The sequence below is a fragment of the Shewanella sp. SR44-4 genome, from assembly GCF_014163715.1.
Taxonomy (GTDB): domain Bacteria; phylum Pseudomonadota; class Gammaproteobacteria; order Enterobacterales; family Shewanellaceae; genus Shewanella.
In genome coordinates this window covers 115,343-158,010 of sequence record NZ_JACJDU010000005.1, presented here as the reverse complement: position 1 = coordinate 158,010, position 42,668 = coordinate 115,343, and the positions used below count along the sequence as shown (strand labels likewise).

The 42,668-nt window shown below is 42.0% G+C and carries 32 protein-coding genes and 6 tRNA genes (1 of these 38 cut by a window edge); 5 read left to right on the top strand and 33 right to left on the bottom strand.

Annotated features, from left to right (window positions below):
* Nucleotides 1–105 precede the first annotated feature (105 nt).
* Nucleotides 106–387: a hypothetical protein gene (locus H5125_RS04445; RefSeq protein WP_182743637.1), complete on the bottom strand. Its 282-nt coding sequence runs from the start codon at nucleotides 385–387 to the stop codon at nucleotides 106–108.
* A gap of 306 nt (nucleotides 388–693) precedes the next feature.
* Between H5125_RS04445 and H5125_RS04440 the strand changes: the two genes are divergently transcribed.
* A complete protein-coding gene (locus H5125_RS04440) occupies nucleotides 694–1,131 on the top strand; it encodes an OsmC family protein (RefSeq protein WP_162022569.1) in 438 nt (145 codons plus the stop codon).
* Nucleotides 1,132–1,238: 107 nt separating this feature from the next.
* Here H5125_RS04440 and H5125_RS04435 read toward each other — a convergent pair whose 3' ends face one another.
* The 4 genes from H5125_RS04435 to H5125_RS04420 all read right to left on the bottom strand — a co-directional run bounded on the left by H5125_RS04435 (nucleotide 1,239) and on the right by H5125_RS04420 (nucleotide 8,055).
* The gene (locus tag H5125_RS04435; RefSeq protein WP_182743636.1) at nucleotides 1,239–4,535 is read right to left on the bottom strand and encodes a S41 family peptidase; all 3,297 of its coding nucleotides are present in this window, start codon (nucleotides 4,533–4,535) and stop codon (nucleotides 1,239–1,241) included.
* A 203-nt stretch (nucleotides 4,536–4,738) separates the two neighbouring features.
* Nucleotides 4,739–5,587: a hypothetical protein gene (locus tag H5125_RS04430; RefSeq protein ID WP_182743635.1), complete on the bottom strand. Its 849-nt coding sequence runs from the start codon at nucleotides 5,585–5,587 to the stop codon at nucleotides 4,739–4,741.
* Nucleotides 5,584–6,201, bottom strand: a complete 618-nt coding sequence (locus H5125_RS04425) for a sigma-70 family RNA polymerase sigma factor (RefSeq protein ID WP_182743640.1) — start codon at nucleotides 6,199–6,201, stop codon at nucleotides 5,584–5,586. The genes H5125_RS04430 and H5125_RS04425 overlap by 4 nt, the downstream gene beginning before the upstream one ends.
* Nucleotides 6,202–6,222: 21 nt before the next feature.
* The gene (locus H5125_RS04420; RefSeq protein ID WP_182743634.1) at nucleotides 6,223–8,055 is read right to left on the bottom strand and encodes a VWA domain-containing protein; all 1,833 of its coding nucleotides are present in this window, start codon (nucleotides 8,053–8,055) and stop codon (nucleotides 6,223–6,225) included.
* Nucleotides 8,056–8,359: 304 nt separating this feature from the next.
* Between H5125_RS04420 and purE the strand changes: the two genes are divergently transcribed.
* Nucleotides 8,360–8,851, top strand: coding sequence for a 5-(carboxyamino)imidazole ribonucleotide mutase (gene purE, locus H5125_RS04415; protein WP_101085588.1), 492 nt, complete (start codon nucleotides 8,360–8,362; stop codon nucleotides 8,849–8,851).
* Entirely contained in the window at nucleotides 8,851–9,936 is a 1,086-nt protein-coding gene (purK, locus tag H5125_RS04410; RefSeq protein ID WP_182743633.1) for a 5-(carboxyamino)imidazole ribonucleotide synthase, read from the top strand. The genes purE and purK overlap by 1 nt, the downstream gene beginning before the upstream one ends.
* A gap of 283 nt (nucleotides 9,937–10,219) precedes the next feature.
* On the opposite strand, the gene H5125_RS04405 is transcribed toward purK, so the two are convergent.
* The 5 genes from H5125_RS04405 to H5125_RS04385 form a co-directional block, all read right to left on the bottom strand.
* Nucleotides 10,220–10,837: a hypothetical protein gene (locus H5125_RS04405; protein WP_162022564.1), complete on the bottom strand. Its 618-nt coding sequence runs from the start codon at nucleotides 10,835–10,837 to the stop codon at nucleotides 10,220–10,222.
* Nucleotides 10,838–11,023: 186 nt separating this feature from the next.
* Nucleotides 11,024–11,458, bottom strand: a complete 435-nt coding sequence (locus H5125_RS04400) for a hypothetical protein (protein ID WP_162022563.1) — start codon at nucleotides 11,456–11,458, stop codon at nucleotides 11,024–11,026.
* A 2-nt stretch (nucleotides 11,459–11,460) separates the two neighbouring features.
* Nucleotides 11,461–13,098 (bottom strand): glutamate--cysteine ligase, encoded by a 1,638-nt coding sequence (gshA, locus tag H5125_RS04395; RefSeq protein WP_409085809.1) that lies wholly within the window; start codon nucleotides 13,096–13,098, stop codon nucleotides 11,461–11,463.
* A gap of 327 nt (nucleotides 13,099–13,425) precedes the next feature.
* On the bottom strand, nucleotides 13,426–16,269 hold the full coding sequence (locus tag H5125_RS04390; RefSeq protein ID WP_182743639.1) for a pitrilysin family protein: 2,844 nt from the start codon (nucleotides 16,267–16,269) through the stop codon (nucleotides 13,426–13,428).
* Between the two features lie 65 nt (nucleotides 16,270–16,334).
* Nucleotides 16,335–16,763, bottom strand: coding sequence for a YqaA family protein (locus H5125_RS04385; protein ID WP_101085598.1), 429 nt, complete (start codon nucleotides 16,761–16,763; stop codon nucleotides 16,335–16,337).
* A gap of 577 nt (nucleotides 16,764–17,340) precedes the next feature.
* Here H5125_RS04385 and H5125_RS04380 point away from each other — a divergent pair.
* Nucleotides 17,341–18,588 (top strand): dicarboxylate/amino acid:cation symporter, encoded by a 1,248-nt coding sequence (locus tag H5125_RS04380; RefSeq protein WP_182743631.1) that lies wholly within the window; start codon nucleotides 17,341–17,343, stop codon nucleotides 18,586–18,588.
* A 213-nt stretch (nucleotides 18,589–18,801) separates the two neighbouring features.
* Here H5125_RS04380 and sugE read toward each other — a convergent pair whose 3' ends face one another.
* The 18 genes from sugE to recA form a co-directional block, all read right to left on the bottom strand.
* Nucleotides 18,802–19,122, bottom strand: a complete 321-nt coding sequence (gene sugE / locus H5125_RS04375; RefSeq protein ID WP_101085602.1) for a quaternary ammonium compound efflux SMR transporter SugE — start codon at nucleotides 19,120–19,122, stop codon at nucleotides 18,802–18,804.
* Between the two features lie 145 nt (nucleotides 19,123–19,267).
* Nucleotides 19,268–19,750 (bottom strand): DUF3465 domain-containing protein, encoded by a 483-nt coding sequence (locus H5125_RS04370; RefSeq protein WP_182743630.1) that lies wholly within the window; start codon nucleotides 19,748–19,750, stop codon nucleotides 19,268–19,270.
* 384 nt (nucleotides 19,751–20,134) lie between these two features.
* A complete protein-coding gene (locus tag H5125_RS04365) occupies nucleotides 20,135–21,298 on the bottom strand; it encodes an alginate export family protein (RefSeq protein ID WP_162024291.1) in 1,164 nt (387 codons plus the stop codon).
* 179 nt (nucleotides 21,299–21,477) lie between these two features.
* On the bottom strand, nucleotides 21,478–22,350 hold the full coding sequence (locus H5125_RS04360; RefSeq protein ID WP_182743629.1) for an ABC transporter ATP-binding protein: 873 nt from the start codon (nucleotides 22,348–22,350) through the stop codon (nucleotides 21,478–21,480).
* 10 nt (nucleotides 22,351–22,360) lie between these two features.
* Nucleotides 22,361–23,293: an ABC transporter permease gene (locus tag H5125_RS04355; RefSeq protein WP_197708419.1), complete on the bottom strand. Its 933-nt coding sequence runs from the start codon at nucleotides 23,291–23,293 to the stop codon at nucleotides 22,361–22,363.
* A 72-nt stretch (nucleotides 23,294–23,365) separates the two neighbouring features.
* On the bottom strand, nucleotides 23,366–24,751 hold the full coding sequence (locus tag H5125_RS04350) for a CmpA/NrtA family ABC transporter substrate-binding protein (protein WP_101085610.1): 1,386 nt from the start codon (nucleotides 24,749–24,751) through the stop codon (nucleotides 23,366–23,368).
* A gap of 393 nt (nucleotides 24,752–25,144) precedes the next feature.
* Nucleotides 25,145–26,275, bottom strand: a complete 1,131-nt coding sequence (locus tag H5125_RS04345; protein ID WP_101085612.1) for a sodium ion-translocating decarboxylase subunit beta — start codon at nucleotides 26,273–26,275, stop codon at nucleotides 25,145–25,147.
* Between the two features lie 9 nt (nucleotides 26,276–26,284).
* Nucleotides 26,285–28,063: a sodium-extruding oxaloacetate decarboxylase subunit alpha gene (gene oadA / locus H5125_RS04340; RefSeq protein ID WP_182743628.1), complete on the bottom strand. Its 1,779-nt coding sequence runs from the start codon at nucleotides 28,061–28,063 to the stop codon at nucleotides 26,285–26,287.
* Nucleotides 28,064–28,076: 13 nt separating this feature from the next.
* Nucleotides 28,077–28,319, bottom strand: coding sequence for an OadG family transporter subunit (locus H5125_RS04335; RefSeq protein WP_101085616.1), 243 nt, complete (start codon nucleotides 28,317–28,319; stop codon nucleotides 28,077–28,079).
* A gap of 602 nt (nucleotides 28,320–28,921) precedes the next feature.
* A tRNA-Arg gene (locus tag H5125_RS04330) sits at nucleotides 28,922–28,998 on the bottom strand.
* 73 nt (nucleotides 28,999–29,071) lie between these two features.
* Nucleotides 29,072–29,163 (bottom strand) — tRNA-Ser (locus H5125_RS04325).
* An 8-nt stretch (nucleotides 29,164–29,171) separates the two neighbouring features.
* Nucleotides 29,172–29,248: transfer RNA gene (locus H5125_RS04320), tRNA-Arg, on the bottom strand.
* A 29-nt stretch (nucleotides 29,249–29,277) separates the two neighbouring features.
* Nucleotides 29,278–29,354: transfer RNA gene (locus H5125_RS04315), tRNA-Arg, on the bottom strand.
* Nucleotides 29,355–29,381: 27 nt separating this feature from the next.
* A tRNA-Arg gene (locus H5125_RS04310) sits at nucleotides 29,382–29,458 on the bottom strand.
* Nucleotides 29,459–29,480: 22 nt separating this feature from the next.
* A tRNA-Ser gene (locus H5125_RS04305) sits at nucleotides 29,481–29,572 on the bottom strand.
* A gap of 1,043 nt (nucleotides 29,573–30,615) precedes the next feature.
* Nucleotides 30,616–30,813, bottom strand: a complete 198-nt coding sequence (csrA, locus tag H5125_RS04300) for a carbon storage regulator CsrA (protein ID WP_011636538.1) — start codon at nucleotides 30,811–30,813, stop codon at nucleotides 30,616–30,618.
* 460 nt (nucleotides 30,814–31,273) lie between these two features.
* Nucleotides 31,274–33,898, bottom strand: a complete 2,625-nt coding sequence (gene alaS, locus H5125_RS04295) for an alanine--tRNA ligase (protein WP_182743627.1) — start codon at nucleotides 33,896–33,898, stop codon at nucleotides 31,274–31,276.
* Nucleotides 33,899–34,707: 809 nt separating this feature from the next.
* A complete protein-coding gene (gene recA / locus H5125_RS04290) occupies nucleotides 34,708–35,772 on the bottom strand; it encodes a recombinase RecA (protein ID WP_059746422.1) in 1,065 nt (354 codons plus the stop codon).
* Between the two features lie 285 nt (nucleotides 35,773–36,057).
* Here recA and mutS point away from each other — a divergent pair, with 285 nt between their 5' ends.
* A complete protein-coding gene (gene mutS, locus H5125_RS04285) occupies nucleotides 36,058–38,655 on the top strand; it encodes a DNA mismatch repair protein MutS (RefSeq protein WP_182743626.1) in 2,598 nt (865 codons plus the stop codon).
* Nucleotides 38,656–39,013: 358 nt separating this feature from the next.
* Here the strand turns inward: mutS and rpoS are convergent, their stop codons facing one another.
* The 5 genes from rpoS to truD all read right to left on the bottom strand — a co-directional run.
* Complete coding sequence (rpoS, locus tag H5125_RS04280) at nucleotides 39,014–39,985, bottom strand: RNA polymerase sigma factor RpoS (protein ID WP_101085622.1); 972 nt, start codon at nucleotides 39,983–39,985, stop codon at nucleotides 39,014–39,016.
* A gap of 78 nt (nucleotides 39,986–40,063) precedes the next feature.
* Complete coding sequence (locus tag H5125_RS04275; protein WP_409085808.1) at nucleotides 40,064–40,996, bottom strand: peptidoglycan DD-metalloendopeptidase family protein; 933 nt, start codon at nucleotides 40,994–40,996, stop codon at nucleotides 40,064–40,066.
* A 99-nt stretch (nucleotides 40,997–41,095) separates the two neighbouring features.
* On the bottom strand, nucleotides 41,096–41,731 hold the full coding sequence (locus H5125_RS04270; RefSeq protein ID WP_101086297.1) for a protein-L-isoaspartate(D-aspartate) O-methyltransferase: 636 nt from the start codon (nucleotides 41,729–41,731) through the stop codon (nucleotides 41,096–41,098).
* A complete protein-coding gene (gene surE, locus H5125_RS04265) occupies nucleotides 41,728–42,477 on the bottom strand; it encodes a 5'/3'-nucleotidase SurE (RefSeq protein ID WP_182743624.1) in 750 nt (249 codons plus the stop codon). Before surE ends, H5125_RS04270 begins: the two co-directional genes overlap by 4 nt.
* A 3-nt stretch (nucleotides 42,478–42,480) precedes the next feature.
* Nucleotides 42,481–42,668 carry the 3' portion of a tRNA pseudouridine(13) synthase TruD gene (gene truD / locus H5125_RS04260; protein WP_182743623.1) on the bottom strand. It continues 886 nt past the right edge of the window, so the window shows 188 of its 1,074 coding nt (coding positions 887–1,074); its start codon lies off the right edge, out of view; the stop codon is at nucleotides 42,481–42,483.

Here is a 42,668-nt window from a genome sequence, read left to right as displayed (position 1 = left end):
TCGACATCACAAAATATATCCACTAAATTATTCATACGCCCTCTGCATGATTAAATCCTTCTTGGTCGAAAGATCTGATCGTAAAGAGGGCGTTTAGTTCAATTCTTATCCCGAGTTCAGGTTAACTAATAAGGTTGGCGATTCAGTGCTTGAACCTGTCACCGTAAAGCGATAGGTACCGACGCTTGTGGCATTAAAGTGCATGTTGGCGCCTTTTTCCACTAAGGTTTTCAACACCCCTTCAGTCACAGCGTCATCACTGGCTATTGCGCCAAAGTCAATTGTCGACCAATCTGCTGTCGCTATTTTAAATTCATTATCATCGGTAGCTAACGCAATATCGACGTGGTAGATGGCATAACACAGCACATACGCATTGATTACCAATAGATAGTCTTTCGTTGTTTTAAAACAGATAGTTAAATAGCAATAAATCCATCTAAAAATCTGATTTAAATGGTATTTAAATCGCTTCAATGGAAAAGGCTTTATCAATTTTGTTTGTATCGATTTCGCCACATGTAGTGGTCGTTTCGGTTTGACTATTTAGCTCAAATTAATGGACATTAAGGTACGCCTAGTGTTGAATCAATAGAGATGTGTTACCGTTTGGTGAGTGACCGCTTTTCAGGGTAATACACGCTAAATTAAGTTGTTATAAACACCACTTTTATGTGGCTTGGGGAGTACAAAATGGGCTTTAAATTAACGGTAAATTGGCAGTCTTCACCAAGTGAGGAAGGTGAATTTAATCGCGACCATGAGGTTAAGTTTGGTACAGGGCAAACGATTCAAGCGTCATCAGCCCCTGAATACAAAGGCAATGCCGATAAAGTGAATCCAGAAGAAAGCTTACTGGCTGCTTTGTCTTCTTGCCACATGTTGACCTTTTTAGCGATTGCCCATTTAAAGCGACTGCCTGTTGCCAATTATGTTGATAATGCTACTGCTGATTTAGGTAAAAATGAAGCAGGTAAAGTCGCCGTGGTTAAGATGACATTAGTGCCTAAAGTGACGTTTGCAGAAGGGATTGAAGTTGACGCAGAAACGTTAGCGAAGATACATGAAAAAGCCCATGCAAATTGCTTTATTGCTAACTCATTAGCATGCGAAGTTGAAATAAAGCACTAAGCTTTTTACTGTTTCGCTGTTTTAAAGTATTAAAGTTTTAATAATAACCCTCTCAACATGACGCTGAGAGAGTTATTATTTATTGGTTTACTGAAGCCAATTTAAAGTTATTTGGCTTTTATGTCAGCTGCTTTACCTATTTTTGGCATTGGCAAGCCTTGTAATGGCGCAATAGGTTGTTGTACTAGTTCATCTTTCAAATAACTGATAGCAGCATCAAGTTGTGCATCTTTACCGCTAAAAGTGGCATAAGGTAAGTTATCGACTTCAATGTCTGGCTCAACCCCGTGACCTTCAACAACCCAACGCCCATCGATGGCATATTGTGGGTATTCTGCCACTCGTGCCATGCCTTTATCGGTCACCGAATTGCGACCCGATAACCACACTCCAGCGCCCGCAGTTTGCTTACCGATAATAGGCGCAATGTTTAGCGCTCTAATTCCGGCAGAAAAAGTCTCACCATCTGAGTAGGTCATTTGATCGGCTAATATCACTAAATGGCCTCTAAAGGTTTGCTGCATGTTTGCGTTGGTGCTGCCATGAGTTGGCTGCCAAAATGCCCATGCACGGCGTAACAGTTTTTCGATAATCCAACTGTCGATATTGCCACCACGATTGCGACGAACATCAATGATTAAGCCATCTTTGTCGTAATTGGTATAAAACTCGCGAGCAAAGCTTTCGACATCACCGCTGCCCATGGCATACAAGTGTAAATAACCAATATTCCCTTTAGAGGCTTTGGCCACTTTGTCGCCGTTATGCTCAACCCAATCAAGGTAACGCAGCTTGGCATCGGTACCTATATCATGGGGGGTGACTATGGTATTGATGACTGTTTTACCACGGACTAAACCGAGCAACACCTGCTTGTTGCCTTGGTTTCGCAGTAGTTGAGTCACATCGGCAATGTTAGTGATTTTCTTACCATTGATGCTCGCAATCACATCGCCTTCTTTTGCATCAACCTCAATGCGTGCCAGTGGTGAGGCTGATAACGGCAACTCAGGGTCGGTTTGATAAATATGGCTTATCACCACGCCTTTATCGGTTTGTGTCAGCCTAGCTCCTAACGCAGCGGCTTTCGCTGCATCGGCATCTTGGGCAATATCGCCACCTCGTACTTGTGAATGTAATGAGTTAAGTTCACCCATCATTTGGGTGAAAATATCATTCAACTCATTACGATCGGTCAGTCTGTCTACCAAAGGTTGATATTTAGCTTTAGCTGCTTGCCAATCTACGCCGCGCATTTTTGGATCAAAAAACGAATCGCGATGCATTAACCACGCATCTTCAAAAATTTGTTGCCATTCTTGCTGCGGAGAAATACTTAATTGCCATTGGTCGGTGCTGACTTTGGCGCGCGATACATCGCTGGGCAGTTTGTCACCGGCATCGACAATAATAAGGCTTTTAGGATCAGACTGTTTGCGCAGCATGATTTTACTGCCATCTTTTGATAACGAATATTGGCCGACATCTTCACCAAAGGTGTCGACTTTAATATTGAGCGGGTCAAACTTAATCAGTTTTAGCTCGCTTTTATCTTGGCTGCCATCTAATAAATACAGCTTATCTTTGGTTGCGGTTAAGCTATTGTAGTTACCTGCATCAACTGGCACTTGCCATAAGCGTTGGTTTAATCCGTCCCACTCTACTTTGACTTTTGCTGGGGTGTCTTGGTCTTTACTGTCAGCTTTTTTAGCGTCTTTGTTAACGGTAAGCTCGGTTGGTTTGGCAAACGGAAATGATGCTTTAGCATCTAATGCTAAGGCAAACACTTGAGTGCGTTTATCAAATATCGGCCCCATGTTACGGTCGCCCCAAGGCGAACCAGGGTTGGCTTTAAATTCGCGGTTAGACAAGAAATACAACCATTTACCGTCGTGGCTAAAACTAGGCGAAAAAGACTCGTATTTGTCTGTAGTCAAGGTTTGTGATTTTGACTCGTTAATGGAATACAACACAATTTGCGGACGTTGTTTGCCAATCTCAGCCTTGGTTAGCGCAATAAATTGACTGTCGCCAGACCATTTTATGTCTTGGTAAGGGCCTAAACCTTCGCCATTTTTAATGATTTTTTGGTTATTGTTGCGGCTTAAATCAAGTAACCACACATTACCCATGTAATCGTCATGCACTAAATAACGGCCATTGGGAGATAACGACAAGCTGGTGCGTAAAGTGCTGCCATCTTTAGTAAGTTGCTTAGCACCGGCAGAACCGTCGGCAGGATATTGCCAAATTTCTTGTTCGCCAGACGCATCGCTAATGCCATAAACCCATTTGCCGTCATCACTTAATAGTGCATCACGTACACGACTATCGGCGGGTGAATCTATTTGCACTAAACGACGACCGTCGTTGCTGGCAATAGCTACATGGCTACGGGCCGTTATGACGACGTTATCGCCTTGATGAGAAAATACTGTCGAGGTGGCGTAATCCATTGGGTCGTTAACCCACTGTTCGCGGCGATGAGTAAAGTCGCTGGTAAGCTCTATGGCTACTGTTGATTCCGCAAGATCGGCTAGATTAAGTAACTTAATGTCGGCGCCCTGCTGAAACACAATACGGCCATTATTAAGCTGGGCGTCACGCACTTGCCAGTCGGAATATTGAGTGTGTTGCTTAATGTCTTTGCCATCTAGGGTCATTGACCAAATGTTGTCATTGCCAGATTGATCACTGACAAAGTAAACACGTTGGTTCCATAGCATTGGCTGTTTAACCGAGCCTTCGTGGGCGTTGGTTAACTGTTGTGCTTCTTGTTTACTGCCTAACTTATAACGCCAAATTTCACCTTTAGCGCCGCCGCGATACACTTTGACATTGTCGCCGCTAACTTGCAGACCAAATTGGGTAAAATAAACATATTCACCTTTATCATCAATGGTGCCTTCGACTGCGTCAGCTAACGGTAAATCGGTAATGGTTAAGGATTGTGGGTCAACGGTTTTAAGCACCCAAAAGTTAGCCGGGCCAAAGGCGTTGTCGGTTGAATACAATACTTCGCCAGATGCCGTCCAACCTTGCAGACGTACTCGACTGTTTTCAAAGCTCACCCGTTTAGCTACGCCGCCTTGAATCGGCATCACATACACTTCGGTAGCGCCTTCATAATTGGCAGTATATGCCACCCATTTACCGTCTTTAGAAATGGTTGCGTCCAACTCTTCAGCCGCTAAACTGGTTAAGCGGCTGGCTTTAGTTTGGTTATTTTTTTGACTGAGTTCTGTGGTCCAAAGATCGCCTTCGGCAGTAAACACTAAGGTTTGATCGTGTAATGCAGGAGCGCGGTAATAGCCTTGATTAGAGGCGTTGGCGAATATCAATGATGAACACGCTAAAGTGCCTAGTGCCAACATACAATGCGCAACGGAGCGACGAAGTTTCATGGTGAGGAGCTTCCTTATAAAGTCGATAATTAGAGATAACGCGTTATCGAGTAGGCTATTTTTATTGATTGATTCACGTTATCAGAGTTATGCCAATTGTTGCAGTACAAAAATGTAACGAACCTCTACAGGGAACAAAAAACGGCTAAGCAATAATTGCTTAGCCGTGGGTATTTTACCGTCTTAGTATTCTGGTATTTTGCTTACTGCGAAGTCAGTTGCAGTACAATTTTATGGTATTGCTCATAAAGTGGATGCGACGGATCTGATAACTCAGGAAAGCGTTGATCTATGGTGATCATATAACGCTCAGCTTGAATCAGTTTATTGTCGACCATTAATACTTTTAAACGAGCCAAGGCAACATCAGCAGTATCTAACTCAATGTCCCCTTTTAACGAACCATTAAATGACTGTTTCACTTGCTGTACCTCCTTGGCATTACTGCGTGATTGCAGATCTAATGCTTTCTTTTGTGCTTCTGTATTTACTTTGGCAGGTGCTGGCGCTGCACTCATTGCCGCGGACGATGTATCTGCCATTTGAGATTCAATGGATCCATTGCTATCAGAGCGATTGTCATCAGATGCTTCACTGATTGCATCGCGATTTCTTGACTGATTATTTACAGGTGCCGATTTCATCGACAATCCCTGCACTGCAATGGATTCTGCTGCTGCGGCATCTTCAACTGGTGATTCAGTTAGTTTAGGTACATCCGATGTCGATTTGGCCTGCTTAAATGGTGGCTGCTGAGCAGGTACGCTTTGCTCCAAGTCAGAACCAAGGTTTTTTTGCAAACTTGGATTTAATATAAATAATCCCGCCACCAGCAACACTGAGGCAGCACTTGAGTACACCCATGCATTGCGTTGCCAGATTGATTTTTTAGCTGAACTGGCTTTAGATACATTAGCCTCCGAACGCGCCTTGGTTAATATGGCTTCATCAAGTTTTGCAGAAGGTTGCTCTAATGGTTGTTGATGATAAGCATCTTTGATTTCAGTTTGTAATGCAGTGAACTCTGCATCATGATCTTGTTGCTGACTCATAACGTTGTCTCCTGCCTTTGGGTAGCAATACATTGCTTAATACTATGATATGCATAACGAATACGACTTTTAGTTGCTTCTAAAGTCACATTAGCAATGTCGCTTATCATGGCGGCGGTCATGCCCATTTCAATGTTGAGTAAAAAAGCTTCTTTTTGCACTGGCGGTAACTTAGCAATGCAACCCTTCATCATATCGGCTTGTTGCTGCTGCTCAACTTGCGGCTCGGGCGAAGCTTGATCGTCGGCTTGTAGGCTGTCCATGGTTTCATCTTCGCCAAGCGGGGTCACTTTATCGAGAGGCTTAACGGCTCGCACATGGTCAATCAATAAGTTATGGGCAATTTTATATAACCAAGTGGTGAATTTGGCGGTGACTTGATATTGCCTCGCCGCATTAATCACCTTACCCCAGGTGTCTTGATACAAATCTTCGGCGAGCTGCTGGTCATGTAATTGACGCACAAAATAACGATACAAAGGGCCTTTGTGTTTAAGGTATAAGGCCTCGAACGCGCGAACGTCACCCGCTTGGTAGTCGAGCATCAGTTGCTCGTCACTTCCCACTTGGGGAATTAACGGCTCATCCTTAGGGTATATTGATGTTGGCACCATTTTATCCTTTTTGTGACGCATTTATTGGCTAACCCAACGAGTATCAGGTTCAGTCATCATAACCTGACCGTCGAGTACACTTGCAGTTTTTAACATTTGCACAAACTCATGACGATAGCCAAAACGGTCTTGGCCCATTGCAGACTCAGCAAGTGTAATTAACTTAGCATAATCAGTATCGTGGACATAATTATTCTGGTTAAGCAGCTGACCAAAACCTGCAACTGCCGCAGCAAATCTAAAATCGTCACTGGCTTGGTGTAAATGCGTTAACTGCTGCTCACGGTTAATGGGATAGGCGATTAATTGACTGGTTTGTTCGCCAATCGCTTTATAACGCAGCTTTAAATAAGCCACTTCATTTACAGTGTGTTGATGAACTTTAGCATCATCTATTTGCGTTGATTCCGTGGCGGTATAACGCAGCGGATCAACTAGGCGATTATGGCTGTCGTTATAACGGATTTCGTACAGTGCAGTCACAGTATGACCCGCACCAATCTCGCCTGCATCAACGGCGTCGTTATTAAAGTCACTACGATTTAACAAGCGATTTTCGTAACCAATCAATCGATACTCAGACACCACTGCGGGGTTAAATTCAATTTGCACTTTAACATCGTAAGCAATGGTTAACAGTGTGGCACTGAGTTGATCAACTAGCACTTTTCGTGCTTCATTTAAGGTGTCGATAAAGGCATATTGACCGTTAGCTTTATTCGATAATTGCTCCAACAAATGGTCGTTGTAACTGGCAGTACCCGAACCTAGACCAAAACCAAGCGTTGATAAGCCAATACCCTTTTTGCTTTGACTGGCAACGAAATCGACCAATTGCTGATGATCTGTTATTCCCAAGTTAAAGTCACCGTCGGTAGCTAATATGACTCGGTTACTGCCGTTTTCGATAAAGTGCTTTTGCGCTAATTGATACGCCAACTCAATACCTTGGCTGCCGTTAGTGCCACCTTGCGCGTTTAACTGACTTAGGGCTGTTTTAATGGCAGTAAAGTCATTACCTGCGACACCGTCAAGCACTACACCGCTGGCACCGGCGTACACCACAATCGATACTTTATCTTGCGCCGATAATTGCTGACTCAACATCAGCATGGCTTGTTTCAATAATGGCAATTTATCAGCAGATGACATAGAGCCTGACACATCAAGCAGTAACACCAAATTACTCGCACCAAGCTTATCAGGCGCAACATTAAAGCCTTTAATACCAATGCGTAATAACTGAGTATCAGTATTATACGGTGATGGCGCTAATTCAGTATTAACCCTAAATGGCTGCTCAGTGGTTGTCGGTACTGGGTAGTCATAGCTGAAGTAATTGACTAGCTCCTCTACCCTAACGCTATTCTTTGCCGGCAGTTGGCCTTGACTAATTAATCTGCGCGTAGTGCTGTAACTGCCAGTATCAACATCGATTGAAAACGTCGATACCGGCGTTTCACCTGCTACCATATTGCCGTTTTGTACTAGCGACTCAAATTTGTCATTAACATTAGGTGCTAATAACAAGCTGCGATCGCTTGCGCTGACATGCTGAGGACTCACAATACGCTGCGCCATTGACGATGCCATGACTTTAGCGCTGCGATGCACCTCCTTTGAGCCTTGGTATAAATCAGTTTGTGGCTCAGATGCCATCACTAAACCTGCTACCTCATGCAACTCGGGATTTTGTTGTCGAGTTGAATGAGTTTCACTAGTAGATTGAGTTTTAGAAGCGGGCTGACTTTGTTTCGCACTGTCTTTGGATTCTTGCGCACAACCACCGATAATAATCGCACTAATCACGATGGCTAATACACTGCGAGTGAGTTGCTTATGGGTATTGTTCATGGTTATTTTCCTCATCTATCGACTGATTCTTCATTTTGGTCACGTCAACAAAGTGACTTTGCATACAGCTAATAACGAGCGCGATGAGCAAAAGGGTTATTGATATAAAATGTGTTTAAGTAGTTTTCGTATTTAGAAACTGAGTGTTAGCCTCAAGAAACACTGAAATGAAGCCAACAGAGCATGGCTTATGCTATTATCTAGCACCTTTTTTATCGCCTTAATATTGACGTTAACCGCCGCTGTACTCTAGTGAGCAAATTAACTAAATATACTAATAGAATAAGTACGTTAAGGAGTTAACATGCAAGCCCTAGTTGCTGTTGTAATGGGTTCGAAAAGTGATTGGCCTACAATGGAAGCCGCCGCTGAAATTATGGATAAGTTACAAGTGCCTTATCATGTTGAAGTTGTTTCAGCTCACAGAACACCAGACAAGCTAATGGAATTTGCAAGTTCTGCTGCAGATAAAGGCTATAAAGTCATTATTGGTGGCGCAGGCGGAGCAGCCCATTTACCAGGCATGATCGCCTCTAAAACGCGTTTACCAGTGTTGGGTGTCCCAGTACAAAGCAAGGCGCTATCTGGTATGGACAGTCTATTGTCTATTGTACAAATGCCTAAAGGGATTGCTGTTGGCACCTTAGCCATTGGTACTGCCGGCGCGTTTAACGCAGGTTTATTAGCCAGCCAAATTTTGGCGATTAGCGATGCAGCTTTGGCTGAGCGTTTAGAAGCATTTCGTGATGAGCAAACTCGCTCGATCCTTGATAATCCCGATCCGAGAGAAGACTAATGACGTTGCCAAAAAATCTTTGGGTATTGGGTGACGGTCAATTAGGTGCCATGCTCAGTCATGCTGGTCAGCCGTTAGGCATTAATGTGCGCCCAGTCGATATTATGACGCCATCCGATGCACAATTACCGCTAGAAGCTGACGACATCATTACCGCTGAACGTGAACAATGGCCTGAGTCGCAGTTAAGTTTACAACTCAGCCAACACCCACATTTTATTAATGGTCCTGTGTTTGGCCGTTTAGCAGATCGTTTTAGCCAAAAAAGTCTACTCGATGAATTAGCGGTCGCCACATCACCATGGCAATTAGTTGATGACAATACCAGCACTGAAGCGTTACATAAGGCTTATGGTGAACGGGTATTGTTAAAACGTCGCACCGGTGGTTATGACGGTAAAGGTCAACACTGGCTTAAACAGGCTGAAGCAACAATCATCCCTGCCGATTGGCGCAACGAAGCCATTGCAGAACAAGCGATTAACTTTGATGAAGAAGTGTCGTTAGTCGGCGTGCGCACCCAAGATGGCCGCTGCTTATTTTACCCACTAGCACTTAACTTGCATCAAGACGGTATTTTAATGGCCTCTATCGCGCCATTAAGCCGCTTAGCGTCTTTACAAGCAGGAGCTGAAGACATGCTAAGCAAGGTCATGCATGGCCTTGAATACGTGGGTGTGATGGCAATGGAATGTTTCCGTGTTGGTGAACACTTAATGGTAAATGAGTTAGCGCCACGGGTGCATAATTCTGGCCATTGGACTCAAGCAGGTTGCCACATTAACCAGTTTGAATTGCACTTACGTGCCTTATGCAATTTACCTTTGCATCAACCACAAGTGAACTTTCAATGTGTGATGGTGAATCTAATTGGTGTTGATAAAGACGACCGTTGGTTAAGCCTGCCAAATGCTGAACTGTTTTGGTACAACAAAGAGGTTCGTGTTGGTCGCAAAGTGGGTCACTTGAACCTGTCGGTGCATAATAAAGCGATGTTAGATGACAGTATTAGCCAACTAAAAGCGTGGATGCCACAGCAATATCAAGCACCATTAGATTGGATTTTGGCAGAGTTTGCCCAATAGCTGGGTTAAACAGGCTGGTTAAATTAGTTTGTAAAATCAATTAAACAAGTCATCGAATCTGTTTATTAGGACGTTACCTAAAGACACACGAAAAAAGGAGCCTAGGCTCCTTTTTGTTATTGATTTTTTGTGATTGAATGATTTTTTATGATTGAATACTTTCTTGTGACTGAATACTTTCTTGTCATTGAATAGCTAGGGCTTTCGCTTAAAAATCGCTAACCACGTCAAATGTGTTCGCAGTGGTCAGTAAGCCGCTGCACAAAGCGACTTATACTTAAGCTTAATCAAAGAATACTCGCCATAACCAAGACGAATCTAAATCTTCTTTACATTGATGATATTGCGCAGCGTAGCGTTTTGAACGTTTGTCGACTTTATTGGCTACAGGCGTTAACCATTTTTTGGCTTTATAGCTGCCACGTTTATAACCGCCCCAGCCTTCGTGATAATTTAAGTATTGGTTTTTAGCATCCCACTTAGACACACCATTAATTTTATGGGTTTTGTAAATAAACCAGCCCATAAAGTCCATCGCATCATCAAAATCACTGCGGCTAGACCAATTGTTACCGGTTTCGCGAACGTAATCGTCCCACGTCATGGTTTTAGCTTGTGCGTAGCCATAGGCATCGCTGGCTCGTCCGGTGGGGATAAAACCTAAAAAGTATTCCATTGGTGGTGCGGCATTGTGTTTGAATGAACTTTCTTGGTACATCATCGCTAAAGGGACATGTACTGGAACGCCCCATTTTTCACGGGTATCTACTGCGGCTTCATACCAAGAACGGTGTTCTTTAAAAATAGCACACAGATTATCAGGCTCTTTCGGAGGCGAGGTGGCACAACCTGCTAATGACAGTAATACAATTGCGCTAACGACACCTAAAAAAAACTTCATAACACCTCTACCAGTACCTAAGATATTGATTCTGGGCTCAGTTTTACATCAATTAAAAACCAATGCAATTATCGTTACATTTTTTGTTGCATTGTTTTATAAGTGAACACCCATTATTTCAACAATGCGCCTCAAACTGAAAAGACTGAGTGACTCTGATTGAGCACATAATGAATGGAGTGGGTATTATCGTTTCATTTCACATTGATGAGATTCTGTTTGCCAAATGATTGGCTGCCAGTAGTCCTGATTCTGACCAATATAGATTTTATCGGTATTGAATTGAGCTGCTATATGATAACGCTGATCGAGTTCAACATTAACAGTCAATACTTTCACTTTACGGGCCGATAATGACACTTTTAATTCTGGTGAGTTAATCAGTTCTGCCACTGTAAATGCATGCTCACCTGGCGATAATAGGTAATTGGGTCTTGAAATAACCGCCACGCCATCTAAGTGAGTGACCACGACACGGTATAAGTTGGCACTGTTATCAGGTGCTAAATAACTCGACACAGTACCGCACTCTACCATTTCATCTGGCGATGAAGCACAGCCATGTAAAGCTAATGCCGCTACCGCTACAAGCAGTGCTCGCCAAGATGAATAAGCTTGCATGATTACTTCGCCTCGAAAGTGCCTGCAGGAACAAGATCACTAAAATAGTGAGCGAGGAAAGTCGCAAAATTATCTTGTGGTTGAGCCTCTAAACTGTGCTGCTCAAGCAAAGATTTTTTAGCCTCGTTTTCATAGCTTTGCTCGACTTCATCACTTAATGGGTAATGGCTTAAAAATTCATGATAATCATTTGCCAGTTGTTTAACCCACACGCTATGGTCGGTGCCTTTAACCACGACTTCGTTGATCACTCGCCCTGATAAGGTTTTATCTGGATCATCGATAGCTTCAGACCAAGTGCTTAAGGCTGTTTGGTAAGCATGGCTATCATCACCGTCGAGTAGCTTCGCGATTGTGTTTAATTGTCCAAATAACTCGTGCATCCATTGCGTTAAGCTAATGGTCTTACCGTTACGTTGTAATTCAAGTCCAGGTTTACGGCCTTCTAATACTACGGCTTTCAAGTTAGCGGCAATCTCTGCGTCGCCGACGGCATCGGTATCTTCAGATGGCGATAATAAGCAGTACAATAAAAATAGGTCTAGGAAACGTACTTGAGTTGCATCTATCCCAACAGGGCTAAATGGATTAACGTCTAAGGCACGTACTTCAATATACTCAACACCTGCACGTGCTAAAGCTTGTGAAGGTTTCTCGCCTTTTTGGGTGACACGTTTTGCACGGATTGGCGCGTAAAATTCATTTTCAATTTGCAAAATATTACTATTGAGTTGGCGGTATTCACCGTCCACATTGATACCAATTTCTTCAAACTTTTTCGATGGCATTTTAATTGCCGCGCCAACGCCTTCAAGATAATCAGGCAATGAGTTATAGCTAATATTAAGCGTGTCTTGTTCTTTATTGGTATAGCCTAGATCACTCATGCGCAATGAGGTTGCATAAGGAAGGTATAAGGTCCCTTTACCGGTTTTTTTAAATTCGAAATCGACGTCTTGATCTTTTATAAATGAACTGCATAATGCTGGTGTTGAACCAAATAAATACGGTAACACCCACACTAAACGACGGTAGTTACGGATCAGTCCAAAATAAGATTCTGAGATAAAGTCTTCAAAGCTGATATTTTTACTGCAACAAGCGGCACCGTTGGTCATCTTGTCATCATACAAACGTTGCCATAAATCTTGCGACACCGAAAAGTTAAAATGAACTCCAGAAATGATCTGCATTAATGCACCATAACGATGAGTTAACCCTTTACGATATAAGGTTTTCATTTTACCGTTATTGGAGCTGCCATATCGTGCGACAGGAATATCACTGACTTCACCTACGTAACATGGCATGCTGACAGGCCACAATTTTTGGCCGTTAAGGTTACGCACACTGTAAGCGTGGGTTTGCGTTAACCCCTCGAGCAAATCATCAATACTGTGACAGACTGGCGTAATAAATTCTAATAAGGCTTCGCTGTAATCAGTGGTAATGCGCGAATGGGTCAGAGCAGAACCGAGCGCTTCTGGGTGTCCGTCTTGTGCTAAATGGCCGTTTTCATCAATACGCAATGCTTCACGTTCAATACCACGTAACATGCCCAATAAAGCCTCACGGCCTTGAGTGTCGCTTAAGTGTTCGACTTTTTCATTGAAAGACTTCAATTTACTACTCTCTTTTATGGATTCGCATTGCGAGTAAACAGCTAGACCTGATAATAAACGAGATTATTACTGAAAACGCGAAAAAAAATGTAACTCAGTATAATTAGCGTGTTTATGGGTGTTAAATTAAAAAACGGCAACACAAGTTGTCACCGTCGATAGAGCCTTAAACATTATCTTTTATTTGCCAAAATAACCAACACCGTATGGTATTACGATTAAAGCACATAATTTAGCTCAACCTATATTTATAATAGACTGAGCTAAGTATACATCTCATGTATATGAGGTTAACACTAGCTTATTTCAAGGCTAGTGTTAACCCTTGTAGTAACAAGTGTTCAACTAGTCGGCAAGTGTCATCATTTCAATCTGATACCCAAGGGCTTTTAATTGAGGTACAACGGTGGTTTTATCACCCACCACCAGCATTACCATATCATTGATATTTAATAACTTACTGGCAAGTTTGTTTAACTCATCTGTCGAAATGTTTTTCACAATTTTGTCTTGCTTAGCCGTAAAGTTTTTATCGAGCTGATAACGTTGGATCATTCTTAGAAAACCGGCTTTTTGATACGGGGTTTCGTATTCTAATGCCTGGCTTTGCGCAATCGAACTGCGCATAAAGGCACTTTCTTCGTCGGTCATACCCGACGCTTGGTATGCATTAATTTCGTTAACAAACTCAGCTAATGCTAACCCTGTTACATCGCTTCTTACGCTAGCATACGCCATAAACTGACCGGTATCTTCTGCGCCACCAAACTGAGTACGCGCACCATAGGTGTAACCTTTATCTTCACGCAGATTAAGATTAATACGGCTATTAAACGCATCTCCTAATGGGTAGTTCATCAAATAAGCTTTAAAGTAATCGCCTGTTGCATCATACGGTAACGACACTTGGCCGATATTAATCACCGACTGTGCCGCACCAGGTTTATCAATCAAATAAATAGTGTTTTTAAGGTGTGTTGGCAATGCTGGCAGTGCTGCAACCTGAGTCGCCTCGCCTTGCCATTCATTAAATATCGACAACTTAGGCATTATTTGTTGTTGATTTAAGTCTGATACCACAACCATTTGAGCATTACCTGCACGGTATTGCTGTTGGTAAAATTGCTTTACGTCATCTAGCGTTAATGCCGATATTGATTTAATCGTACCATTACTGCTGATCCCTAATGGACTATTGTTGCCATATAACAAGGCAGCAAAACCACTACGGGCTAGATAGTTAGCATCGGACATTTGATGTTGCAAACCTTGCAACTGCTGTTGTTTGACTCGTTCAAAGTCTGCAGCAACAAAACCGGGACTGAATAAACGCTCTTTAACGATGGCAAGCGTGGCATCTAGGTTTGCCGTTAAACTCGACACTTTAAGGTAGCTTTGTGAATCGCTGGCGCCAAAACTAATCGACGAGCCCAGCATATCAAGCGCCCCAGCTAAATCTTCGCTGCTGCGTTGCGCACTCGACTCATTAAGCATAGATGCGGTTAACTCAGCAAGACCCGCCTTATTATTGGGCGTTAAACGATGGCCGCCATCCAAATAAATAAGCAATTCAACCGTTGGTGTTTCGTCACTTTCAGTGCCCATCACTTTAATGCCATTTACCAGCTTGCTGTCCCATAATTGCGGCACTGTCAGTATCGGGGCCGCGGCTGATGCCGGTATTTTATTGCGATCAAATGAAGATTTAGCGAAAGTGATATCAGATAATCCGGTTACCGCTTCTTGCGCGATAGGCAAAGTAGTCGGTTCAAAATTATCCGCGTGGGCGATTAATTGTGTTTGTCCTTCTGGCACAATACTCATCACCACCATTGGCTTATTTTTAATGTAGGTATTAAATACCCGCATTACATCGGCTTTGGTGACATTAGCATAACGGGCTAAATCCGCAGCCACCATGTCTGGCTTACCAAAAAAGGTTTGATTAGCGGCAAGTGTAGAGACTTTACCGGCGACACTTTGCATGCCAAAAATAGTGTTGGCTTCGAACTGTACTTTGACTTTTTGCAAGTCATCGTCGGTTACGCCACGTTGTTCAAACTCACTGATAGTTTGATTTATTTTAGTTTCAAGATCAGCAAGACTGCCACCTTTACTCGGGTTCGCGACAGCGTAAAGAGATAACTGACAAGTAAGCTCTTGGCATGGATGACTTACCGCAGCTTGGACCGCATAACCATCTTTGACCAAATTTTTATAGATAAGTGACGTTTTACCGCCACCGAGAATATTAGCGAGCAAATCGAGTGCAGCTTCGTCTTTATGTTGCGCGTAAACAGTGGGGAATCCCATGTAAATTAGCGGTAAATGTACTTTGTCTTCCATCGATATATAACGGGTTTTATCCAATGTCACCATGGTTTTAGCTTCAGGCTTAACCGTAGGCCCGGCTGGAATTTCACCAAAGTATTTATTTACCCAAGCCAGCGTTTGCATCTCATCAAAGTCGCCACCAATGGTTAAGGTCGCATTGTTAGGCCCATACCAACGTTGAAAAAAATGTTTAACATCATCAACTGTGGCGCGATCTAAATCATCTGGCCAACCAATAACAGGCCAAGAATATGGATGACCCGCTGGATAAAATGCTTGGTTAAAACGTTCATTTAAACGGCCATAAGGACGATTATCAATCCGTTGTGCACGTTCATTTTTGACGGTTTCACGTTGCACTTCGAATTTTTCACTCGTGAGGGCGGGCAGTAAAAAGCCCATACGGTCAGACTCTAACCAGAGCATTTTCTCTAGTTGATTACTTGGCACAGTTTCAAAATAATTGGTTCTGTCGGTATTGGTAGTGCCGTTTAATGTTCCGCCCGCTTCAGTAACTACTTTAAAATGCTGTTCATCACCAACGTGTTGTGACCCTTGGAACATCATGTGTTCAAATAAATGTGCAAAGCCACTGCGACCGGCTAATTCACGGGCTGAACCGACATGATAGGTCACATCGACATGAGCTAATGGGTCTGACTTGTCTTGATGTAAAATCACGGTTAAACCGTTGGCTAACTGATATTTTTTATAAGGAATGCTAACTTGATTTTCTATCGGCGTGGCGTTTTCAATTAAGGTAACGCCTTGGGGCAAACTCGACGACTGGTACCCATCATATGCGCAGCCACTTAACGCTGCACTGATGGCCGCTGCTAATATCCATTTATTCAAATTTAGTTTCAAAATCGACTCCTTCCTTAAAACAAAAAAACCATCGTTGCAGAAGTAACGCGGTATCAATACTCAAACGTATACGTCATCAGCAATACAATGACGCTATAACGTAATAATTTACCCATAAACATAAATAATGAGGCGGGCAAGATAGGTATTTTTAACCATCCAGCCAGTAAACATAGCAAATCACCGATTATCGGTAACCAAGATAATAATAGGGCCCACATACCATATTTTTCTATCCATGCGAGTGCATAGCGGTATTGACGACGTTGAATATCTTGTGGATTTTTAGCTAACCGCCCTGCTCGACCAAGACCATAACTGGTTATCGCACCAAGCGTGTTACCAATAGTGGCCAGTATTAATAATTCGAACCATAAAGATGGCGTTTGATTAAGTAATGCCACCAGTAACACTTCTGAGCCGCCAGGCAAAAGCGTTGCAGCGAAAAAGGCGCCGCTGAACATTAACCATAAACTCGTCATCGATAAATCTTATTGTGCACTAGCATATTCATTCCAATGACTATTCATTTTATTTTTATCGTACCTTCACAATGAATATCTGCACAGCACAATATGAAGATATTGAACGCGATAAATCTTAAATTAACTCACCAGTATCTCAAGAGTGCTTTAAACACTATACAGATACACAATCACGATACCGTTCATTGTGACGTAAACATGCAAGGTTACCCCACTCAATATACAAAAATTGAGCAACAACAGCGCGAATACGTTAATGAATAGTAAAAAAACTTAAAGTTATAATAACAAATTTAGTTATTCATATAAGTTATAATAAAATAACGTTGTTTGTCATTCGCTCACTTCATACAATGCGATTAATGTTTATTAACCTCAACGGGTTTATTAGGACATTATTTAGCGTAAATACTTCGCATAGTCCTAAAAAACTAGACAGTAATACAGCGTCAAATCGCCATTGTAGGGTTTAGCTTTTAGTAATTAATCACTCATTAGTGAACTAATGGGTCACGTACAACGATGTTGCCTAATCATATTTAGCGACGTCACAATGACATAATTTGGAACTTTCATGATATTGCAAACGCTCAAACGCATCCCTTTTTGGCAGAAAGTCATTGCAGGTTTTGTTTTAGGAACACTCACTGGTGTCGGATTAGGCGAGTCAGCCGTGATGTTAAAGCCTCTTGGCGATCTGTTTATCAGTGCCATTAAAATGCTGGTTGCTCCTTTGGTATTTTGTGCCATTGTGGTGAGCATTACCTCTCTGGGCTCGCAAGGTAATTTAAAGCGTTTAAGTTTTAAAACTTTAGCCATGTTTATGTTTACCGGCACCGTTGCTTCATTTATTGGTTTAACTGTCGGCAGCCTTATCGACATGGGCGGTAACCTAGCCTTAGCCACATCGGAAGTCCGCGAACGTGATATCCCAGGCTTTGCTCAAGTTTTGCTCAATATGATCCCAGTGAATCCATTTGCCTCGCTAGCCGACGGTAATGTGCTTCAAATCATTGTCTTTGCCGCGTTAATTGGCATTGCCATTAATGCTGTAGGTGAGAAAGCAGCACCGTTAAAAAATGTCATTGAAGCCGGTGCTGAAGTGATGTTTCAATTAACGCGTATGGTATTAAAATTAACACCAATTGGTGTATTTGGTTTAATGGCCTGGGTTGTGGGTGAGTACGGCTTAAGTACATTATTACCATTAGGTAAGTTTATTATTGCGATTTATATTGCCGCGTTAATTCATATTATCTTTGTGTATGGTGGTTTAGTTAAATTTGCTGCGGGTTTAAGCCCACTGCAATTTTTCCGTAAAGCCATGCCAGCCCAGATTGTGGCCTTTAGTACCGCATCAAGCTTTGGTACTTTACCTGCCAGCACACGCAGTACCGAAGCGATGGGCGTGTCCAAACGTTACAGTGCTTTTGTACTGCCACTCGGCGCAACCATGAACATGGACGGTTGTGGCGGTATTTATCCTGCTATTGCGGCCATTTTTATTGCGCAAATTTATGGTATTCCGCTCGATATGACGGACTACATGTTGATTGCGGTAACGGCAACGGTAGCGTCTGTCGGCACAGCAGGAGTTCCTGGTAGTGCGATGGTGATGTTAACCGTGACTTTGGGCGTGATAGGCTTACCACTGGAAGGTATTGCCTTTATCGCAGCCATTGACCGTATTATTGATATGATCCGCACGGCAACTAACGTGACTGGCGATATGATGACTGCGGTTGTGATTGGAAAATCGGAAGGCCAATTGGACGTAGAGCAATTTTACTCAGATGAAAAACCGGTTGAGCAAACCGCTTAACAATATTTTCATTGTATGGTTTGACCTAAAATACCTTGATCATTTTTAAACAAGCCAGCACTTTTTAGTGCTGGCTTTTTAGTGTCAATCGTCAAAAAAGATAAACGCCCATAAATGAGTGAAGGCTATTGAGCTAACGCTGGAATGACTTAAATTGGAAAAGTGCTCCACATCCAAAAATCTAGGTCAACAGTCGTCTACATCAGAAACGATCTACGTTGAACCCGACAGTTTCAATCCGATAATGCCAATAACAATTAACAGTAGACTCACTAATCGAATCAATGTGACTGACTCATTAAACAATACCATTCCTAGTATTGCAGTCCCTACCATTCCCACTCCAACCCAAATAGCATAAGCCGTTCCAACGGGCAACGATTTCATCGCAATGCCCAGTAGCCCAACGCTAATCAACATGGCGACAATAGTACCGACGCTTGGCCATAAACGAGTAAAACCTTCGCTATATTTAAGTCCTATCGCCCATACAATTTCAAATAATCCCGCTACCACCAAAATAAACCAAGACATACACACCTCTGTGTTACGGGGCCGTCCCCGGATGAAATAGAGAGGTAAGGTCGTCCTCACGTCACATAAACAGATATCGGTATCACAAAAACAACCTAAGCCATTATCTTGTGATTAGGGCATTCACTGAGTAGGTTGCGATCTACTATTGGTACATTTTACCCTGATGCATCAACCAACCATTAAGGTGGCGGCCATTAGGATCGTCATGAGTCCAATGCACTACGCCGCCTTTGTTATTCCATTCATACACACCGTAAAATTGTATCTCATCACCGACCGATATCGCATCAATCCGTGGCGCCAAATCAATATTATGTGCAATTAATACGGTGAACGAAGAAGATATTTTAACAATTAATCTTTGATGTCTAGCACCTTTATTGTCATCTGGTAGCAGTTTAACCACGGTTCCCAGACCTTGTACCTGAACATTTTCCTGCTGATGCTCAAATGCTTGCTGGATGAGTGCATTGTTATTTTGGGCTACAGAATATTGCACTGTGGAGTTAGATTTGAGTGCGGTGGTTGATGTATCGGTGAATGATTCAGCCACACTATATTGCGGTAAAACGAACCATTGATATGACGAAAAAATTATAACGAGTAACGCGAGCCATTTTTTCATGTGTTGTGCTTTCCTTAGCCTAATTAACAAGATAGTTAAACAGATATTATACGATAACAACCCAAAAGGAACACTAGATAGTGAAGATGGTGATGATGGTGATGATGGTGATGATGGTGAGCATGCATTATGACTAAAGTTCTTTAGATTACAAATTGATTATGCAGGCAGTGAATTTTATCTAATCCAGTCTAATTTAGCACCGTTAGAGACCACGGATTAGCAGCAATTTTAGGCTCTACATAAGATAGTAGCAGGAATAGTTAACTGACTTGGTTGAGCTTAGGAGGGTAAATAGATTTCAAAACTGGACACAAAAACGCAATGTAAAAAAGATTAAAGCGAGTATCAATTGATACTCGCTTTTTTCACTAGCTTGCCAAATTAGAACTTAGCGTTTGCCCAAAGCCACACTTTATCAGTATCAACTTTACCGGCTCCAGCATCGCCTGCTGAATAAGCGGCGTATTTAACACCTACGGTATAATTTTTATCAATTGGTAAACTGAATACGGCGTCAATTTCGTCGCCTAAATCGTTTACCGTAGCGCTAGATTCGTCAGCTTCAAAATCATGGTAAACCAACGCCCAATTACCACCAACAATACTACCACCAATAGACACATAGGTATCGGCTAGCCCTTGGGCTGGCGTCCCTAAAAATTGATCAGACCAACCATTAAATGCGTGTAAAGTGGCAAGCGGTGTTGCAAAACCATATTCACCATTATCAGACCCAAGCAGCTCGTATCCTAACTTGACGGTCAGCCCGCTAAAACCTACGCCAACTTCGCCCAATAAATAATCAGCAGAATAAGATGTAGTTGCGGTATCGGCATCTTGTGTGGCGTATTCTACCGTATAAAGTAGTTTGATTTTGTCGATATCTTTAGCACCAGCAAAGCGCACGCCATAGGTGTCAACGCCGTTATCAAGGTTGGTATCTTCCTCAAGCAGATAGCCGTAAGCACTTAGCTTACCCAAGCCTAAATTATATGATGCATTGATGATGTGATCTTTTGAATCTATGTCTTTTATTTCTGCAAAAATACGGTTGCGCTTGTAGATATAGCCATAGTCAACGCTAAAGTCATTCATTGCATATTGCATAGTAACGGCATCGAATGTTTGGCGATCTTGACGCCAGCCAACATGGCCGATAAAACGTTGGTTATCGATAGCAATAACTTGACGCCCAGCTTTAGCAGTAAAACCATTACGCTTGTATTGTAAGAAAGCCTGGTCTAATTCAGTTGTTTCAGGGTCTGCAATCACAGAGTAATCAGCATTGTTGCCAATCGCGTCATTATAATCATTAACCCCTGCTAAGCTGCGTGAATCCTCAAACTCAACCAAAGCTGTTAAGCCGTAATATTCAGCGGTAGCAAAGGTTAAACGAGTCCGAAGTGTCAATGCATCAGCATCTTTTAACGCATTGTCTTGATCGACAGATTCATAACGCAAATTCAAATCTACATTTGCTGTTCCCTGAGTCACTGCATCAGCGATTGATGTGACTTTAACATCCGCAGCAGAAGCATTTCCCATAGCCAGTAATAGTGAACAACTAAGTACTGATAAGGCACATTTTTTTGTAAAGGCAGAATTTAGGCAAGCCTTATCCGCAACTTGACTCGCAAGCAGTTTTTTATTCATCTTACATCCCAAATAGTTATTTTAAGTTAAGTTATCAACACGCTGTAAAGCGTAACAGTGCGACTAGCAAACTAACTGTTGCTTACTTTAACGGCTTCATTAATTGGTGTCTGTGATTTATCTTGCATTTTAAATACTTGTTTAGTTGCTGACAGTGATTCTATCTTGCGTTGTTTTTCATACAGGAACTTAAGTACCTCAGAACGCAGTCGGTTGTACTCAGTATCTTGAGCTAACGCTAGGCGGTTTCTTGGCCTTTGAAGGTCGACTGTTAAAATTTCACCCACTGTGGCTTCTGGACCATTAGTCATCATGACAATTTTGTCAGACAACAACACAGCTTCGTCTACATCGTGGGTAATCATAATCACGGTATTATTTAACTGACTTTGGATCTCCATTAACGAGTCCTGCATGTGTGCTCGTGTTAACGCATCTAATGCTCCAAATGGCTCATCCATCAGCAACACTTCCGGTTGCATAGCAAGCGCCCTTGCAATACCGACTCGTTGTTTCATTCCACCAGAAATCTCTCCTGGACGTTTATGCATAGCATGATCCATCTGCACTAATTGCAGGTTATGTTCAATCCACTGTTTCATTTCTGTTTTGCTCATCTTGCCAGCAAACACTTGTTTTACAGCAAGCTCAACGTTTTGATAGGCACTTAACCAAGGGAGTAACGAATGATTTTGAAATACCACCGCCCGTTCAGGTCCTGGCGCTTTAACTTCAGTACTTTTTAAAATGACCCCACCAGAGCTGGCTTGGTATAAACCTGCAACAATATTCAGTACGGTCGATTTGCCACAACCAGAGTGACCAATCAAAGAGATAAACTCGCCTTTATTTATCTTCAAATTCACGTCTTTAAGCGCTGTAAAAGATCCTTTAGGCGTGGGAAAAACCATATCAACGCCGCTAATCTCTAAAAATGTGCTCATGTTGTTACCCTCATTGATCCCAAGATACCCAATGCTGTAAGGCCAGAATGCCTCGGTCTAATAAAAAGCCAATAAAGCCAATCACAACCACCGCGGCCATAATTCGCGCTAATGAATCAGAACTACCATTTTGAAATTCATCCCAAACAAATTTTCCAAGCCCCGGATTTTGCGCCAGCATTTCCGCGGCAATCAATACCATCCACGCGACCCCTAGGGATAAGCGCATACCGGTAAAAATCATTGGGATAGATGCTGGTAAGACGATTTTTTGCACATGGGTTATTGCCGATAACCGCAATACTTTGCTGACATTGATGAGGTCGCTGTCGATACTCGTCACGCCGATTGTAGTGTTGATAATCATTGGCCAAACACTGCACAAGGTGACCGTGAGCATGGAGTTAATAAATGATTTAGACACTAGCGGATCCGGCGAGACATACAGCGCACTGACCACCATGGTAACTAAAGGCAACCAAGCGAGTGGCGATACGGGTTTAAAAATTTGAATAATGGGGTTAATTGCTGCCTGCAAACTGCGGCTTAACCCCATCCAAATCCCCAATGGAATAGCAATAATGGCCGCTAAAATAAAACCACTCATGACGGTAATTAGACTAGTGACAATTTGATCCCAAAAAGTTTCTTTACCTGTGTAAGCACGTACTTTGGCGACATAACTTGGATCGTTAGCAACACGCGCCTCATTTCGTGTTTCTTGACGTTGATAAAAAGCCTCGGCCTTTTCGCGCTCAGTTATATGCTCCTGATACAAATTGTCAAATTGCGACACGACAGCAACCGGTCCCGGAAACTTACCTAAAGAGGTTTCAATACTATTAGCTGTCACCGCCCACAGAGCTAAAAATATCGCAATGCCGATAAACGGTAATAGTATCGCCCTACTTAACTCGGCTATTTTCAGCATAACAACTGCCATGTTGCCTCGTTCAATTAAGCGATTTTGTGCAATAGAATAAAGACTGTTCATCCAAGACTCCTTAACGGGTTGTTACAGCTTGTCGCCTTGCTTTAATCCAATTACAAATGAATTAATGTAAGCATTAGGCTTGCTGCCGTCATAAACTAAGTTATCAATAAAGTGAGTTTGCGGTGCTTTGAAACCGGTTTCTTTACTGAAATCTGGAAAGTCAGCTGCGGGGATGAGCTTATCGTCGATGAGTGATTGCGCGGCTTTAGCATAAATATCTGGACGATAGACTTTTGCGGCGATGTCTTTATACCAATCGTCAGATTTATCTTGTTCAATTTGGCCCCAACGGCGCATTTGAGTTAAATACCAAATCGCATCTGAGTAATATGGATAAGTTGCGTGATGCCTAAAAAATACATTGAAGTCTGGAACCGCGCGCTTATCGCCTTTTTCATATTCGAACGTACCCGTCATACTATTAGCAATCACCTCATAGTCAGCACCAACATAATTAGATTGAGACAGTATTTTTACCGCTTCTGGGCGGTTAGCATTGTTATTGTCGTCTAACCATTTAGCGGCGCGGATCAACGCACGAGTAAGGCGTATAGTGGTATTTGGATATTTTTCGGCAAACTCGGCTGTAATACCAAACACTTTTTCAGGATTATCTTTCCAAATTTCATAATCGGTCACCACAGGTACACCAATGCCTTTAAACACAGCTTGCTGATTCCAGGGCTCACCAACGCAATAGCCATTAATTGTGCCCGCTTCCAGTGTCGAGGGCATTTGTGGGGGCGGAGTTACCGACAGCAAAGCTTGTGCATCAATCTGCCCTGATGTATCTCCTTTATGAGGTGCGTAAAACCCAGGATGAATCCCACCAGCGGCTAACCAGTAACGCAATTCATAGTTATGTGTAGAAACCGGAAACACCATACCCATATTAAATGGCTTACCAGCCGCTTTAAATTCTTCTACTACGGGCTTTAGTGCATCAGCTTTAATGGGATGAACGGGAAAACCGTCTGCCTGTTTAGCAATGTGCGGCTTCATTTTGGCCCAAACGTCGTTTGATACCGTAATCGCGTTACCATTTAAATCCATCGAAAATGGGGTAATAATGTGCGCTTTAGTACCGTAACCAATTGTTGCAGCAATTGGTTGACCCGCTAACATGTGGGCCCCATCTAATCGACCATCAATCACACCATCGAGTAACACTTTCCAATTTGCCTGCGCTTCAATCGTGACGTATAAACCTTCTTCTTCGAAATAACCTTTTTCATAAGCAACCGCAATAGGTGCCATATCAGTTAATTTGATAAAACCAAACCTGAGCTCTTCTTTTTCAGGAAAGCCCACTTCGGCACTTACAGTGTTGATACACAAACTTGCCCCAATACTGACCCCCAGTAATAAAGACTTAATCTGCTGAGTTAACGATATTTTCCAGTTCATATTATTTCCCCGTGATGAAAATTGACAATAAAAAAAGGCGCTTCGGATATCCATTTAGGAATATCTCGATAGCGCCTTTGCTAAAATTGAATTTATTAAATACTATTTATCAGTCAGTTAGTTGTAAAATTGATAACCTGTACTGTCTAAAAAGACTGGATATGGCTCATCAAATATACAACCTTTGCTATCCATTTTTCATGCCAAAACATTAACAGGTTGATTTTGAATAACTTTAATTTTAACAATTAAATAACGTAATGCTACTACAGTGCAATAAAACAGTTTAAGTGCACCAATATGCATCAAAAGAGGTATAAGTAATTTTGTACCAGTAGATAAAAACAAAAAAGCCAACGCAAAGGCATTGGCTTTTGAATCATCTGGTAAGTTTTAGCCTAGTACTGCCAGCAAAACACCTGCAGCAACAGCACTGCCTAGCACACCTGCTACGTTAGGTCCCATAGCATGCATGAGTAAGAAGTTTTGGTTGTTAGCCTCTAAACCTACCTTATTCACTACTCGTGCAGCCATTGGCACAGCAGAAACGCCTGCTGCACCGATAAGTGGGTTAATTTTTCCGCCAGAGAGCTTACTCATTAATTTAGCCATCAATACCCCAGAAGCAGTACCAATACTAAACGCAACCGCGCCAAGGATTAAAATACCTAGCGTTTCGATACGCAGAAATTGATCTGCTGATAGCTTAGACCCAACAGCAAGACCTAAAAAGATAGTCACTATGTTGATTAACTCGTTTTGCGCCGTTTTCGATAAACGATCCACTACGCCCGATTCGCGCATTAAATTGCCCAAACAGAACATGCCAATTAATGGGGTTGCTGCAGGTAAAAATAAAATGGTTAACCCTAGCACCATCAGTGGAAAGATAATTTTCTCTTTCTTACTGACTTCACGCAATTGTTCCATTTTAATTTCACGTTCGGCTTTAGTGGTTAGCAGTTTCATGATCGGCGGCTGAATTAATGGCACTAACGCCATGTATGAGTATGCAGCAACAGCAATAGCACCTAACAATTCAGGCGCTAGTTTAGAGGCTAAGAAAATTGCCGTTGGACCATCTGCTCCACCAATAATGGCAATAGCTGCAGCATCTTGCATACTAAACTCGAACCCAGGTACCCAATTTAAGGCAATAGCACCAAGTAAAGTGGCAAAAATCCCAAATTGCGCCGCAGCCCCTAACAATAGTGTTTTAGGGTTAGCAATTAGCGCACCAAAATCAGTTAATGCACCCACCCCCATGAAGATGAGTAATGGGAATACCCCAGTCTCAATCCCGACATGGTAAGCGTAATACAGTAAGCCACCTTCATCGGTAAAACCTGCATTAGGAATGTTGGCTAATATGGCGCCAAATCCGATAGGTAATAACAATAACGGTTCGAATCCTTTAATTATCGCTAGAAATAACAATAAACAACCAACAGCCATCATTAGCAGTTGGCCACCAGTAAAGTTAGCGACACCCGTTTCAGCCCAAAAAGCCAATAATCCTTCCATTTCGACCTCTTATGCTAATGACAACAATGTTGAACCTACAGTTACACTGTCACCCTGCTTAACCGCTAACTGAGTTACAACACCATCTTGTTGAGCACGAATTTCGGTTTCCATTTTCATCGCCTCCAGGATAATGATCACGTCACCGGTTTTAACCGCTTGACCATTACTGACTAACACTTTGAAAATATTTCCCGATAACGGCGCGGCCATGGTGCACTTAATCTCACCCGTAGGCGCTGAGGCGACCGTTGCAGACGCTGCCGTAATAGGTGCAGCTGATGCTGGCGCGATGTGACCAATCTCACCACCTTCACTCACTTCAACCACAAAATGTTGACCATCGACATCGACGGTATAGGTTTGTGGGCCTTTATCGGCTTTCACTTGTAAATCATCTGCACTTGGGACAGGTTCAAACGCATCCGGATTGCCGCGATTTTTAAGAAACTTAAGACCAATTTGATTGAACAACGCATAAGTCATTACATCGTCATCTGATTCTGCAGCTAAACTAAAGCCCTGCTCTTTGGCGGCTTCGGCAAGCTCGACACGTAACTTATCTAATTCTGGTGCAATTAAATCGGCTGGACGACACGTAATAGGCTGTTCGCCTTTTAGCACTCTGGCTTGTAGTTCTGCATTAACTGGCGCTGGCGTCGCACCATATTCGCCTTTTAGTACACCTTCGGTCTCTTTGGTCATCGACTTGTAACGCTCACCCATCAGCACATTGATCACCGACTGTGAGCCAACAATTTGCGATGTTGGGGTAACGAGAGGTAAGAAACCAAGATCTTCACGTACCCGCGGGATCTCTTCAAGCACGGCATCCATTTTGTCTGCTGCGCCCTGCTCTTTTAATTGATTTTCCATATTGGTTAGCATGCCGCCAGGTACTTGAGCACGTAAAATACGTGAATCAATGCCTTTTAGTGCACCTTCAAAACGGACGTATTTTTTACGCACTTCACGAAAATAGGCTGCTATCTCTTCTAGCAACACCATATCGTAACCGGTTGCCCTGTCGGTATCTTCAACCATTGCCACTAACGTTTCGGTAGCGCTGTGGCCGTAGGTTTGGCTCATTGAAGATATTGCGGTATCAAGCACATCAACGCCCGCTTCAATCGCTTTTTGATATGTAGCGCTGCTTAGGCCCGTTGTAGCATGACAATGCATCGACACCATTAAGTCCGTTTGTGATTTTAAGCGGCTAATGAGGTCATAAGCTTGCATTGGCTTAAGTAAACCCGCCATATCTTTAATACATAAAGAATCTGCGCCCATGTCTTCTAGGCGTTTAGCCATATCAACCCAAGTATCAATGTTGTGAACAGGGCTAGTGGTAAATGAAATGGTGCCTTGGGCATGGCCGCCCACGTTTTTAACCGCTTTAACCGCGGTTTCAAGATTACGGACATCATTCATTGCGTCGAAGATACGAAATACATCAACGCCATTGGTATGAGCTCGTTCTACAAAACGCGTAACGACATCATCAGCATAATGTCGATAACCTAATAAATTTTGGCCTCGAAGCAACATTTGTTGCGGGGTATTAGGCATGGATTTTTTCAATTCGCGAATACGATCCCATGGATCTTCGCCTAAATAACGAATGCATGAATCAAAAGTTGCGCCGCCCCAAGACTCAAGTGACCAGAAGCCTACTTTATCTAATAACGGTGCTATAGGTAACATATCGTCAATACGTAAACGTGTTGCCAATAATGATTGATGTGCGTCACGCAGGACGACATCGGTTAATGCTAATGGCTTGCTCATAATGACTCCAAATTTATTTCGCGCGGTATTGATGTATCGCAGAGGTAATAGCGGCAACCAGCTTAGGGTCTAAGACGGTATGTTTAGGCACATTAGCACTTACCGTTGCTAGCGTAGGAACCTCTACTGGGGCCGGAAAAAGCTTGGCAACAATACCAATACCGATGATTAAGATACTCAAAAAAATAAATACTAAGCCCATGCCCATTACCATAATGCCTAGCGCATCGGATAACTGCTCAGATATCGATGTCATGTGTCCTCACTTTATCTGTTAAACATCAAACCAATACGTTGACTATTCTGTACCGTCCCTCAATGTGCTATCACGGTGCAATGTCACAAAACGTGCACCAAGACAACAACATCCTTAACGACTACAGACATAACTTGACTACTCAAAAAGCATAAATATTCAAAATCAACGCTTATTCAATGAAGGTGTATTTCATGGTAAAAACCGCAAACTGAGTTTGTAAACCTAAAATCCTGTCACAAAATATAAACAATTTACACCAACAATGCTATCTTTTTGTAAATTGGTCTTACCAAAATAGAGAGAGCCAATTAAAAAAAATCAATAAAATATAAAAAAAATGATAATAACCTGATGAATCATCAATAAAATCACTATATTCACTTTAAAATTAACAAATTCATAATTCAATGATAAAAATCACTCACACTTTATTGGTTTAACAAATTGATGAAATAGATGATTAAACATGACATGAGTAATAAGTGAATAAAGATGTGAAAATCAAATTTTTATGAGATAAAGCGGTTGCAGTAAGATGAGAAAGACAATGAAAATTAAGCAAAAAAAAAGCCCTGCATTGATGCAGGGCCTTTTTATTATGGTGCGCGTGGGAGGAGTCGAACCTCCGACCGCCTGGTTCGTAGCCAGGTACTCTATCCAGCTGAGCTACACGCGCAAAATCGGTAAAACAAGCCATTCATAAATAATGCTATCGTCTGCACTTCATGTGCGTGACGTTATTTAATGAATGGCGGAGAAGGAGGGATTCGAACCCTCGATGGGATTTAAAGCCCATACTCCCTTAGCAGGGGAGCGCCTTCGGCCACTCGGCCACCTCTCCGCAATATATGGTGCGCGTGGGAGGAGTCGAACCTCCGACCGCCTGGTTCGTAGCCAGGTACTCTATCCAGCTGAGCTACACGCGCATAAATTGGGTTTTTAGTGAAACATGAAATGGTGCGCGTGGGAGGAGTCGAACCTCCGACCGCCTGGTTCGTAGCCAGGTACTCTATCCAGCTGAGCTACACGCGCATTCATGTTTAACACTTTAATAGATAATGGTGCGGATGGGAGGAGTCGAACCTCCGACCGCCTGGTTCGTAGCCAGGTACTCTATCCAGCTGAGCTACATCCGCATCGTATATCTATTGTAAGAAATGGCGGAGAAGGAGGGATTCGAACCCTCGATGGGATTTAAAGCCCATACTCCCTTAGCAGGGGAGCGCCTTCGGCCACTCGGCCACCTCTCCGTTTCTTGGCGCACATATTACTGTTTGATGAAAATAAGTCAAACCCTTTTTAGGAAACCTAACTTCATTTGGAGTGTTTTTAAGCACATTGGAGATAATAGACTCAAATCTTGATGAAAACAGTCGTTTTTTGATGAATATTCTTTTTAATTTACAGACATAATCTCATTAAACCTCTGTTCGTCCGACAAGCGTTTTAAGGTTTTTAACCAAAGATATAATTAAACACATCGTTGATTTAAACAACTTAGCCTAGTCATTGGGTAATTTATACTCACTATTACAATTCAACATCATATTAACCAATATCGACAATAGCCGCATAATGCCATTTAGGAAGGTTAATTTGCTATAGCTTGCACGAGATTACGATGGGATTTGTATTGATCAACGATTCCCATTACAACGCTATAATCAAGATGAATTAAGCACATTTAAATAATGACTCGTTAAAAAAAATGGTTTGATACCAATTGTTAGCTACAAATAGCATCCAGTGATAATTCAACACGAGTAAAATAAATACGTTAGTCAGATGGTAAATAAATGACGACTCATTTATGGATGCGTTTAACAAACTGAATCAGTGTGTTAAAAAGTGCTTTGTGAGAGCCTCATTCATTCCACTTCAGTCTTGTATCAACTTAAGGGGAAATTGTCCTGCTTACACCAACAACCTTAAATTGGAGCTGTGAGGTACTCTACGCTAGAGCTAATGTAACCTCAACGCAGAATAACAGATGGGTAAATTGATAAGCGTAGAATGTTTACTGGTCACTCATATTTAAATTGACTCGTTATTATTTGAATTTGGTTCTAAATTTAGCTCTGTATTTGGGTTAACCCAGCGAAATGACACGTAACTAGCGGGTCTTTTAATTGAAGCAATCGCATAAACAAAGGACAGTTTGATGACAGTGAAAATTCCGAGCAGAGGTTAACGAATAAGGGCTGATTAAACTAAAGCGGTAATGCCACTGCAATACAAAAACAAAAAAGCCAGCAAATGCTGGCTTTAATGATATCGACATCATCTGTCGAAATTAGTAATTACCACCTTCAGAAGGGGTACCTGACTTCTCAGACTGAATACGTTGGTAGATCTCTTCACGGTGAACAGATACTTCTTTAGGTGCGTTAACACCAATACGTACCTGATTACCTTTAACACCTAACACAGTAACGGTGACTTCATCACCAATCATTAATGTTTCGCCTACTCGACGAGTCAAAATTAGCATTCGATTGCTCCTTTAAGTTCAATCTGCATAACACGCTTTGTCCGTAATATGCGCTCATTATAAGGTCTGCTTTACATAAAATCATAGTATCAATTGGTGAATACATCAGTTTATAAAGCAAATTCTCTTAGGAAATCATAAAACTTGACGATTAGTCGTCTTTTAAAAACGAGATCAACCGTAAATTATTCATATTCACGATATAAGACTCCGTTACTAAACAATCCAATACGGCAAACCAATAACAAAAACGATAGGAATTGAAAACCAATACAACATTAGAGTACTACATATAAGTACAATAATAAGCATTGCCCAACGCTAGCAACCCTTTTAAACGCTTTTACTGTTAGCAAGTTAGTTCACTATGCCAAATCTATTCATAGCACTCAAGTCATAAAGTCGCATATCTTAGACTTTATGACTCAATTGCCAAAAAAACGCTAATCTACAGATTTTATTAACTTAAACGTTCGTTTACCCAGGGCTCTACAAGGGCTAATGCTGCGGCTAGATTCTCAGGTTGAGTACCGCCAGCTTGTGCCATATCAGGACGACCACCGCCCTTACCGCCAACATGCTGTGCAACCATTGCGACTAACTCACCCGCTTTGACCTTCTTGGTTAAATCGTTGCTGACTCCAGCAATTAAATTAACTTTACCGTCTTTAGCAGTACCTAGCACAATAATCGCAGACTTTAGCTTTTGCTTCAGCTCATCCTGTAAACCACGTAGTGAACCTGGGTCAATACCATCAAGTTGTTTAACTAAAAGTTTAACGCCATTGATTTCTACCGCATCACCGGCCATATCAGCACTGGCCGCAGCAGCTAACTTATCTTTTAATTGAGATAAATCTTTTTCTAATTGCTTCACTTTATCTAGCTGAGCTTTTAACTTAGCGACTACCGAAGCACTATCTGATTTTAGTAGTTGTGCAGCCTCATCTAACATGGCTTGTTGATCAGCAATATAAGCCATTGCAGCAATACCTGTTACAGCTTCAATACGACGCACACCGGCAGCAATACCATTCTCAGAAGTGATTTTAAATAAACCGATATCTCCAGTGCGGCCAACGTGAGTACCACCACACAGTTCGATAGAGAAATCACCCATAGTGACAACACGTACTTGGTCATCGTATTTCTCACCAAATAGTGCCATTGCACCTTTTTCTTTGGCTTCATCAATGCCCATTTCAGTGGTACAAAGTTCATGGTTACGACGAATTTGGGTATTAACTAAATCTTCGACAGCCTTCAATTCTGATGGCTTAACCGCTTCAAAATGAGCAAAGTCAAAACGTAAACGTTCAGGATTAACAAGTGAACCTTTTTGAGACACATGTGAGCCTAACACTTGACGTAATGCAGCATGCAATAAGTGAGTAACAGAATGATTTAATTGCGTACGATGACGTAAGTTTTTATCCACTTGTGCGGTTAACTGCTGGCCTATGACTAACTGACCTTGAGCTAATTGACCTTGGTGACCGGTAGCTGCACCAAACTTTTGAGTATCGGCAACGGCAAATACTACGCCTTCAGCTGTCAACTGGCCTTTATCACCAACCTGCCCACCAGATTCAGCATAAAATGGTGTGTTGTCTAATACTACGACAGCATCCTGACCCGCTATCACGGTATCAACCGCTTTACCGTCAACATATAAAGCAATCACGTTTGGCTGACCAGTTAACTCGGTATAACCGCTAAATGAGGTTTCTGCATCGATAATTAATTGGCTATTATAATCAGCGCCAAAGTTGCCTGCAGCTTGTGCACGGCTTCTTTGTTCAGCCATTGCTGACTCAAAGCCAGCTTCATCAACGTTAATATCACGTTCACGACAAACATCTGCAGTTAAATCGACAGGAAAACCATAGGTGTCATACAGTTTAAATAAGGTGTCACCATCTAAAGTATCACCTTGCAAGCTATTCAACGCGCCGTCTAAAATAACTAAACCGCGCTCAAGAGTGCGAGCAAACTGCTCTTCTTCCGCTTTTAAGGCTTTTTCAACAATAGCTTGAGTTTGTTTTAAACCAATGGCGGCATCGCCCATTACGCTTATAAGCGTTGGCACAAGTTTGTAGAAGAATGCGTCATGAGCACCCAGCTTGTTACCATGACGAACTGCACGACGAATAATACGACGCAACACATAACCACGACCTTCATTTGATGGCATAACACCATCAGCAATTAAAAATGCACATGAACGAATATGGTCAGCAATAACACGCAGAGATTTATTTTCTAAATCAGTTACACCGATAATTTCAGCTGTTTTGGCAATAAGTTGTTTAAAAATATCGATTTCGTAGTTTGAATGCACGCCTTGCATAATCGCAGCAATACGCTCAATACCCATACCAGTATCAACAGAAGGTTTTGGCAATGGCAACATTTCACCGTCGGCCTGACGGTTGTACTGCATAAATACAATGTTCCAAATTTCAATAAAGCGGTCACCGTCTTCTTCAGGCGTGCCAGGACGGCCACCCCAAATATGATCACCATGATCGTAGAAAATTTCACTACAAGGACCACAAGGACCGGTGTCACCCATCTGCCAGAAGTTATCTGACGCAAAAGCCCCGCCTTTGTTATCACCAATACGGATCATGTTTTCCGCTGGCACGCCTATTTTTTGAGTCCAAAGATCATATGCTTCATCATCTGTTTCATAAATAGTGACACATAAGCGTTCTTTTGGCAGTTTGAGTGTTTCGGTTAGGAAGGTCCATGCAAAACGAATTGCATCTTCTTTGAAATAATCGCCGAAACTAAAGTTGCCTAACATTTCAAAAAAAGTATGGTGACGAGCGGTATAACCCACGTTATCTAAATCGTTATGTTTGCCACCTGCGCGCACACAACGTTGTGAAGTTGTCGCTCGGGTGTAATTGCGTTTATCCATGCCGAGGAACACATCTTTAAACTGGTTCATACCCGCATTGGTGAATAACAGTGTTGGGTCATTTGTGGGAACAAGCGAGCTGCTATCAACAACCTGATGTCCGTTATCTTCAAAGTACTTTAAAAAAGCGCTTCTTAACTCTGCTGTAGTCTGAAACATGAAATGGCCCTGAATATAGAAAATACGAAAGTAACGAGCTTGGCATGCAAGCCTGTAAATGTAAGCATTATATACTGAATTTACGTCAACATGCGAGATGAGTGGCTCGATTATCCTCTGAGCATAAACCGATAATAATAGTTATTGATAAGCGATCTCACCGACTAAGGTTAACTAAGCTCAACTCGAGCTAATAAACACCTCCCGAACAGCCCGTTACCCAACTAACGACGTTAAATTCACAGGCAATTGGCTCGTTGCTGGCGGTAAGACTGCCTTGTGAGTAAGCAAATGGTCAGCTTGAGATTGCAGATTAATAACAAACCTTTGTTGTCGAGTGTTAGGTCTGTTATCCACATTTGAAGTGAGCTCAATGCCCTCTAATTTAACCAGATAAACCTCCGCTATCACGATAAAAAGAGCGTGGTTAGGAGTAACACATTAGCTTTTAAACCAATTGAAAAAGGTAACTGCAGAACTAATAGATTTTTTGGCAAATAGTGTGATTTAAAATGCTAAATAATTCAGAACTAAATCATTAAAAGTATGGGCATTAAAGCTATGTGGGATTATTCAAAGTAACGCAGAGTACCGGATATGACTCAATAACCCTGAGATTGACAATAATCGAGTACTAGAGATTTTTCACATATCAACGTTTTTAACGTTGCAGTTTTTAACGTTGCAGTTTTTAGCGTTATAATTTTTAGGGTTATCGTTTTTAGGGTGTAAACAACAGGGGCTTTTAGCGAGGAATATTCGCGGCGCGCAAGATGCGCTACCGCGATAGATGTAACTGACTGACTAGCTTAGAATACTTCACCCGTTTCAAGGTCAATATTCTCATCACTTTCTGTTTTAGAATCTGATGCATTAGCACCACCATTCAATAACATCGCACGTAAAGTGGTATTAATTTCACTGGCAATGACGGGGTTTTCAGTCAAGAATTTACCTGCATTAGCACGGCCTTGACCAATTTTCTCGCCTTTGTAGCTATACCAAGCACCCGCTTTATCAACTAACTTGTGCGCAACACCTAGATCGACTAACTCACCAGTACGGTTAATACCTTGTCCATAAAGGATTTGGAATTCAGCTTGCTTAAATGGAGCCGCAATTTTGTTTTTAACCACTTTAACGCGGGTTTCATTACCGACAACTTCGTCGCCGTCTTTAATGGCACCGGTACGACGAATATCTAAACGTACTGAAGCGTAGAACTTTAGTGCATTACCACCGGTAGTTGTTTCTGGGCTACCAAACATCACACCAATTTTCATACGAATTTGGTTAATAAAAATAAGCAAAGTATTTGATTGCTTAAGATTACCAGCCAGCTTACGCATAGCTTGGCTCATCATACGAGCGGCAAGGCCCATATGTGAATCACCAATTTCACCTTCAATTTCAGCTTTTGGCGTTAACGCTGCAACAGAATCGACCACAATAACGTCTACAGCACCAGAACGAGTTAACGCATCACAAATTTCTAACGCTTGTTCGCCTGTATCTGGCTGTGAACAAAGTAAGTTATCAATATCTACGCCTAACTTTTTCGCATAAATTGGGTCAAGAGCATGTTCAGCATCAATAAACGCACAAGTTTTACCTTCGCGTTGCGCTGCGGCAATCACTTCAAGAGTTAACGTCGTTTTACCTGATGATTCTGGACCGTAAATTTCAACGATACGTCCCATTGGTAAACCGCCCGCACCGAGTGCGATATCCAATGAAAGCGAACCGGTAGAGATAGTTTCAACATCCATTGTGCGATCTTCGCCCAACTTCATAATTGAGCCTTTACCAAATTGCTTTTCAATTTGGCTTAAAACGGCGGCTAGTGCTTTCTCTTTATTTGGATCAACCTTCATTATAAAACCCTCTTAAGGCATTCAATACGTTTAGTAAAATGCTATTTCGACTTAGGTGAAGTGACGTGAATCATTTCAATATGTTCATCAGTATACTGTATAGTCATACAGTATCAAGTGCTGAGCTGATTTTTTTTTAAACCTTTGAGAATTGATCATTTACATCAATATTTTATCCTCATAAAATTTTTTGTTTGAATCTATTTATACGCTGGGGGCAAATATTGTTAAGATTAGCCCCATAAGATTTACGTCCTACGATTGATTAATAGTGAAGTGTTCATAATGACAGTGATTGATACCAGCGATTTAGAAAAACACACCCCGATGATGCGCCAGTATTTGGGCTTAAAAGCGGCCCATCCTGATATGTTATTGTTTTATCGAATGGGTGATTTTTATGAGCTGTTTTACGATGATGCTAAACGCGCTTCTGAAATGCTGGGTATTTCACTGACGGCTCGTGGAAAAAGCGGCGGTGACCCGATTCCCATGGCAGGCATTCCATATCACGCTGTCGAAGGCTATTTAGCAAAATTAGTTAACATTGGTCAGTCTGTAGCCATTTGTGAGCAAATTGGTGATCCAGCCACATCAAAAGGCCCTGTTGAGCGCCAAGTGGTGCGCATTGTTACCCCTGGCACCTTAACTGACGAAGCTCTACTGCAAGAAAAACAAGACAATTTATTGGCAGCACTGTATCAGGGTAAAAGCGGTTTTGGTTACGCGACTTTAGACATTTCGTCTGGTCGTTTTGTTGTTGCAGAATTACCCACTCGTGAAGCTTTAGAAGCCGAATTACAGCGGACAAATCCAGCAGAGTTACTTTACAGTGAAGATTTTGCTGACATGTTATTAATCAATAACATGAAAGGCATCCGTCGTCGCCCAGAGTGGGAGTTTGATTACGACACGTGTATTAATTTACTGCTCAATCAATTTGGCACCAAAGATTTGCACGGTTTTGGTATTACTGATGCACGATTGGCGTTACAAGCTGCAGGTTGTTTAATGCAGTATGTAAAAGATACCCAAAAGATGGCGTTACCACATATCAACTCGATTGTGCGCTTTAATCAATCTGAATCTATTATTTTAGATGCCGCAACTAGACGTAATTTAGAGTTAACTCAAAATTTATCTGGCGGGCGAGAAAATACCCTCTCATGGGTATTAGATAATACCGCAACCCCTATGGGTAGCCGTATGTTACAACGCTGGATACATGAACCATTACGCAATCGTCAAACTATTCAATATCGCCATAGCGCAGTCAGTGAACTCATTGAACAAGACTTATATCAAACCTTACATGAGCAACTAAAAAGCTTAGGTGATATCGAACGTATTATGGCTCGTTTAGCACTACGCAGTGCCAGACCACGTGACTTTTCACGTTTAAAGCAAGCACTAACGCTTCTGCCTGAAATCCAACAAACATTAGCAACATGCCAACAACCTCGATTAAATACGTTAGTGCAATTACTGGGTGAATTCCCTGAACAACATGATTTATTAGAACGCGCTATTGTAGACAACCCTCCCATGTTAATTCGTGATGGTGGCGTTATCCGTACTGGCTATAATAATGAGTTAGATGAATGGCGTAAGTTGAGTGAAGGCGCCAGTGATTATTTAGTCGAACTTGAAGCTCGTGAGAAACAACAAACGGGGATTAACACCTTAAAAGTCGGCTATAACCGAGTTCATGGTTACTATATTGAAGTGAGCCGTTTACAGTCAGATAGAGTGCCACTGAGCTATCAGCGTCGTCAAACACTCAAAGGCACCGAACGATATATCACCCCAGAATTGAAAGAATACGAAGAAAAAGTACTTTCAAGCCAAGGCAAAGCACTTGCGCTTGAAAAACAACTGTGGGAACAACTGTTTGACTTATTGTTACCTAAATTACAAGAATTACAGCAGTTTGCAACGGCTGCTACCGAGTTAGATATATTAAGTAACTTTGCCGAACGAGCACAATTATTTAATTATCAATGCCCACAAATGACCCACGATATTGGTATTAATATTGAAGCGGGCCGCCATCCAGTCGTTGAACGAGTTAGCCAAGCAGCATTTATTGCTAATCCGGTAGCGTTAACACCGCAGCGCCAAATGCTTATTGTCACAGGCCCGAATATGGGCGGTAAATCTACCTATATGCGTCAAGTTGCATTGATTACATTGATGGCACATATCGGCTGTTTCGTTCCAGCAGACCATGCTCAAATTGGTGAAATCGACCGAATTTTCACCCGTATTGGTGCATCAGATGATTTGGCATCGGGCCGATCAACCTTCATGGTTGAAATGACCGAAACGGCTAATATTTTACATAATGCTACTGCAAACAGTTTAGTGTTGATGGACGAAATAGGTCGCGGCACCTCGACTTATGATGGTTTAGCGCTCGCTTGGTCTGCTGCTGAATATCTAGCCAAAAATGTCAGTGCACTGACATTATTTGCTACTCATTATTTTGAGTTAACCCAATTGCCCGAGCTGTTACCGTCAGTCATTAATGTTCACTTAGATGCAATAGAACACGACGACACAATTGCCTTTATGCATTCGGTACAAGAAGGTGCGGCAAGTAAAAGTTATGGCCTACAAGTTGCGGCCCTAGCGGGTGTGCCGGCATCAGTCATTAAAGCGGCAAAACATAAGCTTCATCAACTTGAAAACCGAGATATGACGTTATCTCAACAGAACCCAACTCAAGTAAGTATGAACTTATTACCTCCGATACCAGAGACCTCACCCGTGTTGGAAAAGTTAGCCCAAATTAATCCAGACGAGTTGACACCTAAACAGGCGTTAGATTATTTATATGAGTTGAAGCGATTAAGTCACACGAGCACCGAGCTACGAAAATAACTGGCCAAGTGAATTGTTGAACTGTGGAAGCCTGTAAAGGCTTCCATTTCAATGACGTATTAGGTGTTACATCAAACGAGTAACGCCCCTGAAATACGATGAAATGAACCAACAGTATTAAAATACCATCAGTAATACCTAGGTTATATCGTCAAGTTGCCACTACACAACGCTTAAATTAAGTTGGCGATTAGTAGGATAAACCTAAGCGCATGAGCAAAATTAAAATGCTCATATAGGTTTTAACCCTAATATCGCAATACCTTAATTGACCTTATTGACACATTAATGATGACATATCATTTGTGTGTTGGTGATAGTCAACCGCCTAATATTCACAATAAACGTTCACTATCCATTAATCTCTGAATAATGCTTCAACCGACAGTCCTTGCGCCCCAAGTAAGTCTTTTAAGCGTTTAAGCGCTTCGACTTGAATTTGACGTACACGCTCACGTGTTAAACCAATTTCGGCACCGACATTCTCTAATGTTGAAGGTTCATATCCGAGTAAACCAAAACGTCTTGCTAACACTTCGCGTTGTTTAGTGTTTAATTCGTTTAACCAGCCCACTATCGAATTAGATAAATCTTCATTTTGTACCCGATAATCAGGGCCAACGGAATCATCATCAGCAATAACATCTAATAATGCCTTCTCATTATCGCCACTCAGAGGCGAGTCTACCGAAGTAATTCTTTCGTTTAACTTCAGCATACGGCTAACATCACCGGTCGACACATCTAACTTTTCGGCGATTTCTTCTGCGGTCGGTTCGTGATCAAGTTTTTGGGCAAGCTGTCTTGCTGTACGCAAGTACACATTTAATTCTTTTACAATATGAATTGGTAGACGGATAGTGCGAGTCTGGTTCATGATCGCCCGTTCAATGGTTTGTCTGATCCACCACGTTGCATAAGTGGAAAAACGGAAACCACGCTCAGGATCAAACTTTTCAACCGCTCGAATTAAGCCTAAATTGCCTTCTTCGATCAGATCGAGCAGCGCTAAACCACGATTGTTATATCTCCTGGAAATTTTAACAACAAGACGGAGGTTACTTTCTATCATGCGGTTGCGAGACTTTTCGCAGCCTTTGAGGGATTTACGTGAAAAAAACACTTCTTCCTCTGCTGTCAGTAGCGGAGAAAAACCTATTTCACCTAAATATAATTGAGTAGCGTCTAAATTTTTTTGTAAGTCATCTTGGACTTTTTCTTCAATATCAAGTTGTTGCACCAAATCTCGTTTACCGGTTGCAACTTCTGGTGGTTGTTTAGCTAGATCGACAAGATATTCTGCTGAAGCAGTATTATTTTTGCGGCTCATAATTGCTCTCCCAAACCTAATTTGTGGTATTTAATCTACTTCACTTGCTTATCCTCCGTTATTTATGTTGCTAAACAATTACTGTTTAGGTAGATATCGTAATGGGTTGACAGACTTACCATGAAATCGTACTTCAAAGTGAAGCATAACTTGGTGTGTCCCGGTACTGCCCATTTTTGCAACTGTTTGTCCTGCACTCACATATTGCTTTTCTTTAACCAATATCGTGTCGGCATGCGCATAAGCACTTAAAAAATCATCATTGTGTTTGATAATAACTAAGTTGCCATACCCGCGCAGTGCATTACCGGCATACACGACTCTCCCATCTGCTGCGGCTTTAATAATATCGCCGCGATTACCAGCAATCTTTATACCTTGATTGCCTTGTTCTGATGCCGAAAAATATCCCACTATTCGGCCTCTAACTGGCCAGTGCCATTGCTGAACTTGCTGTAGCAAATTAGCGACAGAACCACTCGCACTTTGGTTAATTGTTTGTTGGGTAGTTGTTACAGAATACGCAGGCTTCACTTTGTGATCAAGATCTTTTTTCGTTCTGACTGAAACGACTGCTGGGACTGGGTTTGGCGCAACCGTAGGTTTGATTGTTTTTAATATAGAACTATTCGAACTCGAAATATAGGGTTTAGTAACGGCTTGGGTTTGTACTGAATTAACAGAAGGTTGGGATGCTCGAGCAGGTGCCGATTGACTATTATTTGTAGTGGCTAAATTAAGCGTTTGACCAGGATAAATAGTATAAGGAGCCGATAAACGATTCAAACGGGCAACTTCGACAAAATTACGTCCAGCCCCCCAAGCTATTGAATAAAGTGTGTCACCTTTCTGTACTTTATATTTATCGGTTTTTAATGAGCCTTTATGATACCGAGGACCATGATTTTTTGACGATAAGCTGTCTACCGGTGCGGGACGATCAGCTTGAAAGCTGCATCCAGTGAGCATGATTGCTAAGACCACAAAGTTGGGCCAACCGGTATTCATCAAACAAAGTCCTTAACGGGGAAATAGGTGATTGTTAAGCTAAATAAGCTTACTCCAAACGAAAATATCAATAATGGATAAAGTTCATTTGTATCGTGTTAACTAAGCCAAATCTCCATTAATGAGAGGAACAAATTTAACGGCCTCTATTATCTCAGATTTGAATGTCTGTCCAATGCGGGTAATTTTGAGTAATTGCTGGGTGTCTTCTCCTACCGGAATAATCAATACTCCATGTTCGGATAATTGTTCAAGCAATGCTTGAGGTACTGTCGCAGCAGCAGCGGTCACCATTATGCCATCAAATGGTCCACGGTTTGACCACCCTTGCCAACCATCACCATATTTGAATGCGACATTATGTAAATCTAGACGTTTTAGTCTTTGACGAGCTTGTATTTGTAATGCTTTTATACGCTCAATTGTGAATAACTCTGGAATTAACGATGCTAAAACAGCGGCTTGGTAACCTGAACCAGTGCCAATTTCTAACACTTTTTGAGGATTATGTTGCAGCAACAGTTCAGTCATTCGAGCCACAATATAAGGCTGCGAAATTGTCTGTCCCTGCCCGATAGGTAATGCCGTATTCTCATACGCCTTATGAGCTAATGCACCATCAAGGAACAATTCACGTGGTGTTGTTGCTACAGCATGCAATACCGCAGGATGTCGAATCCCTGCCTCGGCCAGCTTTTTGGCCAAATTCATTGCTGATGTAGAAGCTACACGAGTCATATTTTTATTATCCAATCGGCTAATCCATCAAGTTGATTGTATGCCGTTAAGTCTACCGTGAGTGGCGTTATAGATACATATCCCGCAGCTACAGCACCAAAGTCAGTCCCTTCACCGGAATATTGTTCACTGCCAACAGGACCAAGCCAGTATATATCTTTACCCGCTGGATCTTGGGTTTTTATCATACCTTCGGCTTTATGTCGCGCTCCTAAACGGGTAACTTTAATCCCTTTAATTTGTGCTAAAGGTAAATCTGGAACATTAACATTCAAAATTTGATCACGACTAATAGGATGTTGCAGCAACCCTTTTACAATTTTGGCTGCGTAAACAGCTGCTGTATCGTAATGGATTAATGATTTTCCAACCAGTGACACAGCAATAGCAGGTAAACCTAAAAAACGTCCCTCCATTGCAGCTGCAACAGTGCCTGAATATAAAGTGTCATCCCCCATATTCGCCCCGGCATTAATACCAGAAACGACAATATCAGGTTCGGTTTGACACAATTGCCTAATCGCGAGATGCACACAATCTGTCGGTGTACCATTAACCGAAACATAGCCATTTTCTAAGTTATTAATTCTTAATGGATTAGTCAAGGTTAATGAATTGCTCGCACCAGAGCAATTACGATCCGGTGCGACAGTTAATACTTGCGCAAACTCACTCAATGCGAGGGTTAATGCAATGATACCGGGAGCTCTCACGCCATCATCATTACTGACTAAAATATTAATCATTAATTAACACTCTTCATTTGTTTGTGCTTGTTGCTCAGCAACCATGACTTTTCGTTGCGACTCTTGGACATCTTGGTAATCAGCGAGCTCGCGTAACACCGAGGTGGCATAACTCCCTGCAGGTAACACAAATTCAAGTGTGAGCGTATCAGCATCAAACTGCCATTTCATTCCTTGAGGCTCAAGTAATA

What these genes read in the sequence shown, in the direction of transcription:
- H5125_RS04440 (WP_162022569.1), top strand. Translation starts at nt 694, where the DNA reads ATGGGCTTTAAATTAACGGTAAATTGGCAGTCTTCACCAAGTGAGGAA.
- H5125_RS04435 (WP_182743636.1), bottom strand. Translation starts at nt 4,535, where the DNA reads ATGAAACTTCGTCGCTCCGTTGCGCATTGTATGTTGGCACTAGGCACT.
- H5125_RS04430 (WP_182743635.1), bottom strand. Translation starts at nt 5,587, where the DNA reads ATGAGTCAGCAACAAGATCATGATGCAGAGTTCACTGCATTACAAACT.
- H5125_RS04425 (WP_182743640.1), bottom strand. Translation starts at nt 6,201, where the DNA reads ATGGTGCCAACATCAATATACCCTAAGGATGAGCCGTTAATTCCCCAA.
- H5125_RS04420 (WP_182743634.1), bottom strand. Translation starts at nt 8,055, where the DNA reads ATGAACAATACCCATAAGCAACTCACTCGCAGTGTATTAGCCATCGTG.
- purE (WP_101085588.1), top strand. Translation starts at nt 8,360, where the DNA reads ATGCAAGCCCTAGTTGCTGTTGTAATGGGTTCGAAAAGTGATTGGCCT.
- purK (WP_182743633.1), top strand. Translation starts at nt 8,851, where the DNA reads ATGACGTTGCCAAAAAATCTTTGGGTATTGGGTGACGGTCAATTAGGT.
- H5125_RS04405 (WP_162022564.1), bottom strand. Translation starts at nt 10,837, where the DNA reads ATGAAGTTTTTTTTAGGTGTCGTTAGCGCAATTGTATTACTGTCATTA.
- H5125_RS04400 (WP_162022563.1), bottom strand. Translation starts at nt 11,458, where the DNA reads ATGCAAGCTTATTCATCTTGGCGAGCACTGCTTGTAGCGGTAGCGGCA.
- H5125_RS04385 (WP_101085598.1), bottom strand. Translation starts at nt 16,763, where the DNA reads ATGACGAGTTTATGGTTAATGTTCAGCGGCGCCTTTTTCGCTGCAACG.
- H5125_RS04380 (WP_182743631.1), top strand. Translation starts at nt 17,341, where the DNA reads ATGATATTGCAAACGCTCAAACGCATCCCTTTTTGGCAGAAAGTCATT.
- sugE (WP_101085602.1), bottom strand. Translation starts at nt 19,122, where the DNA reads ATGTCTTGGTTTATTTTGGTGGTAGCGGGATTATTTGAAATTGTATGG.
- H5125_RS04370 (WP_182743630.1), bottom strand. Translation starts at nt 19,750, where the DNA reads ATGAAAAAATGGCTCGCGTTACTCGTTATAATTTTTTCGTCATATCAA.
- H5125_RS04365 (WP_162024291.1), bottom strand. Translation starts at nt 21,298, where the DNA reads ATGGGAAATGCTTCTGCTGCGGATGTTAAAGTCACATCAATCGCTGAT.
- H5125_RS04360 (WP_182743629.1), bottom strand. Translation starts at nt 22,350, where the DNA reads ATGAGCACATTTTTAGAGATTAGCGGCGTTGATATGGTTTTTCCCACG.
- H5125_RS04355 (WP_197708419.1), bottom strand. Translation starts at nt 23,293, where the DNA reads ATGGCAGTTGTTATGCTGAAAATAGCCGAGTTAAGTAGGGCGATACTA.
- H5125_RS04350 (WP_101085610.1), bottom strand. Translation starts at nt 24,751, where the DNA reads ATGAACTGGAAAATATCGTTAACTCAGCAGATTAAGTCTTTATTACTG.
- H5125_RS04345 (WP_101085612.1), bottom strand. Translation starts at nt 26,275, where the DNA reads ATGGAAGGATTATTGGCTTTTTGGGCTGAAACGGGTGTCGCTAACTTT.
- oadA (WP_182743628.1), bottom strand. Translation starts at nt 28,063, where the DNA reads ATGAGCAAGCCATTAGCATTAACCGATGTCGTCCTGCGTGACGCACAT.
- H5125_RS04335 (WP_101085616.1), bottom strand. Translation starts at nt 28,319, where the DNA reads ATGACATCGATATCTGAGCAGTTATCCGATGCGCTAGGCATTATGGTA.
- csrA (WP_011636538.1), bottom strand. Translation starts at nt 30,813, where the DNA reads ATGCTAATTTTGACTCGTCGAGTAGGCGAAACATTAATGATTGGTGAT.
- alaS (WP_182743627.1), bottom strand. Translation starts at nt 33,898, where the DNA reads ATGTTTCAGACTACAGCAGAGTTAAGAAGCGCTTTTTTAAAGTACTTT.
- recA (WP_059746422.1), bottom strand. Translation starts at nt 35,772, where the DNA reads ATGAAGGTTGATCCAAATAAAGAGAAAGCACTAGCCGCCGTTTTAAGC.
- mutS (WP_182743626.1), top strand. Translation starts at nt 36,058, where the DNA reads ATGACAGTGATTGATACCAGCGATTTAGAAAAACACACCCCGATGATG.
- rpoS (WP_101085622.1), bottom strand. Translation starts at nt 39,985, where the DNA reads ATGAGCCGCAAAAATAATACTGCTTCAGCAGAATATCTTGTCGATCTA.
- H5125_RS04270 (WP_101086297.1), bottom strand. Translation starts at nt 41,731, where the DNA reads ATGACTCGTGTAGCTTCTACATCAGCAATGAATTTGGCCAAAAAGCTG.
- surE (WP_182743624.1), bottom strand. Translation starts at nt 42,477, where the DNA reads ATGATTAATATTTTAGTCAGTAATGATGATGGCGTGAGAGCTCCCGGT.